At 53.4% G+C, this 56,582-nt stretch carries 58 protein-coding genes (2 of these 58 cut by a window edge); 30 read left to right on the top strand and 28 right to left on the bottom strand.

Features of this window, described 5'->3' with window-relative positions; genetic code table 11:
* The 5 genes from yceG to ptsG form a co-directional block, all read left to right on the top strand.
* Window positions 1–917: the 3' portion of a cell division protein YceG gene (yceG, locus tag V5P19_RS08260; protein ID WP_334402003.1), read on the top strand. 106 nt of this gene lie to the left of the window's left edge; only the last 917 of its 1,023 coding nucleotides appear in the window; the start codon falls outside the window, past its left edge; its stop codon occupies window positions 915–917.
* Window positions 907–1,548, top strand: coding sequence for a dTMP kinase (tmk, locus tag V5P19_RS08255; RefSeq protein ID WP_334402002.1), 642 nt, complete (start codon window positions 907–909; stop codon window positions 1,546–1,548). Before yceG ends, tmk begins: the two co-directional genes overlap by 11 nt.
* The gene (holB, locus tag V5P19_RS08250) at window positions 1,545–2,549 is read left to right on the top strand and encodes a DNA polymerase III subunit delta' (RefSeq protein ID WP_334402000.1); all 1,005 of its coding nucleotides are present in this window, start codon (window positions 1,545–1,547) and stop codon (window positions 2,547–2,549) included. The genes tmk and holB overlap by 4 nt, the downstream gene beginning before the upstream one ends.
* Window positions 2,550–2,559: 10 nt before the next feature.
* Window positions 2,560–3,354: a metal-dependent hydrolase gene (locus V5P19_RS08245; RefSeq protein WP_334401998.1), complete on the top strand. Its 795-nt coding sequence runs from the start codon at window positions 2,560–2,562 to the stop codon at window positions 3,352–3,354.
* Between the two features lie 297 nt (window positions 3,355–3,651).
* Window positions 3,652–5,085 (top strand): PTS glucose transporter subunit IIBC, encoded by a 1,434-nt coding sequence (gene ptsG / locus V5P19_RS08240; protein ID WP_134349843.1) that lies wholly within the window; start codon window positions 3,652–3,654, stop codon window positions 5,083–5,085.
* Between the two features lie 90 nt (window positions 5,086–5,175).
* Here ptsG and fhuE read toward each other — a convergent pair whose 3' ends face one another.
* Complete coding sequence (fhuE, locus tag V5P19_RS08235; protein WP_334402736.1) at window positions 5,176–7,359, bottom strand: ferric-rhodotorulic acid/ferric-coprogen receptor FhuE; 2,184 nt, start codon at window positions 7,357–7,359, stop codon at window positions 5,176–5,178.
* 352 nt (window positions 7,360–7,711) lie between these two features.
* On the opposite strand from fhuE, the gene hinT reads away from it, so the two are divergent.
* The 8 genes from hinT to V5P19_RS08195 all read left to right on the top strand — a co-directional run bounded on the left by hinT (window position 7,712) and on the right by V5P19_RS08195 (window position 13,798).
* Window positions 7,712–8,071, top strand: a complete 360-nt coding sequence (gene hinT / locus V5P19_RS08230; RefSeq protein WP_334401995.1) for a purine nucleoside phosphoramidase — start codon at window positions 7,712–7,714, stop codon at window positions 8,069–8,071.
* Between the two features lies 1 nt (window position 8,072).
* Complete coding sequence (locus V5P19_RS08225; RefSeq protein ID WP_334401992.1) at window positions 8,073–8,447, top strand: YcfL family protein; 375 nt, start codon at window positions 8,073–8,075, stop codon at window positions 8,445–8,447.
* 13 nt (window positions 8,448–8,460) lie between these two features.
* Complete coding sequence (lpoB, locus tag V5P19_RS08220; protein ID WP_334402734.1) at window positions 8,461–9,105, top strand: penicillin-binding protein activator LpoB; 645 nt, start codon at window positions 8,461–8,463, stop codon at window positions 9,103–9,105.
* The gene (gene thiK / locus V5P19_RS08215; protein ID WP_334401989.1) at window positions 9,086–9,910 is read left to right on the top strand and encodes a thiamine kinase; all 825 of its coding nucleotides are present in this window, start codon (window positions 9,086–9,088) and stop codon (window positions 9,908–9,910) included. Before lpoB ends, thiK begins: the two co-directional genes overlap by 20 nt.
* Before the next feature lie 11 nt (window positions 9,911–9,921).
* On the top strand, window positions 9,922–10,947 hold the full coding sequence (gene nagZ, locus V5P19_RS08210; protein WP_334401987.1) for a beta-N-acetylhexosaminidase: 1,026 nt from the start codon (window positions 9,922–9,924) through the stop codon (window positions 10,945–10,947).
* Window positions 10,948–10,981: 34 nt separating this feature from the next.
* Window positions 10,982–11,524 (top strand): alpha/beta hydrolase YcfP, encoded by a 543-nt coding sequence (gene ycfP / locus V5P19_RS08205; RefSeq protein ID WP_334401985.1) that lies wholly within the window; start codon window positions 10,982–10,984, stop codon window positions 11,522–11,524.
* Window positions 11,525–11,760: 236 nt separating this feature from the next.
* Window positions 11,761–13,065 (top strand): NAD(P)/FAD-dependent oxidoreductase, encoded by a 1,305-nt coding sequence (locus tag V5P19_RS08200; RefSeq protein ID WP_334401983.1) that lies wholly within the window; start codon window positions 11,761–11,763, stop codon window positions 13,063–13,065.
* A gap of 193 nt (window positions 13,066–13,258) precedes the next feature.
* Window positions 13,259–13,798, top strand: a complete 540-nt coding sequence (locus V5P19_RS08195) for a glycine zipper 2TM domain-containing protein (RefSeq protein WP_334401981.1) — start codon at window positions 13,259–13,261, stop codon at window positions 13,796–13,798.
* A 58-nt stretch (window positions 13,799–13,856) separates the two neighbouring features.
* Here V5P19_RS08195 and comR read toward each other — a convergent pair whose 3' ends face one another.
* Entirely contained in the window at window positions 13,857–14,492 is a 636-nt protein-coding gene (comR, locus tag V5P19_RS08190) for a TetR family copper-responsive transcriptional repressor ComR (RefSeq protein ID WP_334401979.1), read from the bottom strand.
* Window positions 14,493–14,735: 243 nt separating this feature from the next.
* Between comR and bhsA the strand changes: the two genes are divergently transcribed.
* Window positions 14,736–14,993: a multiple stress resistance protein BhsA gene (gene bhsA, locus V5P19_RS08185; protein ID WP_334401977.1), complete on the top strand. Its 258-nt coding sequence runs from the start codon at window positions 14,736–14,738 to the stop codon at window positions 14,991–14,993.
* Window positions 14,994–15,065: 72 nt separating this feature from the next.
* Here the strand turns inward: bhsA and V5P19_RS08180 are convergent, their stop codons facing one another.
* From V5P19_RS08180 to V5P19_RS08170, 3 genes are all read right to left on the bottom strand, one after another.
* The gene (locus V5P19_RS08180) at window positions 15,066–16,031 is read right to left on the bottom strand and encodes a L,D-transpeptidase family protein (protein WP_334401976.1); all 966 of its coding nucleotides are present in this window, start codon (window positions 16,029–16,031) and stop codon (window positions 15,066–15,068) included.
* Window positions 16,032–16,187: 156 nt separating this feature from the next.
* Entirely contained in the window at window positions 16,188–19,634 is a 3,447-nt protein-coding gene (gene mfd, locus V5P19_RS08175; RefSeq protein ID WP_334401974.1) for a transcription-repair coupling factor, read from the bottom strand.
* A 149-nt stretch (window positions 19,635–19,783) separates the two neighbouring features.
* The gene (locus V5P19_RS08170) at window positions 19,784–20,857 is read right to left on the bottom strand and encodes an acyltransferase family protein (RefSeq protein ID WP_334401972.1); all 1,074 of its coding nucleotides are present in this window, start codon (window positions 20,855–20,857) and stop codon (window positions 19,784–19,786) included.
* A gap of 257 nt (window positions 20,858–21,114) precedes the next feature.
* Here V5P19_RS08170 and lolC point away from each other — a divergent pair, with 257 nt between their 5' ends.
* From lolC to V5P19_RS08140, 6 genes are all read left to right on the top strand, one after another.
* Window positions 21,115–22,314: a lipoprotein-releasing ABC transporter permease subunit LolC gene (gene lolC, locus V5P19_RS08165; RefSeq protein ID WP_334401971.1), complete on the top strand. Its 1,200-nt coding sequence runs from the start codon at window positions 21,115–21,117 to the stop codon at window positions 22,312–22,314.
* Window positions 22,307–23,008, top strand: coding sequence for a lipoprotein-releasing ABC transporter ATP-binding protein LolD (lolD, locus tag V5P19_RS08160; RefSeq protein ID WP_334401969.1), 702 nt, complete (start codon window positions 22,307–22,309; stop codon window positions 23,006–23,008). The genes lolC and lolD overlap by 8 nt, the downstream gene beginning before the upstream one ends.
* Window positions 23,008–24,252: a lipoprotein-releasing ABC transporter permease subunit LolE gene (lolE, locus tag V5P19_RS08155; protein ID WP_334401967.1), complete on the top strand. Its 1,245-nt coding sequence runs from the start codon at window positions 23,008–23,010 to the stop codon at window positions 24,250–24,252. The genes lolD and lolE overlap by 1 nt, the downstream gene beginning before the upstream one ends.
* Before the next feature lie 54 nt (window positions 24,253–24,306).
* Window positions 24,307–25,218, top strand: coding sequence for an N-acetylglucosamine kinase (gene nagK, locus V5P19_RS08150; protein ID WP_334401965.1), 912 nt, complete (start codon window positions 24,307–24,309; stop codon window positions 25,216–25,218).
* 14 nt (window positions 25,219–25,232) lie between these two features.
* Window positions 25,233–26,054: a Sir2 family NAD+-dependent deacetylase gene (cobB, locus tag V5P19_RS08145; protein WP_334401963.1), complete on the top strand. Its 822-nt coding sequence runs from the start codon at window positions 25,233–25,235 to the stop codon at window positions 26,052–26,054.
* A 142-nt stretch (window positions 26,055–26,196) separates the two neighbouring features.
* Window positions 26,197–27,426, top strand: coding sequence for an HDOD domain-containing protein (locus V5P19_RS08140; RefSeq protein ID WP_334401961.1), 1,230 nt, complete (start codon window positions 26,197–26,199; stop codon window positions 27,424–27,426).
* Between the two features lie 40 nt (window positions 27,427–27,466).
* Here the strand turns inward: V5P19_RS08140 and potD are convergent, their stop codons facing one another.
* The 4 genes from potD to potA are packed head-to-tail and all read right to left on the bottom strand — an operon-like array spanning window position 27,467 to window position 31,275.
* The gene (gene potD, locus V5P19_RS08135; protein WP_334401958.1) at window positions 27,467–28,501 is read right to left on the bottom strand and encodes a spermidine/putrescine ABC transporter substrate-binding protein PotD; all 1,035 of its coding nucleotides are present in this window, start codon (window positions 28,499–28,501) and stop codon (window positions 27,467–27,469) included.
* Window positions 28,498–29,289 carry a spermidine/putrescine ABC transporter permease PotC gene (gene potC / locus V5P19_RS08130; RefSeq protein ID WP_334401955.1) on the bottom strand — a complete coding sequence of 264 codons (792 nt, stop codon included), beginning with the start codon at window positions 29,287–29,289 and terminating at the stop codon, window positions 28,498–28,500. The genes potD and potC overlap by 4 nt, the downstream gene beginning before the upstream one ends.
* Window positions 29,286–30,143 carry a spermidine/putrescine ABC transporter permease PotB gene (gene potB, locus V5P19_RS08125; protein WP_334401953.1) on the bottom strand — a complete coding sequence of 286 codons (858 nt, stop codon included), beginning with the start codon at window positions 30,141–30,143 and terminating at the stop codon, window positions 29,286–29,288. Before potB ends, potC begins: the two co-directional genes overlap by 4 nt.
* Window positions 30,127–31,275: a spermidine/putrescine ABC transporter ATP-binding protein PotA gene (gene potA / locus V5P19_RS08120; RefSeq protein WP_334402731.1), complete on the bottom strand. Its 1,149-nt coding sequence runs from the start codon at window positions 31,273–31,275 to the stop codon at window positions 30,127–30,129. Before potA ends, potB begins: the two co-directional genes overlap by 17 nt.
* A 237-nt stretch (window positions 31,276–31,512) precedes the next feature.
* On the opposite strand from potA, the gene pepT reads away from it, so the two are divergent.
* The gene (pepT, locus tag V5P19_RS08115) at window positions 31,513–32,736 is read left to right on the top strand and encodes a peptidase T (RefSeq protein ID WP_334401951.1); all 1,224 of its coding nucleotides are present in this window, start codon (window positions 31,513–31,515) and stop codon (window positions 32,734–32,736) included.
* 48 nt (window positions 32,737–32,784) lie between these two features.
* On the opposite strand, the gene V5P19_RS08110 is transcribed toward pepT, so the two are convergent.
* The 8 genes from V5P19_RS08110 to rluE all read right to left on the bottom strand — a co-directional run bounded on the left by V5P19_RS08110 (window position 32,785) and on the right by rluE (window position 40,595).
* Window positions 32,785–33,906, bottom strand: a complete 1,122-nt coding sequence (locus tag V5P19_RS08110; RefSeq protein ID WP_334401949.1) for a cupin domain-containing protein — start codon at window positions 33,904–33,906, stop codon at window positions 32,785–32,787.
* 92 nt (window positions 33,907–33,998) lie between these two features.
* A complete protein-coding gene (gene phoQ, locus V5P19_RS08105; RefSeq protein ID WP_334401946.1) occupies window positions 33,999–35,462 on the bottom strand; it encodes a two-component system sensor histidine kinase PhoQ in 1,464 nt (487 codons plus the stop codon).
* Window positions 35,463–36,134 (bottom strand): two-component system response regulator PhoP, encoded by a 672-nt coding sequence (phoP, locus tag V5P19_RS08100; RefSeq protein WP_334402728.1) that lies wholly within the window; start codon window positions 36,132–36,134, stop codon window positions 35,463–35,465.
* A 123-nt stretch (window positions 36,135–36,257) separates the two neighbouring features.
* Complete coding sequence (gene purB / locus V5P19_RS08095; RefSeq protein ID WP_334401945.1) at window positions 36,258–37,628, bottom strand: adenylosuccinate lyase; 1,371 nt, start codon at window positions 37,626–37,628, stop codon at window positions 36,258–36,260.
* A gap of 19 nt (window positions 37,629–37,647) precedes the next feature.
* On the bottom strand, window positions 37,648–38,277 hold the full coding sequence (gene hflD, locus V5P19_RS08090) for a high frequency lysogenization protein HflD (protein WP_334401942.1): 630 nt from the start codon (window positions 38,275–38,277) through the stop codon (window positions 37,648–37,650).
* 27 nt (window positions 38,278–38,304) lie between these two features.
* On the bottom strand, window positions 38,305–39,417 hold the full coding sequence (gene mnmA / locus V5P19_RS08085; protein ID WP_334401940.1) for a tRNA 2-thiouridine(34) synthase MnmA: 1,113 nt from the start codon (window positions 39,415–39,417) through the stop codon (window positions 38,305–38,307).
* A gap of 40 nt (window positions 39,418–39,457) precedes the next feature.
* Window positions 39,458–39,931 (bottom strand): NUDIX hydrolase, encoded by a 474-nt coding sequence (locus V5P19_RS08080; protein ID WP_334401938.1) that lies wholly within the window; start codon window positions 39,929–39,931, stop codon window positions 39,458–39,460.
* A 10-nt stretch (window positions 39,932–39,941) separates the two neighbouring features.
* A complete protein-coding gene (gene rluE, locus V5P19_RS08075; RefSeq protein ID WP_334401936.1) occupies window positions 39,942–40,595 on the bottom strand; it encodes a 23S rRNA pseudouridine(2457) synthase RluE in 654 nt (217 codons plus the stop codon).
* A 117-nt stretch (window positions 40,596–40,712) separates the two neighbouring features.
* On the opposite strand from rluE, the gene icd reads away from it, so the two are divergent.
* The 3 genes from icd to V5P19_RS08060 all read left to right on the top strand — a co-directional run bounded on the left by icd (window position 40,713) and on the right by V5P19_RS08060 (window position 43,443).
* Complete coding sequence (gene icd / locus V5P19_RS08070; RefSeq protein WP_063142859.1) at window positions 40,713–41,963, top strand: NADP-dependent isocitrate dehydrogenase; 1,251 nt, start codon at window positions 40,713–40,715, stop codon at window positions 41,961–41,963.
* A gap of 445 nt (window positions 41,964–42,408) precedes the next feature.
* On the top strand, window positions 42,409–43,044 hold the full coding sequence (locus V5P19_RS08065; protein WP_334401930.1) for a LuxR C-terminal-related transcriptional regulator: 636 nt from the start codon (window positions 42,409–42,411) through the stop codon (window positions 43,042–43,044).
* 153 nt (window positions 43,045–43,197) lie between these two features.
* Complete coding sequence (locus tag V5P19_RS08060; RefSeq protein WP_334401927.1) at window positions 43,198–43,443, top strand: YmjA family protein; 246 nt, start codon at window positions 43,198–43,200, stop codon at window positions 43,441–43,443.
* Between the two features lie 31 nt (window positions 43,444–43,474).
* Here the strand turns inward: V5P19_RS08060 and V5P19_RS08055 are convergent, their stop codons facing one another.
* The gene (locus V5P19_RS08055; protein ID WP_334401925.1) at window positions 43,475–44,974 is read right to left on the bottom strand and encodes an EAL domain-containing protein; all 1,500 of its coding nucleotides are present in this window, start codon (window positions 44,972–44,974) and stop codon (window positions 43,475–43,477) included.
* A gap of 134 nt (window positions 44,975–45,108) precedes the next feature.
* Window positions 45,109–45,201 carry a stress response membrane protein YncL gene (yncL, locus tag V5P19_RS08050; protein WP_334401923.1) on the bottom strand — a complete coding sequence of 31 codons (93 nt, stop codon included), beginning with the start codon at window positions 45,199–45,201 and terminating at the stop codon, window positions 45,109–45,111.
* A gap of 366 nt (window positions 45,202–45,567) precedes the next feature.
* Between yncL and V5P19_RS08045 the strand changes: the two genes are divergently transcribed.
* Window positions 45,568–45,816, top strand: coding sequence for a GlsB/YeaQ/YmgE family stress response membrane protein (locus V5P19_RS08045; protein ID WP_334401921.1), 249 nt, complete (start codon window positions 45,568–45,570; stop codon window positions 45,814–45,816).
* Window positions 45,817–45,944: 128 nt separating this feature from the next.
* Here the strand turns inward: V5P19_RS08045 and V5P19_RS08040 are convergent, their stop codons facing one another.
* Entirely contained in the window at window positions 45,945–46,043 is a 99-nt protein-coding gene (locus V5P19_RS08040) for a YoaK family small membrane protein (protein WP_334401919.1), read from the bottom strand.
* A 45-nt stretch (window positions 46,044–46,088) separates the two neighbouring features.
* Window positions 46,089–47,108, bottom strand: coding sequence for a diguanylate cyclase (locus tag V5P19_RS08035; RefSeq protein ID WP_334402726.1), 1,020 nt, complete (start codon window positions 47,106–47,108; stop codon window positions 46,089–46,091).
* Window positions 47,109–47,412: 304 nt separating this feature from the next.
* Here V5P19_RS08035 and V5P19_RS08030 point away from each other — a divergent pair, with 304 nt between their 5' ends.
* Complete coding sequence (locus tag V5P19_RS08030; RefSeq protein ID WP_334401917.1) at window positions 47,413–47,667, top strand: DUF333 domain-containing protein; 255 nt, start codon at window positions 47,413–47,415, stop codon at window positions 47,665–47,667.
* Between the two features lie 80 nt (window positions 47,668–47,747).
* A complete protein-coding gene (locus V5P19_RS08025; protein WP_334401915.1) occupies window positions 47,748–48,053 on the top strand; it encodes a hypothetical protein in 306 nt (101 codons plus the stop codon).
* Here V5P19_RS08025 and V5P19_RS08020 read toward each other — a convergent pair whose 3' ends face one another.
* On the bottom strand, window positions 48,054–48,398 hold the full coding sequence (locus V5P19_RS08020; RefSeq protein WP_334401913.1) for a DUF488 domain-containing protein: 345 nt from the start codon (window positions 48,396–48,398) through the stop codon (window positions 48,054–48,056).
* Between the two features lie 102 nt (window positions 48,399–48,500).
* On the opposite strand from V5P19_RS08020, the gene V5P19_RS08015 reads away from it, so the two are divergent.
* Entirely contained in the window at window positions 48,501–49,208 is a 708-nt protein-coding gene (locus V5P19_RS08015) for a CTP synthase (protein WP_334401912.1), read from the top strand.
* 32 nt (window positions 49,209–49,240) lie between these two features.
* On the opposite strand, the gene V5P19_RS08010 is transcribed toward V5P19_RS08015, so the two are convergent.
* The gene (locus tag V5P19_RS08010; RefSeq protein WP_334401910.1) at window positions 49,241–50,428 is read right to left on the bottom strand and encodes a CynX/NimT family MFS transporter; all 1,188 of its coding nucleotides are present in this window, start codon (window positions 50,426–50,428) and stop codon (window positions 49,241–49,243) included.
* A 99-nt stretch (window positions 50,429–50,527) separates the two neighbouring features.
* On the opposite strand from V5P19_RS08010, the gene V5P19_RS08005 reads away from it, so the two are divergent.
* Entirely contained in the window at window positions 50,528–51,319 is a 792-nt protein-coding gene (locus tag V5P19_RS08005) for a helix-turn-helix transcriptional regulator (protein WP_334402724.1), read from the top strand.
* On the opposite strand, the gene V5P19_RS08000 is transcribed toward V5P19_RS08005, so the two are convergent.
* From V5P19_RS08000 to V5P19_RS07990, 3 genes are all read right to left on the bottom strand, one after another.
* Window positions 51,303–51,749, bottom strand: a complete 447-nt coding sequence (locus tag V5P19_RS08000; RefSeq protein WP_334401908.1) for a DUF441 domain-containing protein — start codon at window positions 51,747–51,749, stop codon at window positions 51,303–51,305. The genes V5P19_RS08005 and V5P19_RS08000 overlap by 17 nt on opposite strands.
* Before the next feature lie 82 nt (window positions 51,750–51,831).
* Window positions 51,832–53,892 (bottom strand): TIM-barrel domain-containing protein, encoded by a 2,061-nt coding sequence (locus V5P19_RS07995; protein ID WP_334401906.1) that lies wholly within the window; start codon window positions 53,890–53,892, stop codon window positions 51,832–51,834.
* A 15-nt stretch (window positions 53,893–53,907) separates the two neighbouring features.
* Window positions 53,908–55,239 carry a glycoside-pentoside-hexuronide (GPH):cation symporter gene (locus V5P19_RS07990; RefSeq protein ID WP_334401905.1) on the bottom strand — a complete coding sequence of 444 codons (1,332 nt, stop codon included), beginning with the start codon at window positions 55,237–55,239 and terminating at the stop codon, window positions 53,908–53,910.
* A 286-nt stretch (window positions 55,240–55,525) separates the two neighbouring features.
* Here V5P19_RS07990 and yoaI point away from each other — a divergent pair, with 286 nt between their 5' ends.
* Complete coding sequence (gene yoaI / locus V5P19_RS07985) at window positions 55,526–55,630, top strand: small membrane protein YoaI (RefSeq protein ID WP_334401904.1); 105 nt, start codon at window positions 55,526–55,528, stop codon at window positions 55,628–55,630.
* 21 nt (window positions 55,631–55,651) lie between these two features.
* Here the strand turns inward: yoaI and V5P19_RS07980 are convergent, their stop codons facing one another.
* Together V5P19_RS07980 and V5P19_RS07975 are read right to left on the bottom strand one after the other, a co-directional pair.
* Window positions 55,652–56,152, bottom strand: coding sequence for a YbaK/prolyl-tRNA synthetase associated domain-containing protein (locus tag V5P19_RS07980; RefSeq protein ID WP_334401902.1), 501 nt, complete (start codon window positions 56,150–56,152; stop codon window positions 55,652–55,654).
* Between the two features lie 114 nt (window positions 56,153–56,266).
* Window positions 56,267–56,582: the end of a YeaH/YhbH family protein gene (locus V5P19_RS07975; protein WP_334401900.1), read on the bottom strand. Its footprint extends 968 nt past the window's final position; only the last 316 of its 1,284 coding nucleotides appear in the window; the start codon falls outside the window, past its right edge — the gene reads right to left on this strand; it ends in the stop codon at window positions 56,267–56,269.

Genomic DNA, 56,582 nt, shown 5'->3' with positions numbered 1-56,582 from the left:
TTAAAGATGAGACGATTTTCACCCTGAAAGCGGGTACCGGGCGCATGGCGCTGGGCGAACAGCTTTATGGGGACAAGATCATTAACCGCCCACGCGTGTTCCAGTGGCTGCTGCGCCTTGAGCCCGAGCTGTCCCACTTTAAGGCAGGGACCTACCGCTTTACGCCGGGTATGACCGTCAGAGAGATGCTGCAATTGCTGGAGAGCGGTAAAGAGGCGCAATTCCCGCTGCGGTTTGTTGAAGGTATGCGCCTGAGTGATTACCTTAAACAGCTGCGTGATGCGCCATACATCACGCACACCCTGAAAGATGACCACTATGAAACGGTGGCTGAGGTCCTGAAATTTGAACATCCCGAGTGGGTAGAAGGCTGGTTCTGGCCGGACACCTGGATGTACACCGCTGGCACGACCGATGTGGCCATTCTGAAGCGTGCACATAAAAAAATGGTTGCAGCAATAGAATCGGCCTGGGAAGGGCGAGCGGATGGACTGCCTTATAAAGATCAAAACCAGTTTGTGACGATGGCCTCGATTATCGAAAAAGAGACCGCCGTTGCGGACGAGCGCGAGCGGGTAGCATCAGTCTTTATCAACCGTCTGCGCATAGGCATGCGTCTGCAAACTGATCCTACCGTTATCTACGGAATGGGTGAACGTTACAGCGGCAAAATTTCACGCAAAGATCTGGAAACGCCAACGGCGTATAATACCTACGTGATCGCTGGCCTGCCGCCGGGACCTATCGCCACGCCGAGTGAGGCATCGCTTAAGGCAGCCGCTCATCCGGCAAAAACACCGTATCTCTATTTTGTGGCTGATGGAAAAGGGGGGCATACCTTTAATACCAACCTTGTCAGCCATAATCGCTCTGTTCAGGACTATCTGAAGGCACTTAAGGAAAAAAATGCGCAGTAAATACATTGTCATTGAGGGACTCGAAGGGGCGGGGAAAACGACGGCCCGCAACGTGGTCGTTGATACGCTCAAAACGCTTGGCGTTGCGGAGATGGTGTTCACCCGTGAACCTGGCGGTACACAGCTGGCTGAAAAATTGCGCAGCCTGGTGCTGGATATCAAATCCGTTGGCGACGAAGTTATCACTGACAAAGCAGAGGTGCTGATGTTCTACGCAGCGCGCGTGCAGTTGGTCGAGACGGTGATCAAACCTGCGTTATCAGAAGGTAAATGGGTCATAGGCGATCGCCACGATCTGTCCACTCAGGCTTATCAGGGCGGCGGTCGCGGTATTGACCAGTCCATGCTGACAACGTTGCGCGATGCGGTACTCGGTGATTTCCGTCCCGATCTGACGCTTTATCTGGACGTGACGCCTGAAGTGGGCCTGAAGCGCGCGCGCGCGCGCGGTGAACTGGATCGCATTGAGCAGGAGTCCTTCGATTTCTTTAATCGAACCCGCGCGCGATATCTTGAACTGGCCGGGCAGGACAGCGCTATCCGGACAATCGATGCCACACAATCCCTGGAGGACGTAACGCGTTCGATTCAGGGGACGGTCACGCAGTGGTTACAGGAGCAGCAGGCATGAAATGGTACCCATGGTTGCGCCCGCACTTTGAACAGCTGATCAACAGCTATCAGGCTGGTCGGGGCCATCATGCGTTACTGATTCAGGCATTACCAGGAATGGGCGATGATGCGCTGATTTACGCCATCACCCGTTTTCTGATGTGCCAACAGCCGGAAGGGCATAAAAGCTGTGGCAAATGCCGCGGATGTCAGCTGATGCAGGCTGGCACACATCCTGACTACTACACGCTTGAGCCTGAGAAAGGCAAAAGCACGCTCGGTATTGATGCCGTGCGTGAAGTCAGTGAAAAATTATACGAACATGCACGGCTCAGCGGGGCAAAAGTGGTCTGGCTGAAAGATGCTGCGGTGTTAACGGAAGCCGCGGCAAATGCCCTGCTGAAAACGCTGGAAGAGCCGCCTGAAAAAACCTGGTTCTTTCTTTCCTGTCGCGAGCCGGGACGATTGCTTGCCACGCTGCGCAGTCGGTGTCGTCTTCATCACCTTGCCGTTCCACAAGAATCGTGGGCTATGACCTGGCTGGAGCGCGAAGTGACGGTGTCGCAAGACGCGGCGCTGGCTGCATTGCGCCTGAGCAGCGGCGCCCCCGCGGCGGCGCTGGCGTTGCTGCAGACGCAGGTCTGGACGCAGCGTGAGACGCTGTGTCGTGCCGTTGAAACTGCGCTGGACAGCAGTGACTGGCTGAGCCTGCTGCCTGCCCTGAATAGCGATCAGGCGATTGAACGTCTGCACTGGCTGGCTGCCTTACTTCTCGATGCACTCAAAATCCAGCAGGGGGCCACCCTTCTGTCTAATCCCGATGTCTGGCCGCTGGTGAATACCCTGGCGAACCGTCTGTCGGGGATCTCTCTGCGCGCTATTCTCCATGACGTCTGCCAGTGTCGCGAACAGCTTTTAACCGTCACGGGTCTCAATCGCGAGCTTGTATTAACGGATCTGTTACTGCGTATCGAACATTACCTGCAACCAGGCGTAATACCGCCTGCTTCCCATCTCTGAGAGAGACATTATGTTTTTAGTCGACTCACACTGCCATCTTGATGGCCTGGATTATCAATCTCTGCATAAAAACGTGGACGACGTGCTGGCGAAAGCGGCCGCCCGCGATGTGAAATTTTGCCTCGCCGTCGCCACGACGCTTCCGGGCTATCGTTCCATGCGCGACCTGGTAGGCGTTCGCGACAACGTTGTGTTCTCCTGCGGCGTACACCCGTTGAATCAGGACGAAGAGTACGACGTTGAAGACCTGCGTCGCCTCGCGGCGGAAGAGGGCGTGGTGGCGATGGGGGAAACCGGGCTCGATTATTTCTACACGCCAGAAACCAAGCCGCGTCAGCAAGAGTCGTTTCGCAACCATATTCGCGTCGGTCGCGAGCTGAACAAGCCGGTTATCGTTCATACCCGCGATGCGCGCGCCGATACGCTGACAATCCTCCAGGAAGAAAACGTGACGGATTGCGGTGGCGTACTACACTGTTTCACAGAAGACAGAGAAACGGCGGGTAAACTGCTCGATTTGGGGTTTTATATCTCGTTTTCAGGGATCGTGACGTTTCGTAACGCCGAGCAGCTGCGTGATGCCGCGCGTTATGTTCCTCTCGATCGCATTCTGGTGGAAACAGACTCGCCCTATCTGGCACCTGTACCGCATCGCGGAAAAGAGAACCAGCCAGCAATGACGAGAGACGTGGCTGAATATATGTCCGTTCTGAAAGGGGTTAGCATCGATGAGTTGGCTCGCGTCACAACGGAAAACTTCTCTACGCTGTTCCATATTGACCCCGCCCGCTTGCAATCTGTCTGAAACACCTGTTTTTTTTAGGCTCGTAATTAATAAGTAAAGCGAGTAAAGTTCACCGCCTCATTTGGGGCGGTGATGGTGTTTTTTGACACATCCAGAAATGCTTTTTGTAAATATCTGAAAGTTTTTCGTCCGTCTTAAGCTGAAACGTGATAGCCGTCAAACAAACTCAGAGGGATTTATTTTACTCTGTGTAATAAATAAAGGGCGCTTAGATGTCCTGTCCACGGCACGGTACTCCCCCCGAGCCAATGCGTGAAAGCGTAAAAAAAGCACAAATACTCAGGAGCACTCTCAATTATGTTTAAGAATGCATTTGCTAACCTGCAAAAGGTCGGTAAATCGCTGATGCTGCCAGTATCCGTACTGCCTATCGCAGGTATCCTGCTGGGTGTCGGTTCTGCAAACTTCAGCTGGCTGCCAGCCGTAGTTTCCCATGTGATGGCCGAAGCAGGCGGTTCTGTTTTTGCTAACATGCCGCTGATCTTCGCTATCGGTGTTGCGCTGGGCTTCACCAATAACGATGGTGTATCTGCTCTGGCTGCAGTTGTTGCCTACGGCATCATGGTGAAAACCATGGCTGTGGTTGCACCTTTGGTTCTGCATTTACCTGCTGAAGAGATCGCTGCAAAACACCTGGCTGACACCGGTGTTCTGGGCGGTATCATCTCCGGTGCGATTGCAGCGTATATGTTTAACCGCTTCTATCGTATCAAGCTGCCTGAGTATCTGGGCTTCTTTGCGGGCAAACGTTTCGTTCCGATCATCTCTGGTCTGGCAGCGATTTTCACTGGCGTGATCCTGTCCTTCATCTGGCCACCAATCGGTTCCGCTATTCAGACCTTCTCTCAGTGGGCTGCTTACCAGAACCCGGTTGTCGCGTTCGGTATCTACGGCTTCATTGAGCGTTGCCTGGTACCATTTGGTCTGCACCACATCTGGAACGTTCCATTCCAGATGCAGATTGGTGAATTCACCAACGCAGCAGGTCAGGTGTTCCACGGTGACATCCCACGCTACATGGCGGGTGACCCAACTGCAGGCAAACTGTCTGGTGGTTTCCTGTTCAAAATGTACGGCCTGCCGGCAGCTGCGATTGCAATCTGGCACTCTGCTAAACCAGAGAACCGTGCAAAAGTGGGCGGTATCATGATCTCCGCAGCGCTGACCTCGTTCCTGACCGGTATCACCGAGCCGATCGAGTTCTCCTTCATGTTTGTTGCGCCGATCCTGTACATCATTCACGCTGTACTGGCTGGTCTGGCGTTCCCAATCTGTATCCTTCTGGGTATGCGTGACGGTACGTCCTTCTCTCACGGCTTGATCGACTTCATCGTTCTGTCGGGTAACAGCAGCAAGCTGTGGCTGTTCCCAATTGTAGGCGCATGCTATGCAGTGGCGTACTACACCATCTTCCGCGTGCTGATCAAAGCACTGGACCTGAAAACACCGGGTCGTGAAGATGCGTCAGAAGACAGCAAATCAGCCGTGACCAGCGAAATGGCTCCGGCCCTGGTTGCAGCGTTCGGCGGTAAAGAAAACATCACTAACCTTGACGCGTGTATTACTCGTCTGCGTGTGAGCGTTGCTGACGTCGCAAAAGTTGACCAGCCTGGCCTGAAAAAATTGGGCGCAGCAGGTGTAGTTGTTGCAGGTTCTGGTGTTCAGGCAATCTTCGGTACGAAATCCGATAACCTGAAAACCGAAATGGATGAATACATCCGCAGCAACTAAGTTGTGACCTGGGGAGACTAAGGCAGCCGATTGGCTGCCTTTTTTATTGGACACCAAAAAGGGAGCCATTAGGCTCCCTTTGATGCTTCATCAGAACTGATAGCTTGCGGTCACGCTCACGTTACGCGGCTCGCCGTAGACCAGCGAACCCTGAACGTTGGTGTCGTAAGTTTTATCGAACAAGTTATTCAGGTTACCCTGCAAAGAGAAGTTCTTCGTCACCTGATAGCGGGTGAACAGATCGACCAGCGCATAGCTACCTTGCTCGGCACGCCATGTGCCATACGGCGTAGCTACATCGCTGTAAATGCGATTCTGCCAGTTAACGCCGCCGCCAACGGTCAACGCAGGCATCGCTGGCAGACGGTAGCGGGTAAACAGCTTAATCGTCGTGCGCGGCAGGTTAGGGTTAACCGCTTTTCCGTCGCTGTCTTCTGCAACGTAGCGTGTGGCACCAAAGGTCATCTGCCAGTTATCCGTCAAGGCACCATTGAGTTCAAATTCCACGCCTTTACTCACTGTGCCATCTGCACCTTCATACGCCGTATCCGTAGAGCCCTGAATCACACGGCCCGTGCTTTGCGCAACGTTATCTTGTTCAATACGGAATACCGACAGCGTTGTGGTCAGGCGACTGTCCATCCAGTCTGACTTCAGGCCCACCTCATAGTTATTGCCGGTAATGGGGTCAAGATATCTGCCGGTGCTGTCACGGTAGTTTTGAGGCTGGAAGATGGAGGTATAGCTGGCGTAGGCCGACCAATTATCGTCAATATCAAAGACGAGTCCCGCATAAGGTGTGGTGTGATTTTTCTCCATGCCATAAGTCATGGTGTCGATGCTCCAGTTGGTATAACGGGCGCCGAGGATCACATGCAGCGGATCAGCCAATGAAATACGTGTCGCAGCGTACAGCGATTTCATGTTCGTTTTGTCATCCTGAGCCAGCGCCTGGGAGCCCCAGTTTGTTTCCGGGAAGTGCCCATCGTAGTCGTAGAAACTTCCGAACTCATCAGGGTAGACGTTCGCCCACGCATTGGTATACCGGTTGGTTTGCCGACTTAAACTGCCGCCAAACATCACGGTGTGCTGACGACCGAACAGATCGTAGCCCCCATCAGTGAAGAGATCGACTGCATCGACCTTACGCTTGCCGCTGTTCCAGCCCGTCCCGCCGATGTAGCCAAAATCAGGACCATAGTTTGAATAAGGCCCTACCAGCGCGCCCGTTGATTTATCCACGTAGGCGTCAAGGTACAACGCTTTACTGTCGAATTTCGCTTCGGTGTGGGTCGCGTTAAGCGTCGCTTGCCAGGTGTCGGCAAAGCGCTGCTTGAAGGTGGCGAAAACTTTATTAAATTCTTTGTCGTTATAGGCCCAGTCAGGCGCGGTACTGTGGGCGCGATCGTAATGCCTGACGCTGCCGTCGGTGTTCCAGCGCGGCAAACCACCCCAGGTTTGATTATTCACGTCAATGCGCTGGTATTCGTAACCCGCAGAGAACGTGGTGGTCTCGCCCAGATCGGCATCAATAATGCCTGAGAAGAAGGTTTTCTTTTGATTGTAGTTATCAAGCCAGGCGTCATTATCCTGGTAGCCAGCCACAATGCGCCCACGCACATTGCCATCGTCCGTCAAGGGGCTTTGCAGATCCATGACGTAACGCTGCTTGTTCCAACTGCCGTATTCTGCAGATAAATTTCCTTTAAACTCGCGGCTGGTGGCATGTTTACGCACCATATTGATGGCGGCCGACGGATTGCCCGTGCCCGTCATGAGGCCGGTAGCCCCCCGTACCACCTCCACGCGTTCAAAGAGCGCCGTATCAGAGAGGGCATCGCCCAGATTCCAGCGGGATTCAAAGTAGGTTGGAATGCCATCAATCATGTAGTTATCGATCTCGAAACCACGTGAGTAATAGCTGCTGCGATCGGAATCAGCGGTGCTTTTACCGATCCCCATCGTGTTATCCATCACGTCTCCCAGCGTCTGCAGCTGCTGATCTTCCATGCGCTGTTGACTCACGATAGAAACTGACTGTGGGATATCGCGTTGAACCATCTGCATCTTTGTGCCGATGGTCGTTGTTTTTACGCTGTAATCCCGATCGCTGGTAGAGTCCGGCTGAGAGGTGCCGTCAACGACGAGGGTTTCCTCGTCTGGCGCGGCGAAGCTGGCGGTTGGCATCAATGCCATAGCAATGCAGGCTGCCAGCAACGAAGGCGTTGCGACAGGCTGACGTTGCCCATCCCTGGTGTGATTAATGAAAAGCATCATCAAACCCTTAATGAATGGTGAAGGTGTTATGCGTTAGCCTCGCGCGTGCGGGCTGACGTCGTTTTCTATGTGAAAAATGCGCATGAAAATGCAAATGCGAAATATACGCATTGTGATTAACGCTGTAAACAGATGTTGCGAACGGGTCTGAAATAATGTTTCAGGCGATAAAGGGGCAAGAGCGCTCACTCTCCAGCCAGCTGGCAGGCATTCAGGAAAGAATTCGCGGGAGAAGGTTGAAAGGACAGGAGAAACTCGCTCATACTCATGTGTTGTATCACGCAGTCATAAGACAATGTGTGCTAATTGCGGACGTACCACGCCAGATTAAACAAAAAAGGAAACGGTCATGGCTGAAGAAACGATTTTCAGTAAAATTATTCGCCGCGAAATTCCGTCGGATATTGTCTATCAGGATGAGCTGGTGACGGCTTTTCGGGACATTTCTCCTCAGGCGCCTACACACATCCTTATCATTCCAAATATTCTGATTCCTACCGTGAATGATGTGAAAACCGAGCATGAGGTCGCATTAGGCCGTATGCTTACGGTGGCCGCGACAATCGCTGAGCAGGAAGGGATTGCTGAAGACGGTTACCGTCTGATCATGAACTGTAATCGCCACGGTGGTCAGGAAGTTTATCATATCCATATGCATCTGCTGGGTGGACGTCCCCTGGGGCCGATGCTGGCACACAAGGGTCTTTAATATGCTAAGAGGGCGTATAGCCGCGCTGATTATGGCGATAGCAATGGTGGGATGCAGCGCGCGTCCTGCTATCCCCGTCAGCGATGAACAGACGCTGGTGATGGAGTCTTCCGTGCTCGCTGCAGGCATCACGGCGGAACAACCGACGTTAACCATCAGTGAAATCCAGTCTTCTGCCTCCTCTACGCTCTTTAACGAAAGACACGAGCCGGTGACGGTGCATTACCGTTTTTACTGGTATGACGTAAGAGGTCTTGAAATGCACCCGCTTGAAGCGCCGCGTAGCGTCGTTATTCCGGCAGGAAAGTCGGTAACGCTCTATGGCAGCGCCAACTATCTGGGTGCCCATAAGGTGAGACTTTATCTTTATTTGTAAGAGGTGAACCTTGATTAAAAATATGAGCCGTTATGCGCTCGTGACAGCTTTTGCACTGTTTCTTGCTGGATGTGTGACGCGAACTGAAGAGCCTGCTCCCGTAGAAGAGGCAAAACCAGGGACCGAGCAACCCGCGCCGCCAACGCAGCCGCAGCCAACCGTGCCGTCTGTTCCGTCCATTCCGGCGCAGCCTGGTCCGATTGAGCACCCGGACCAAACCTCCCAGCCAGCGCCTCGCGTGCGCCACTACGACTGGAACGGTGCGATGCAGCCAATGGTCGGAAAAATGTTGCAGGCGCAAGGCGTAACGGCTGGTAGCGTACTGCTGGTGGATAGCGTAAATAACCGAACTAACGGTTCGCTGAATGCAGGCGAAGCGACGGAAACTCTGCGCAATGCCCTGGCAAATAACGGTAAATTTACATTGGTCTCCGCGCAGCAGCTAGCCGTAGCCAAGCAGCAGCTCGGCCTTTCACCACAGGATAGCCTCGGTTCGCGCAGCAAGGCGATTGGCATCGCCCGTAACGTGGGGGCTCAGTATGTGCTTTACTCCAACGCCACCGGGAATGTGAATACGCCAGCCCTGCAGATGCAGCTGATGCTTGTTCAGACAGGCGAGATTATCTGGTCGGGGAAAGGTGCCGTTACGCAACAATAGCTGCACGCGCGAAGAGATCCTGACGCGTTATTTTCCGCAGTATCGCCTCATCGCGCCGCAGGCCCACTCTGGGCTTGGCGGCGCGAGTTGCATTATAGCGCAGGGCGATCGTCGTCTGGTATTGCGTCAGAATCACGATCGCTTTGCGCCTGCCTCCCATTTCCGTCGTCAGTTCCGCGCCCTGCGGCGTCTTCCAGCCGATCTGGTGCCGAAGCCGCGCTTTTTTATGCAGGGCTGGATGGCGGTGGACTATCTGCCGGGTGACGTCAAAAGTGAGCTACCGGAAACGTCAACCCTTAGCGCTTTGTTGTATCATCTGCACCGTCAACCGCGTCTGGGATGGCGAGTCGCGCTATTACCCCTGCTTGAACAATACTGGCAGCAGGCCTCTCCGGACAGGCGGACACCTTTCTGGCTGGCACAGCTAAAGCAACTGCGTAAAGCGGGAGAGCCGCAGCCATTACGGCTCTCACCATTGCATATGGATGTTCACGCCGGGAACATCGTTTATACATCATCTGGCGCCAGGCTCATCGACTGGGAATATGCCGGGGATGGGGATGTGGCACTGGAGCTGGCAGCGGTTTGGGTGGACGATGACGCCGCCCGGCAGCGGCTTATCCACCACTACGCCGGGATCGCGCACCTGGACGCCCGCAAGCTGGCGCGTCAGGTTAGGCGCTGGCGGCCGTGGGTATACCTGCTGATGGCGGGCTGGTTCGAAGCGCGCTTGCAGCAAACGGGTGACAAACAATTTATTGCGCTGGCAAATGATGCCTGGCGCCAGTTACAAACTAAAGGATAAGAGAGGTTCGTGTGGGTCCAGTTATGTTAGATGTTGAAGGGTTCGAGCTGGATGCGGAAGAGCGCGAGATCCTGGCGCACCCTCTGGTGGGCGGTCTGATTCTGTTTACCCGCAACTACCACGATCCGGAACAGTTGCGTGAGTTAGTGCGCCAGATCCGTGCGGCATCGCGTAATCATCTTGTGGTGACGGTTGATCAGGAAGGCGGACGCGTGCAGCGTTTTCGCGAAGGCTTCACCCGCCTGCCGGCTGCCCAATCTTTCCACGCTCTGTTAGGCATGGAAGAGGGCGGGAAGCTCGCGCAGGATGCTGGCTGGCTGATGGCCAGCGAGATGATTGCCATGGATATCGACATTAGCTTCGCGCCGGTGCTGGACGTGGGGCATATCAGCGCCGCCATTGGTGAACGCGCGTATCACGACGAGCCGCGCATTGCGCTTGCGATGGCGACCCGTTTTATTGACGGTATGCACGATGCCGGAATGAAAACCACTGGCAAGCATTTCCCTGGCCACGGCGCAGTGACGGCTGATTCGCATAAAGAGACACCGCGCGATCCGCGCCCGGAGGCGGACATTCGTGCCAAAGATATGTCAGTGTTCCGCTCGCTCATCACAGACAACAAGCTGGATGCGGTCATGCCTGCGCATGTGATCTACAGCGAGGTCGATCCGCGTCCAGCCAGCGGTTCCCCGCATTGGCTGAAAACCGTATTGCGCCAGGAGCTGGGCTTCAACGGCGTGATTTTCTCGGACGATCTGTCGATGGAAGGGGCGGCGATTATGGGCAGCTACGCGGAACGCGGGCAAGCCTCTCTGGATGCGGGTTGCGATATGATCCTCGTCTGCAATAATCGTAAAGGGGCCATTAGCGTGCTGGATAACCTGTCACCGATCAATGCAGAGCGTGTTACGCAATTGTATCATAAAGGTTCATTTAGCCGTCAGGAGCTGATGGACTCGGCGCGCTGGAAGACGGTCAACGCCCAGCTTGAAGCACTGAATGAGCGCTGGCAGGCACATAAAGCCAGCCTGTAAACCCTCCCGGAAGGCGTAGCGTGGTGAGAAGACGATGATCATCTATTTACACGGTTTTGACTCTAACAGTCCTGGTAATCATGAGAAGGTGCTGCAACTGCAGTTTATTGATCCGGATGTACGGCTGATCAGCTACAGCACGCGCCATCCGAAACATGACATGCAGCATCTGCTTAAAGAAGTGGACAAGATGCTGCAGCTCAACGTTGACGATCGCCCGCTGATCTGCGGCGTCGGGCTGGGCGGCTACTGGGCAGAGCGCATTGGTTTTCTGTGCGATATTCGACAGGTCGCGTTCAACCCTAATTTGTTCCCGAACGAAAACATGGAAGGCAAAATTGACCGGCCGGAAGAGTATGTCGACATTGCCACCAAATGCGTAAGCAATTTCCGCGAGAAAAACCGCGACCGCTGTCTGGCAATCCTCTCGCGTAACGATGAGGCGCTTAGCAGCCAACGTGCCGCAGAGCTGCTGCATCATTACTACGAAATTGTCTGGGACGAAGAGCAAACCCACAAGTTCAAGAACATCTCCCCGCATTTGCAGCGCATTAAAGCGTTTAAAACGCTGGGCTAAGCCACCGCGTTTACCCTTCAAAGCCCGGCAACGAAAGCGCCGGGCTTTCTTTTAAGCCAGAATTGTCTACTTTTAAGCCATCAAAACTTGATGCATATCAATTTTGGTATGACCAATGCGCCTGACGTGTTATTCTCAAAGCACTTGAAAGGTTTCAGTGCTGTAACCTGTTGTTAATTAAGGGTTATTTTTATAACTTTTAATTAACAATTGGTTAATAATTTGAGGGGGTCACGTTGACTACGCCATTGAAAAAGATAGTGATTGTAGGCGGTGGAGCTGGCGGGCTGGAGCTGGCGACGCAGCTGGGCAAGAAGCTGGGTCGCGGTAAGAAAGCCAAAATCACATTGGTAGATCGTAACCACAGTCACCTGTGGAAACCGCTGTTGCACGAGGTAGCAACCGGTTCCCTTGATGAGGGCGTTGACGCGCTGAGCTACCTGGCACATGCACGCAATCATCATTTCCAGTTCCAACTGGGTTCTGTGGTGGATATCAACCGTGAGAGCAAAACCATTACCCTGGCCGAGTTGCGCGACGATAAAGGTGAGCTGCTGGTCCCTGAGCGCAAGCTGGCGTATGACACGCTGGTCATGGCGTTGGGCAGTACCTCTAACGACTTCAATACGCCGGGCGTGAAGGATCACTGCATCTTCCTCGACAACCCGCACCAGGCGCGTCGCTTCCATCAGGAAATGCTGAACCTGTTCCTGAAGTACACCAATAACATGGGTGCGAATGGCAAGGTTAATATCGCCATTGTTGGCGGTGGCGCGACAGGTGTTGAACTGTCTGCTGAGCTGCACAACGCGGTGAAACAGCTGCACAGCTACGGCTACAAAGGGCTGACTAACGACGCGCTGAACGTGACGCTGGTCGAAGCAGGCGAGCGTATTCTTCCTGCTCTGCCTCCGCGCATCTCGGGTGCGGCGCACAGCGAACTGACCAAACTGGGCGTTCGCGTTCTGACCCAAACCATGGTAACCAGCGCGGATGCGGGCGGCCTGCACACCAAAGATGGCGAATACATTGAAGCCGATCTGATGGTGTGGGCGGCGGGCATCAAAGCGCCTGATTTCATGAAAGATATCGGTGGGCTGGAAACAAACCGTATTAATCAGCTTGTTACTGAGCCAACGCTGCAAACCACGCGTGACCCGGACATCTACGCGATCGGCGACTGTGCGTCATGTGCCCGTCCTGAAGGCGGTTTTGTGCCTCCGCGTGCTCAGGCGGCCCATCAGATGGCAAGCCTGGTTCTGCACAACATCCTGGCGCAGAACAAAGGCAAGCCAATGAAGGCGTATGTCTATAAAGACCACGGTTCTCTGGTATCACTGTCGAATTTCTCTACCGTCGGCAGCCTGATGGGTAACCTGATGCGTGGCTCCATGATGGTAGAAGGGCGCATTGCACGCTTCGTGTATATCTCCCTGTACCGCATGCACCAAATTGCGCTGCACGGTTACTTCAAGACTGGCCTGATGATGCTCGTAGGCAGAATCAACCGCGTCATTCGTCCGCGTCTGAAGCTGCACTAATCTTTCTCTCCCTCCGGGCCATCCGGAGGGGGTTTTTAGCATTTCATGCTGCACATCTCCCATTGACTGCTTAAGAGTTCTCTTAAATACGATATATCTCTTCTGTATGCCGATTTTTTGATCCTTTATCTGATTGGCGAAGCCGCTTCCGTATTGCAAAATTGTTACCAATAGCAACAAAGGAGGAAGTCCCGTGAATAAATCAATGTTGGCGGGTATAGGGATTGGTGTCGCGGCTGCGTTAGGTGTGGCTGCCGTTGCCAGTCTCAATGTGCTTGATCGCGGCCCGCAGTATGCGCAGGTAGTGTCCGCTACCCCGATTAAAGAAACCGTTAAAACGCCTCGTCAGGAATGCCGTAACGTTGCGGTAACCCACCGTCGTCCGGTACAGGATGAGAACCGTATTGCAGGCTCAGTGCTGGGTGCAGTGGCGGGTGGTGTGATTGGTCATCAGTTTGGCGGCGGCCGCGGTAAAGATGTTGCGACTGTCGTTGGTGCACTGGGTGGCGGCTACGCCGGTAACCAGGTGCAAGGCGCAATGCAGGATGGCGATACTTATACGACCACTCAGCAACGCTGTAAAACCGTCTATGACAAGTCGGAAAAAATGCTGGGCTACGACGTGACGTACAAAATTGGCGACCAGCAGGGCAAAATCCGTATGGATAAAGACCCTGGTACCCAGATCCCACTGGATGGGAATGGTCAGCTGATCCTGAATAACAAAGTGTAAAAAAGCAGTTCTCTGAACTTAGCTCCTCAGCGCTCAGGCTGAGGAGCTTTTTTTTATCTTAAATTTTAAGAAGTTCCGGCCAGAGACGCAGTGTGGTCTGGGCAATGTATTGCAGTTTTTCAAGCGTCGCGCCTTCACGCGCGCTTATCGACATTCCCTGCAAAATGCAGCTCAGGTATTGCGCCAGCGCCTGCGGGTGACAATGCGCCGGGATTTCACCCCGCTGCTGTCGCTGGGTCAGAAACGTACTCAGCGTCTCTTCCTGCATGGCATGGCGTGATTTCACCGTATTGGCGATCTCGTTGGATGATGCCGCAAGGGTGGCGGAGGTGTTGATCATAAAACAGCCTGCCGGCGTATCTTTGCTGGTGAAGCAGGTGGCGACGGCGCTGAAATAGTCCCGCAGTGCCTGCTCGACCGTTTTCTCTTCACAGAAAAGCTGCGCTTCGTGTTTTGCAGCAAAGCGCGAAATGTATCTGTCCAGGACTGCTCTGAACAACCCCTCTTTATTGGTGAACTCGGCATACAGCGTTGGCGCTTTGGCACCGGTTGCCTCTACCAGATCGGAAAGCGAGGTTGCTTCATACCCATGCTGCCAGAAGAGTGTCATGGCCTTATCAAGCGCTGCATCCCTGTCGAACACTTTTGGTCGGCCACGGCTTTTCTTTGCGCAACTCGTGACATCGGTTGTCATTTGCCGTCGGTCCTCTGTTGGTTTGTTGAACGCCCATTATAAAAATAAACGCCAACCATCACCAGCGATGATTTCTTAAAAATAAATTAATCATATGGGTATGAAAAATAAGGGAATTAAAATTAATATAACGGTCGTTATAAAAATGTATTGACGCGTGAGCTGGATCACATTTATTATTTACCTATCGATCGTTAAGTAAATAACTAACGACCCCAAATTCATCTGCTTAAAGGTAAAATCATGAAAAACGTAAAAACCCTGATCGCTGCTGCTGTCCTGAGCTCACTCTCTTTTGCTAGTTTCGCGGCTGTTCAAGTGCAATCGACGCCTGTAGACCAGCACAAGGTCGGTACCATCTCTGCAAGCGCAGGGACTAACCTGGGTTCACTGGAAGATCAGCTGGCACAAAAAGCCGAAGCCATGGGTGCAAAATCATTTCGTATCACGTCAGTGACCGGTCCTAATACCCTGCACGGCACTGCGGTAATCTACAAATAAGCCTGGCTAAACCCTCATTTATGCCACTGCAATAAAAAACGCCCTGCATCGCAGGGCGTTTTTTATTCTGTTTTACATCGTCTGTTGAGCGATATTGTGATGCCGCGTGACGTCTGTTGGCATACCGGATCGCGCCTCCATCGCGCGCTCCATCACTGCGCCATCGGTGCTGGCATTCGTTTTGAAGCTCACCATTGCCGCATTCAGGTTTATCGGCAGGGTTTGCGGATCATCACCCATATTTTTCGATAACGGCTGGTGAATCTCGACCAACCGCACGCCGCCCGGCTCTTCTGAGACTTTGATTGGCGTATTGATAATATTCACTTTCGTGCCCAGCTCAATGACGTTGTAAAGCTTTTTGATGTCGTCATCGCGCAGGCGAATGCAGCCCGAGCTGACGCGCATCCCGATACCGAAGTCAGCGTTGGTGCCATGCAGCAGATATACACCGCCGTACGCGGCGAGGCGAATCGCATGGTGCCCCATTGGGTTATCCGGCCCGGCAGGTACCACGGCCGGAAGGTCTATGCCTTGTGCTTTATAGCGGGCACGAATATTGGCGGTAGGCGTCCACGTCGGGTTTGCACGCTTCTGCGACACGGTAGTGACCATTGTCGGTGTAAGCGTGTCGCCGCCCAGTTGGCCAATGCCGATAGGGTAGACGGTCACTTCGTTTTTACCCGGCGGATAATAATAGAGTCGCAGTTCTGCAAGATTGATCACCAGCCCTTCACGCGGCGCATCCGGCAAAATGGTCTGCAGCGGAATGGTCAACACGCTACCGGCGCGCGGGACATAAGGGTCAACGCCAGGGTTGGCCTGCAGTAAGGCCAGAAAGCCGACGTTATATTTTTTGGCAATAGCTTCCAGCGAGCCACCGTTATTTTCGACCACATGAAAACGGTTCTGCCCGACAACATTGCTGCCAGCAGGAGGCAGTGGCCAGGTATTCGCGCGGGCAGGCAGGGCAATCGCCACCGTTGCGACCAGCGCGAAAAAGGTTATCCAGCGAGTAAAACGCGAAGAGGTCATCATTATCCTAATCCATATAAATGATAAGGTTATTTTTATATAAAGGCGTTAAGGATAATTATGGCTACTATGCGTGTCGGGAAGATCGGGTGAAGTGCAAAGAGTTTGTAAATTCTCACCCCCCCGATAGCACAGCGCCAGAGGGGGTAAGAACAGGAGTTACGCGAGGGTGTTCTCTTCAAGCTGGCGCATAAAGTCTCGCACCCATTCCATCCGCGTTTTGCGTTCTGCCAGTTCCTGCGTAAATCTCAGGCGCGTCGGACCATCCAGGCGGAAGTGCTGAGGCTGTTTTTGCAGCAAGCCGATTAACCACATCGGGTTGACGTGGTTCTTCTCGGCAAATTCAATCACGCCGCCTTTTTCGTTGCCTTCGAGTTTACGAATGCCCAGCTTCTGCGCCTGTTGGCGCAGCCGGGCGATATCCAGCAGGTTCCTTGCCGCATCGGGCAGAAGGCCAAAGCGATCGATCAGCTCCACCTTGATCTCTTCCAGCTCGTTCTCATTTTTCGCACTGGCGATGCGTTTATAGAACGACAGTCGAGTATTGACGTCCGGAATGAAATCATCCGGTAGCAGGGAAGGCATTCGCAATTCGACTTCGGTTTGCTGGCTGGTCAGATCTTCAAGGGAAGGTTCACGCCCGGCTTTCAGGGCATCGACCGCGTTCTCCAGCAGTTCCATATACAGCGAGAAGCCAATGGTTTCCATTGAACCGCTCTGATCTTCCCCCAGCAGTTCACCGGCGCCGCGGATCTCAAGATCGTGGGTGGCCAGCGCAAAACCGGCGCCCAAATCTTCCAGTGAGGCAATGGCTTCCAGACGCTTTTGCGCATCGGTAGTCATCGCTTTCGGGTGCGGGGTCAGCAGCCAGGCGTAGGCCTGATGATGCGAACGCCCTACGCGGCCGCGCAGCTGGTGCAGCTGCGCCAGTCCAAAGTGATCGGCGCGTTCAATGATAATGGTGTTGGCGGTTGGGATGTCGATCCCGGTTTCAATGATGGTGGTACACACCAGCACGTTAAAACGCTGGTGGTGGAAGTCGTTCATCACCCGTTCCAGCTCGCGCTCGCGCATTTGTCCGTGACCGATAGCAATACGCGCTTCGGGCACCAGTTCGGCAAGCCTGTCCGCCGCTTTCTGGATGTTTTCCACATCATTGTAGAGATAGTAAACCTGCCCGCCACGCAGCACCTCACGCAGAATGGCTTCACGTACGACCAGATTATCATATTCCCGCACAAAGGTTTTTACCGCCAGACGGCGTGCAGGCGGGGTGGCGATAATCGACAGATCGCGCATGCCGCTCATTGCCATATTCAGCGTACGCGGGATCGGCGTCGCGGTCAGGGTCAGGATGTCGACGTCGGCACGCATCGCTTTTATGCGCTCTTTATGACGCACCCCGAAGCGGTGCTCTTCATCGACAATCAGCAGTCCCAGATCTTTCCACTTCACGTCGCTTTGCAGCAGCTTGTGGGTGCCAATCAGAATGTCGATTTTACCTTCGCTTGCCTGCTCCAGAATTTGCGTCTGCTCTTTCGCACTGCGAAAACGTGACAGCATCTCAATGCGCACCGGCCAGTTGGCAAAGCGGTCGCGGAAGTTATCGAAGTGCTGTTGGGCGAGAAGGGTCGTCGGCACCAGCACCGCGACCTGCTTGTTATTCTCAACGGCCAGGAAGGCGGCACGCATCGCCACTTCGGTTTTACCAAAGCCCACGTCACCGCAGACCAGCCTGTCCATGGCCAGCGGCTGACACATGTCGCTCAGCACGGCATTAATGGCCTGCGCCTGGTCCGGCGTGGTTTCAAACGGGAAAGTATCGCAGAACAGCTGATACTGTTCTTTATCATGCTTAAAGGCGTAGCCTTTTTTCGCCGCGCGTTGGGCATAGATATCCAGCAGTTCTGCAGCCACATCGCGGACCTTCTCAGCCGCTTTCTGACGCGCGCGCGCCCAGGCATCACCGCCCAGCTTGTGCAGCGGAGCGTTGTCTTCAGCGCCGCCTGCGTAGCGGCTAATCAGATGCAGGGACGACACGGGCACGTAGAGTTTGGCGTCATTGGCGTAGGTTAGCATCAGGTATTCACCTTTAATGCCACCCGCTTCAAGGGTGGTCATACCCTGGTAGCGCCCAACGCCATGTTCGAGGTGAACAATCGGCTGGCCGGGGTGCAGTTCAGCCAGGTTACGAATCAGCGTATCGGGGTTGATGGTGCGACGGCTATCCTGACGGCGGCGCGCGACGCGTTCTCCGAGCAGGTCGCTTTCGCAAATCAGCGCTCTGTTGTTAAGCGTATCGATGAAGCCGTGCTCGGCGGCACCGATCATCAGGTAACGACCCGAGCCCGTGGCCTCATCCAGACGCAAAATGCGTTTCGGCGCAACTTTAATGCGCCCCAGCAGTTCACCTAAGGCTTCCCGACGTCCCTCACTTTCAACGGAGAACACCACCGGCCCGGTAAAGGCTTCAAGAAACTTGCGCAGGTTGTCTAGAGGCGATTTTTGCTGCGCCTGTACGGACAAATCTGGGAGTGTCTGGAAGGCGAGGTTGGTGTTAGCTGCTTTTTTTGCCAGCGCGTCGGTTTTAAGTTGAATACGCGGCCAGCGTTTGAGCTCGCTGTTCAACTCTTCACTGCGCAGCCACAGCGTTTCTGGTGGTAGCAACGGACGCATTGGATCCACGCCGCGGTTTTCAAAACGGGCACGCGTTTCACTTTCAAAACGGCTGGCGCTGGCGTCGAGATCGCCGGTATTCACAATCAGCGTGTTCGCCGGGAAATAGCTGAACAGGGCGGGCAGGGGTTCATTAAAGAACAACGGCTGCCAGTACTCGATTCCCGCAGGCAGCGTGCCTTTACTCACCTGCTGGTAAATATGTTCGGCATCACGCTTCACGTCGAACCTGTCGCGCCACTGGCTGCGAAACAGCTCAATGGCGGTCTTGTCCGTCGGGAATTCGTGGGCAGGCAGTAAATTAATGGAGTCTACTTCTTCCAGCGTGCGCTGCGTGTCGGCATCAAATACGCGCAGGCTGTCGATTTCATCATCGAAGAAATCGAGTCGATACGGCTGGTCACTACCCATCGGATAGAGATCAAGCAATGCGCCGCGGGTGGCGTATTCACCGTGCTCCATGACCTGATCGACGTGACGATAGCCCGCGCTGTCTAACTGCGCGCGCAGGGCATCACGGGATAAACGCTGGCCTTTTTTCATCACCAGCGCATGGCCATGCAGGTAGTTGTGCGGGCAAACGCGCTGCATCAGCGTGTTCACCGGAAGGATCAGCACACCGCGCTGCATGGTCGGTAATTGGTATAGCGTCGACAGGCGTGAAGAGATGATCTCCTGATGGGGGGAAAAGCTGTCATAGGGCAGCGTTTCCCAGTCCGCCAGGCTGAACACCAGGCTATCGGTGAACTGGCGAATTTCATCGTGCAGGCGCAGGGCATTTTGCATATCCGGGGCGACCAGTACCACCGGACCAAGATGACGCTCGGCGATTTCTGCAACCAGCGTGGCACACGCTGCGCCCGTGAGTTCGCCCAGTTGACGCTGGTCGCCGGCTTTGACAGGCAAGGAATAACGATAGTGTTCAGGCATGGCTATGTCAGAGTCTCTTATGGATATACCAACAGTATTGGGGCATATCACTGATACGCAATGTCTTTATTATCCTCGATCGTTTTGCATAAGCAAATCTGAACTGCACGGCAGGAAAAGAGGCCCCGAAAAGGGGGCCTGTGAAGGGATTAACGCGTGCCCGGTACCGGAGAAAGTCTCGTCGGTGGGGAGAAGAAAAGATCGCCAAACAGTGCGGTCGAGAGTTTACGGGCGCCGAGGCCTACCAGCGTACAGGCCAGAAGGCTGATAAACGGATAGACCAGGATCAGCGCGAGCTCAGCCCAGACGGGCCAATATGCGGCATTCATTTCGCCAATCAGAATCAGGCTAAATGCTTCGATTAAGATGCGGTGGGTGGTGTAGATCGCGATGGTGTTAGAGCCAATCACGTTGAGCAGATTGTTAGGGTGCACGGCATAACGCTGCTCAACGCTGTAGAAAAGTTTCATGATCAGCACGATGGACAGCAGAGAGAGCAGGAGTGGGACGTTGGCAAACCACAGCACGACAGAAACTGCGCCGAAGGCGAGTACCGCCAGCCAGGTGCGGCGTAGATTCAGTCCTTTCATCCATGTCATGAGCTGGGCACCGTACCACGCCCCCATGCTGTAGTAGATCATATTGCGTACCACGCTGTTCATGCCCCACCACGGCAACGGCAGGAAGTTAATGGCGACGCTTGCCAGTGCCAGCAGGCCCAGAACCGGCAGCTTCCATTGGCTCAACAACTTACACAGCGTGAAATAGACGACCAGTGCGTACAGATACCACAGGCTGGTGCTGGCGGTGAGCATGCCGCGAATAAAACCGGTTAGCGAATCCGCATAGGCCGCGTTCGAGGAGGTGGCGAGCTCGCGTTCCGGTGCCAGCCAGGCATTCAGATGGCTCAGCGCTTGCCATTGCAGAACGCCCCATAGGGCAAGCACCCAGACAATACTCCAGATGCGCTTGTCGAGGCTGGTGCGCCAGTCCACTTCGTCAATGTAGCGACGGATAAGATAGCCAGAAATAAAGAAGAACACCGGCATGCGGAACGGCGCGAGGTAGAGGTTAAAATAGACCCAGCATTTGGCGAGAAGGCCTGAAAGCGGATGTTGCAGGCCGCTTAAATGGGGATAGAAGGTGATCACCGAGTGGTAAATTACCACGAGGCAGATGCAGAGCCCTTTTATCTGGTTTATCCATAGTGCTTTTTGTTTCATCGGTAACCGACACCTGTTTTGCCATAAACGAAAGGGCCATTGTTCTAAAATGAAATCGGGATGTAACGGGTAACAGTCTGTATCAAGAGGTTTTTCAGAAAAGGTGGAGGCTTTGGGGGAGGGAATCAGAGAGTAGTACCCTGATTTATCTGATTTTTTCAGAAAAATGATTACCAAAGCTTACGGTTTCAGTCATTTACGCTTAACGGATTCGCTTATATACTCGTGGGTCTGCTATCAGCAAACAGACGGATTTCATGTACCAACCTGTCGCACTTTTCATAGGCTTACGTTATATGCGTGGGCGCGCCGCGGACCGCTTCGGTCGCTTTGTCTCCTGGCTTTCGACTATTGGCATTACGCTTGGCGTGATGGCACTGGTGACGGTGCTTTCCGTCATGAATGGCTTTGAGCGCGAGCTGCAAAACAACATTCTGGGGCTGATGCCTCAGGCCGTACTTTCATCAACTAACGGTTCCGTTAACCCGCAACAGCTGCCAGAAAGCGCGGCGAAGTTACAGGGTGTCACACGCGTTGCGCCCTTAACGACGGGTGACGTGGTGCTACAAAGCGCCCGCAGCGTGGCCGTTGGCGTGATGCTCGGTATTGACCCAGCACAAAACGATCCGCTGACGCCATACCTGGTGAACGTGAAACAGACCGATCTCGCCGCAGGTAAATACAACGTCATCCTTGGTGAGCAGCTTGCCGGACAGCTGGGCGTCAACCGTGGCGATCAGCTGCGCGTGATGGTGCCTTCTGCCAGCCAGTTTACCCCGATGGGCCGCTTACCGAGCCAGCGACTGTTTAACGTCATTGGGACTTTTGCGGCTAACAGCGAAGTTGATGGTTACCAGATGCTGGTTAACATTCAGGATGCTTCGCGCCTGATGCGTTATCCGGCGGGCAATATTACCGGCTGGCGTCTGTGGCTGGATGCCCCGCTGAAAGTGGATACCCTCAGCCAGCAAACGCTGCCGGAAGGCACCAAATGGCAGGACTGGCGCGAGCGCAAGGGCGAGTTATTCCAGGCCGTGCGCATGGAAAAGAACATGATGGGGCTGCTGCTGAGCCTGATCGTGGCCGTTGCCGCGTTTAACATCATTACCTCGCTTGGCCTGATGGTGATGGAAAAGCAGGGAGAGGTCGCTATTTTGCAAACGCAGGGGCTGACGCCGCGCCAAATCATGGCCGTGTTTATGGTCCAGGGCGCCAGCGCCGGTATTATCGGTGCGCTGCTCGGCGCGGTGCTGGGCGCGCTGCTGGCCAGCCAGCTTAACAACTTAATGCCGATCATCGGCGCGCTGCTTGACGGCGCGGCCTTGCCGGTGGCTATTGAACCGCTGCAGGTGGTCGGAATAGCGCTGGCCGCGATGGCCATCGCGCTGCTTTCTACGCTTTATCCTTCATGGCGCGCTGCCGCCACTCAACCCGCCGAGGCTTTACGTTATGAATAAGATCCTGTTGCAATGCGACAACCTGTCCAAACGCTATCAGGAAGGCAGTGTGCAGACCGATGTGCTGCACAATGTCAGTTTTAGCGTGGGCGAAGGCGAGACAATGGCGATTGTCGGCAGTTCCGGCTCCGGTAAAAGTACCTTGCTGCACCTGCTGGGCGGGCTGGATACGCCTACAGAAGGCGATGTGATCTTCTCCGGTCAACCCATGAGCAAAATGTCTTCTACGGCAAAAGCTGAACTGCGCAACCGCGAGCTGGGTTTTATCTATCAGTTCCACCATCTGTTGCCGGACTTTACCGCGCTGGAAAACGTGGCGATGCCGCTGCTGATTGGTAAAAAGAAACCCGCAGAAATTAACACCCGCGCCAGCGACATGTTGAAAGCCGTGGGGTTGGGGCATCGCGGTAACCACCGTCCTTCTGAACTTTCTGGCGGCGAGCGTCAACGTGTGGCAATAGCCCGTGCGCTGGTCAACAACCCGCGTCTGGTTCTGGCGGATGAACCCACCGGTAACCTGGACGCGCGCAATGCGGACAGTATTTTCCAGCTTCTGGGCGAACTAAATGCTTCGCAGGGCACCGCATTTCTGGTGGTGACGCACGACCTTCAACTGGCAAAGCGGATGGGACGCCAGCTTGAAATGCGCGACGGTCATCTAAACGCCGAGCTGACCCTGATGGGGGCCGAGTAATGGCTTCACCGTTATCGCTACTTATCGGGTTGCGTTTTAGCCGTGGCCGCCGTCGCAGCGGGATGGTATCGCTTATTTCGGTTATCTCAACCATCGGCATTGCGCTGGGCGTGGCGGTACTGATCGTCGGCCTAAGCGCGATGAACGGTTTTGAGCGCGAGCTGAATAACCGCATTCTGGCCGTGGTACCGCACGGTGAAATCGAACCGGTTAACCAGCCGTGGACCCACTGGCGCGATGCGCTCGCCAAAGTGGAAAAAGTGCCGGGTATAGCTGCAGCTGCACCCTACATTAACTTTACCGGGCTGGTGGAAAGCGGCGTGAACCTGCGAGCCATTCAGGTGAAAGGCGTGAACCCGGCGCAGGAACAGCGCCTGAGCGCGCTGCCTAACTACGTGCAGAATGGCGCGTGGGCAAACTTTAAGGCCGGTGAACAGCAAATTATCATTGGTAAGGGCGTGGCCGATGCCCTGAAGGTGAAGCAGGGCGATTGGGTGTCGATCATGATCCCGAACGCCAGCGCTGACCACAAGCTACAGCAGCCTAAGCGCGTACGCCTGCACGTCACCGGTATTCTTCAGCTAAGCGGTCAGCTCGATCACAGCTTCGCGATGGTGCCGATGGAAGACGCGCGTCAGTATCTGGACATGGGCGACAGCGTGACCGGTATCGCCATCAAGGTGAATGACGTCTTTAATGCCAACAAACTTGTTCGTGACGCGGGCAGCGTGACGAATAACTATGTTTACATCAAAAGCTGGATCGGCACTTACGGTTATATGTACCGTGATATTCAGATGATCCGCGCCATCATGTATCTGGCGATGGTGCTGGTGATTGGTGTGGCGTGCTTTAACATTGTCTCGACGCTGGTGATGGCGGTGAAAGACAAAAGCGGTGACATTGCCGTGCTGCGTACTCTAGGGGCAAAGGACGGTCTTATTCGCGCCATTTTTGTCTGGTATGGTTTACTGGCAGGGCTGTTTGGCAGCCTGTGCGGTGTGGTTATTGGCGTGGTGGTATCACTGCAGCTGACGCCAATTATCAACGGCATTGAGACGCTTATCGGCCACCAGTTCCTGTCGGGTGACATCTATTTTATTGACTTCCTGCCGTCTGAATTGCACTGGCTGGACGTTTTTTATGTGCTGGTTACAGCACTTTTACTGAGTCTGCTGGCAAGCTGGTATCCGGCGCGTCGCGCAAGCCGAATTGATCCGGCGAGGGTGCTAAGTGGTCAGTAATTACGTCGTGATATAGCGGTCCTGGTGCCGCTATATCAGAAAGAGGAATGCGTTATGTATTATGGATTTGATATTGGCGGCACCAAAATTGCGCTCGGCGTGTTTGATGAAAACCTCAACCTGCAGTGGGAAACCCGCGTTCCTACCCCGCGCGAAAGTTACGATGAATTTCTGACGTCTATCGCCGCGCTGGTGGCGCAGGCCGATACGCGCTTTGGCGTTAAGGGCAGCGTAGGTATTGGTATTCCGGGCATGCCCGAAACCGACGATGGCACGCTGTACGCTGCCAACGTCCCCGCTGCTAGCGGTAAACCGCTCCGCGCCGATCTTTCTGCCCTCCTCGAACGCGATGTACGTTTAGATAACGATGCCAACTGTTTTGCACTTTCAGAAGCCTGGGATGAAGAATTCCGTCGCTATCCTTTGGTCATGGGGCTGATTCTTGGCACGGGGGTTGGTGGGGGCATTGTTATCAATGGCAAATCGATCGTCGGGCGGAGTTATATCACCGGTGAGTTTGGCCATATCCGTCTGCCGGTGGATGCACTGGAGGTCGTGGGACGTGATTTCCCCCTTACGCGCTGCGGATGCGGCCAGCATGGCTGCATAGAAAACTATCTCTCTGGCGGCGGGTTTGCATGGCTTTATGAACACTTCTATCATCAGAAACTTGAAGCCCCCCAGATCATTACCTTGTGGGAGCAGGGGGATGCTCAGGCGCGTGAGCACGTAGAACGTTATCTCGATTTGCTGGCGGTGTGTCTGGGGAATATCCTCACCATCGTCGATCCGGATCTGCTGGTGATTGGCGGAGGGTTATCAAACTTTACTGCGATCGCGGAACAGCTGTCCGGACGTTTGCCCCGACATTTATTGCCGGTTGCCCGCGTGCCGCGTATTGAACGCGCGCGACACGGGGACGCAGGAGGCATGCGCGGAGCCGCATTCCTTCATCTCACCGATTAGTTTACGAGGTTACTATGCTGTCGCGTCGCCAGGGTCGACTCAGTCGTTTTCGCAAAAACAAACGCCGCTTACGTGAGCGCCTGCGCCAGCGGATATTTTTCAGAGACAGAATGATGCCAGAAGCGATGGATAAACCCAGAGTCGTGGTGTTGACCGGGGCGGGAATATCCGCCGAGTCCGGTATTCGTACCTTCCGTGCTGCGGACGGACTGTGGGAAGAGCACCGTGTAGAAGATGTGGCAACGCCGGAAGGCTTTGCCCGTGACCCGGATTTCGTGCAGGAATTTTATAACGCCCGCCGTCGTCAACTTCAGCAGCCTGACGTCGCACCCAATGCGGCGCACCTTGCGCTGGCGAAGCTGGAAGACGCGCTGGGCGATCGTTTTCTGCTGGTGACGCAGAATATCGATAACCTGCATGAGCGAGCCGGTAATAAGCACGTCATCCATATGCACGGTGAATTGCTCAAAGTGCGCTGCGCCTGGAGCGGTCAGGTGCTGGAGTGGAAAGACGATGTGCTGCCAGAGGATAAGTGCCACTGCTGCCAGTTCCCCGCACGGCTGCGTCCACACGTGGTCTGGTTTGGCGAAATGCCGTTGGGTATGGATGACATCTACAGCGCGCTGGCGATGGCGGATATCTTCATCGCCATCGGTACGTCAGGGCATGTTTATCCGGCGGCAGGATTCGTTCATGAAGCACGCCTGCAAGGGGCGCATACGGTAGAACTTAATCTGGAGCCAAGCCAGGTTGGAAGCGAATTTGAAGAAAAGCACTACGGTCTGGCGAGCCAGGTTGTACCGGACTTTGTCGATAAGCTACTAAAAGGACTGTAATAGCGCTCGATGTTAAAAAAGCACTCACAAACTGAGTGCTTTTTTATTTTGTGTATTGAATCAAAATAAATATCGATAGTACTCGTTATATGTCGGCAAAAAGAGGATGCTATAAAATATTACCTTGTAAGGAGTGCGAAAAATGTACGCATTTATCGCGAGGCAACCTATTTTTAATACGGATATGAATACGGTTGCGTACGAACTACTTTTCCGCGAGGGAATGACGAATCATTTTCCAGATGTCTCAGCGGAATATGCAACATCCCGGATGATATCGGACCAGTTTTTATGTGTCCCGTCTCAGCGCATCGCCGGTACGCATACGTCATTTATTAACTTCCCCTCGAGGATGGTCATCGATCGCAGCGCGGAAGCGTTAGATAAAGATAACGTGGTCATTGAGATTCTGGAGGACGCCATACCGGGAGAGGAACTTCTTCAGGCGGTTAAAGAGATGAATGCGCACGGCTATCGTTTTGCGTTGGATGATTTCACCCTCGCCCCGGAATGGGATGTTTTTTTACCCTATATTTCCATTCTGAAATTTGACGTCAGGAATAATACCTTAGCGCAAATTGAATGTTATTTGGCCGAGCGTAAAAACCTGACCATGCATATTCAGTATCTCGCTGAAAAAGTTGAGACTAAAGCGGAATTTAAAATATACCTGAAGGCGGGCTTTACGCTTTTTCAGGGTTACTTTTTTTGCCGGCCGGAGATCATAAAATATAAACGTCTGTCGCAAAATCAGCTCGCGATTTTTCGCTTGCAGATGGAAGTGGGGCGCAATAAACCCGATTTTCGGATAATCGAGTCGCTGATAAAAACCGATCTCACCTTGTCCTATAAAGTCATGCGCTATATGAAACATACCGCATTCAAGCATGTGGGTGCCTGTAACTTCAGTAAGCTAACGCTGAACGAAGTGCTCAGGTATCTCGGTGAAAATCAGCTCAGAAGGTTTGTCGCGGTTGTGGTTCTGGCCAGCGCGGGTAACGACACGGTCAACGAGCTGTACCCCCTAAGCATGATGCGGGGCAAATTCTGTGAAATGATTGCGCAGCAGATGAACGACCCATTACTGGCAGAGAATGCCTTCATGTGTGGCCTGTTCTCGCTATTGGATACGATTCTTGAACTGCCAATGACAGAGTTGATGAAGCAAATCGCGGTGCCGCAGAGCGTGAGCAATGCGCTTTGTCATCAGGAAGGCGTGCTTGCTGATATCGTTACGCTTTGCAGACTTTATGAACAGCAGGCGTGGGATGAGGCGGCCAGAATGGGGCATGCTCTGGGTCTGAAGGATGAGGAGGTCGTCGAGGCCATGCGCAAGGCCACGATCTGGGCTGGAGAGAATGCTGTCACGTAATTCTTCCTCACTCCGCAACGGGAGTGAGGAAGGAGAAAACTTACCGGCCCGCTTTTAACTTCTGGTAATACTCTTCGTAAAGGCGGCTCGCATCGCCGACATCGTTTTGCCATTCACCTTTGCTGATGGTCTGCGCATCCGGATACAGTGACTTGTCGTTGGCCACGTCAGGCGTCAGTAGTTTACGTGCGGCCAGGTTTGGCGTCGGGTAGCCGATGGTTTCAGCAACCTGTTTGGCCACATCCGGGCGCAGCAGGAAGTTAATCAGTTTCAGCGCGCCCTCAACGTTTTTCGCGTTGGACGGAATAGAGAGGCTGTCCATCCAGAAGATGCCGCCTTCTTTCGGCCAGACCACCTCCAGCGGCGTGCCGGCCTGACGGGCAACATACGCCGAGCCGTTCCAGACCATCCCCAGGTTGACTTCGCCTTCCATAAACGGGTTGGCAGGGTTATCAGAGTTGAATGCCGCCACGTTAGGCATCAGCTTTTTCAGTTCGTTATAGGCCGCTTCAATCTCTTTCGGATCCGTTGTGTTACCGGAATAACCTAGCTTACGCAGCGCCACCTGAAACACTTCACGCGCGTCGTCGGTCATCAGCAGGCTGCTTTTGTATTCTGGTTTCCACAAATCGGCCCAGCTGTTCACCGTTTTAGGATCAAGCGCATCGCTGTTGACGCCAATTGCCGTCGCGCCCCAGATATAAGGAATGGAATAGTCGTTGTTCGGGTCAAACGGCTTGTTGAGCATCTCTGGATCGAGGTTGTTGAAGTGGGTTAACTTCGTTTTATCGATCTTCTGGATCATGCCTTCTTTGCGCATTTTATCGACGAAATAGGTCGATGGAACCACCAAATCGTAGGCACCGTCTTTGTAGGTTTTAAGCTTGGCGTACATGGTTTCATTCGACTCATAGGTCGAATAGATAACCTTGATTCCGGTCTCTTTCGTGAACTGTTCCAGCAAGCCAGGCGGCACGTACTCGGTCCAGTTGTAGAAATAGAGCGTTTTGCTGTCATCTGCATGCGCGGTACCCATCCCGAGCACCAGCGCCGCTGCGGCTAACATTTTTTTCATTTCATTGTCCCCTGAGATTTTGTTTTATCACGAGCAATAAGCTGGCTGGCAATCACCAGAACCAGCGAGAGCACCAACAGAATGGTCGCCAGTGCGTTCACCTCAGGTGAAACGCCGACTTTTACCATTGAATAGATTTTCAACGGCAGAATTTCATAGCTCGGCCCGGTCACGAAAGAAGAGACCACGACGTCATCCATCGACAGGGTAAAGCTCAGCAGCCACCCGGCAGCGACAGCAGGCATTGCCAGCGGCAGGATGATTTTGCGCAGGATAATCATCTCGCTGGCACCGAGGTCTTTTGCCGCCTCCAGCATCCGCACGTCAAAGCCTTTCAGACGTGCAAAGACGGTTACAACCACAAACGGCAGACAGAAGGTGATATGGGAAAAGAGCAGCGACCAGAAGCCAAGCTGAATGCCCAGGAGCATAAACAGCACCAGCAGCGAAATCGCCATCACAATGTCGGGCGACATCATCACCACGAACAGCATGCCACTAACGAACGGTTTACCGCGAAAGCGATAGCGATACAGCGCCACGGCGGTGAGCGAGCCAATCAGCGTTGAGAAGGTCGCGGATAAGACCGCCATCGTCAACGAGTGCTGTGCGGCCTGCAGCAGGCTGTCATTGTTCATCAGCAAGCTATACCAGCTGGTGGTAAAGCCTTGCCAGTGGATCCCAAATCGCGAGCTGTTAAACGAGTTCACGATCAAAATAATAATCGGAATATAAAGATAGGCGTAAATGGCGGTCATAAAACCGCCGCGAAGCAGTCGACCGATCATTCGAGTTCAACCCTCTTGTTCAGCAGGCGCGAGGCACGCCAGTACACCAGCAGCATCAGACCCATCACCACCGTCAGCGTAATGCTGGTGGCCGAACCAAACGGCCAGTCGCGAATGTTCAGGAACTGGCTCTTAATTACGTTACCAATGAGCAGGTTTTTTGCCCCCCCCATCAGGTCTGAGACATAGAACAAACCCATGGCCGGCAGCATCACCAGCAGGCAACCGGCGATAATGCCGGGCATGGTCAGCGGCACGATGATGCGAATGAACGTTTGGAATTTGCTGGCACCCAGATCTTTCGCCGCTTCAAGCAGCGGTTTATCGAGCTTCTCGATGCTGGAGTAGAGCGGCATCACCATAAACGGCAGCAGGATATATACCAGGCCGATAATAACCGCACCGGGGGTGAACATGATGCGGATCGGCGTATCAATCACGCCAAGCCACAGCAGAAACGCGTTCAGATAGCCCTTCGTGCTAAGAAAGATTTTCAGCCCGTAGATGCGAATTAACGAGTTGGTCCAGAAAGGCACGATCAATAAAAACAGCAGCAGCGGACGCACCTTCTGCGGCAGGCGGGCGAGGAACCACGCAAAGGGATAGCCTAACACCAGGCAAGCAACGGTGGCGATCAGAGCCATATTAAGCGAGTGTAACAGCACGTCGAAATAGAGCGGATCGAGCAGGCGTGCGTAGTTATCCAGCGTGAAGACCAGCTGAACGAAATGAGTATCGTCGCGGGTCAGGAAGCTGGTAGCAATGATCATCAGGTTGGGGAGAAAGACAAACAACACAAGCCAACCGACGATAGTGGTAATCACCACATTCTGGAACTTACTTGTGTTCTTCATCAGCCAGTACAACCTCCCAGCTTTCTACCCAGTTGATAACCATTTTCTGATCGAGGGAGTGGTCGAAATCGGGGTCGTCCTCGTTAAAGAACTCGCTGACCATCACCATCTTACCGTTTTCCAGTTCGACCACGGACTCCAGGGTCATCCCTTTATAATTTCGCTCGCGGATATAGCCAATAAGGCCTTCGGCCTCTGCATTGCCGTGGATTTCATCGACGCGGAGATCCTCCGGGCGCAGCAGGACGTTGAGCCGTTGTCCCTTCTCGACGGAAAAATTAACGGCGATTGCGCATTCGCGGCCTTCGACGTTCGCCCGAACACGCTGTTCGTCCAGGCGTTCAATGACCGTGGCGTTGAAGATATTGATCTCACCGATGAAGCTCGCGACGAACAGATTTTTTGGCTCTTCGTAGATTTCACGCGGGGTGCCGTCTTGCTCAATTTTGCCATCGCGCATGACCACGATGCGGTCTGACATGGTCAGCGCCTCTTCCTGGTCGTGGGTGACAAAGACAAAGGTGATGCCGAGCTTGCGCTGTAGGGCTTTCAGCTCGTTCTGCATTTGCTTACGCAGTTTGTAATCCAGCGCCGAGAGTGATTCATCCAGCAGAAGCAGCCGAGGTTTATTGACCACGGCGCGCGCAATCGCAACGCGCTGCTGTTGGCCGCCGGAAAGTTGATGCGGTTTACGCTGGGCAAACTCGTCGAGTTGAACCATACGCAGCGCGTCGGTGACGCGTGGTGCAATGTCGTTCGAGGGCGTTTTTTGCATCCGCAGACCAAACGCCACGTTTTCAAACACGGTCATGTGCGGGAACAGGGCGTAACTCTGAAAGACGGTATTGACGTGACGATCTTCAGCAGGAACCTGGGTAATGTCCTGGCTTTCGAGGTGGATACGGCCGTTATCGACGCTTTCCAGCCCGGCGATAAGGCGGAGTACGGTTGTCTTGCCGCAGCCAGAAGGGCCAAGCAGCGTAAGAAACTCACCGTCATTGATGGTCAGATTGAGGTCGGAAATCACCGCTTTGCCATCAAAACTTTTACGAATTCCTTCCAGTTGCACCAGCGGCGCACGGGAATGGGGTTGTGTATTCAATTTTCGCGCTGTCCCATATAGATGCTTCAGGCAGCAGACTGAAGCGGGGTTTGTGTGTAACCACCTTGGTGACTCGTAATGAGGGCGGACATTCTACGGCAAACCCCCTCAATCGCCAATCCTTGTCACTGATTCATAAGCTACATTTATTAACGTATAACGATATAAACGTAAAAAGTTCTCGTTTGCGGGATAAAAGTGACCTGACGCAATATTTGCGTTTTGATGCTTATTGATAATGTTGTCACAAAAAGTGAGGGTGACTGCATGGATAAATTACTTGAGCGTTTTTTACAGTACGTTTCGCTGGATACCCAATCTAAACCGGGTGTGCGTCAGGTGCCGAGCACTGAAGGCCAGTGGAAGCTATTAAACCTGCTCAAAGAGCAGCTTGATGCCATGGGACTGGTCAACGTGACGTTGAGCGATAAAGGCACTGTGATGGGAACGCTGCCGGCGAATGTCTCCGGTGATATTCCGGCGATTGGCTTTATCTCTCATGTCGACACCTCTCCGGATTTTAGCGGTAAAAATGTCAACCCGCAGATCGTCGAAAACTACCGGGGCGGTGACATTGCGCTGGGAATTGGAGACGAAGTGTTATCTCCCGTAATGTTCCCGGTGTTACACCAGCTGCTCGGCAAGACGCTGATTACCACCGACGGCAAAACGCTGCTCGGCGCGGATGATAAAGCCGGCGTTGCGGAGATTATGACCGCGCTGGCGGTTCTGAAAGGTAAGAATATTCCCCATGGTGATATCCGCGTGGCCTTTACGCCAGATGAAGAGGTGGGTAAGGGCGCGAAGCACTTTGATGTTGATGCTTTTAATGCGCAGTGGGCCTATACCGTGGATGGCGGCGGGGTGGGGGAGCTGGAGTTTGAAAACTTCAATGCGGCGTCTGTGACCATAAAAATTGTCGGCAACAATGTTCATCCTGGCTCTGCCAAAGGCGTGATGGTCAATGCCCTGTCGTTGGCCACCCGTATTCATGCAGAAGTACCGGTGGAGGAGAGCCCGGAACAGACCGACGGGTATGAAGGTTTTTATCATCTGACCAGCATTAAAGGTACGGTAGACAGCGCGCAGATGCATTACATCATCCGCGATTTTGACCGCAAAGCCTTTGAAGCCCGTAAACGCAAGATGATGGAAATTGCCAAGAAGGTCGGAAAGGGGTTGCATCCGGACTGCTATATTGAGCTGATTTTTGAAGACAGCTATTACAACATGCGCGAGAAAGTGTTGGCGCATCCGCACATCCTCGACATTGCGCAGCAGGCGATGCGTGACTGTGACATTGAGCCGTTGCTGAAACCGATTCGCGGCGGCACTGACGGTTCGCAGCTGTCGTTTATGGGGTTACCTTGTCCGAATCTGTTTACCGGGGGATACAACTACCACGGCAAACACGAGTTCGTCACCCTGGAAGGGATGGAGAAAGCCGTGAACGTGATTGTGCGAATAGCTGAGCTGACCGCGAAGCGGTAGCCGTTTTGGCCGGGCGCGGTGAATCCGCCACCCGGCGTCGTTTAGAACTCAGTCCTCAAAGAACCAGTAGCCGCTGTTCACCAGCGCGGAGAGCATGGCGAGGAAGGAAGGATCTTCCAGCGCGTCGCCAAAGATATCGGCGGTCAGCACTATGTGGCTGGCAATGGCTTCCAGCGCTGGACGGTGCGGAGAATCGATCTTCTCACCGTTCACGAAGACGTCTTCACCAATGCGCAGGACGCGTAGTCCACCCAAACGAACCAGCTTATCGCCCTGCTGCAACGCGTCGTAAATTTCGTCCGCCTGGTACGGTGGTTCCGGAGGCGCAACGTCGAGTTCGTGGCGAGACTGGCTGACAAATTCACCAAACCACTGTCTGAAATGCTCTGGCTCGTTGATCAGATCCAGCATCATGCCGCGCAGCTTGTCCAGTTCCTGAGGCAGGATATCTGCCGGATGCTCGCGTGCAGGGACATCCGGATCGCTGTAGCGATAGCTCCCCAGTTCGCGCTGCAGAACGTAGTCGGCAAAACCGCTGATCATCTCGCGGCCGCTTGGCGCGCGGAACCCAACGGAATAGTTCAGGGAGTTTTCCAGCGAATAACCTTCGTGCGGGAATCCTGGCGGAATATAAAGAATATCGCCCGGCTCCAGCTCTTCGTCGATAATCCCGTCGAAAGGATCAACCTGAAGCAGGTCAGGATGCGGGCAGTGCTGCTTCATCGGCACTTTCTCACCCACGCGCCAACGGCGGCGGCCGGTGCCTTGAATAATAAAAACGTCGTATTGGTCCAGATGCGGACCCACGCCACCGCCGGGCACGGAGAAGGAGATCATCAGATCGTCCATTCGCCAGTCGGGCAGGGCGCGGAAGGGGCGCATTAACGCGGCGGTAGGCTCGTGCCAGTTGTTCACGGCCTGAACCAGTAACGACCAGTTGTTTTCACCCAGATGATCGTAGCTTTCGAAAGGACCGTGGCTGACCTGCCATTTCCCGTCCTGATGGCTCACCAGGCGGCTGTCGACTTCATTTTCCATGGCCAGGCCGGCCAGTTCGTCAGGCGAGATAGGGTCGACAAAATTGCTGAACCCGCGCTTTAGAACGACCGGGCGTTTTTGCCAGTAACGTTCAATGAATTCGGGCCAGTTAAGCGTTAAGTGATAATCCATAATTTTTTTATTCCGCAGGCTCTTACTGAGACGGATTATAACGGAAGCGCAGGAGCCTGGGTGCGAGTTCCTCGCATTTTTCACATAACGGGTTAACTATCGTTCGATGTTAGCTGCTGGCGCCCAAAAATGGCCTCCATTCGCGCACCACCCAGCAAACTTTCGCCGGCTTGTATTTTGCCATCGTACTGATCGACAATCTCCCGCGCGACGGACAATCCCACCCCCTGACCGGGGCGCAACGTATCCGCCCGCTGACCGCGATCGAACACAAGATCACGTTTATTACGCGGAATGCCGGGACCATCGTCCTCAACGATAATATGCAGTTCGTTATCGGTGACGCGTGCGGAAACTTCCACAAATTCCAGACAATATTTACAGGCGTTGTCCAGAAGGTTGCCCATCACTTCCATAAAATCATTTTTCTCACCCACAAAGCTGATTTCCGGTGAGATATCGAGGCTAATATCCACCCCTTTGCGCTGATAAACTTTATTGAGCGCGGAGGTGAGATTATCCAGCAACGGCGCCACCGGATGCAGTTCACGGCTCATCAATCCGCTACCGGCACGCATGCTGGCGCGATGCAGGTAATAGCCAATTTGCTGTGAAATACGACTGATCTGTTCCAGCATCACCGGCTCAGCATCATTGACGCTCAGCTTTTCGCTGCGCATGGAGCGCAAGGTGCTTTGCATCACCGCGAGCGGCGTTTTCAGGCTATGGGTGAGATCGGTCAAGGTGGTGCGGTATTTGTCATAGCGTTCGCGTTCGCTTTTCAGCAGACGGTTGAGATTACGCACCAGGCTGGTCAGCTCACGCGTGGTGTCCGGATTGAGCATCTCGCGGTTGTGTTCTTCCAGCTCACGAACCTCTTTTGCCAACGATTCTATCGGGCGTAAGCTCCACCGTGCGGCAACCCACAACAGCGGAATCACCAGCAGCAGGTTGGCAGCCAGAACATAGACGAACCAGCTCCAGACTTTATAAGAGCGCTTAAGCTCTACCGGAATGGTGTCGATCACCACGATGGTCAACTGCGGCATCCCCATCGTCGCGGGGTAGAGGTTAATCCCAACGGAGTGCGTCATCTCCGTCTCGGCATCGTCGGCGCGGATCTCATTCAGTTTTTTCTGCAAAGTACGATCCTCACTCAGCAGCGAGCTGGTGGTGTTAAGATCGGCTTCTATTTCGTGGAACCCGTTGGTTTTGAGCCATTCCGGACGAATACTTTTTATCAACCACGGCACGTCGCGCTGTGCCCAGAGCAGCTTGCCTTTTTCATTGTAGATGAGTGCTAGCGTCGGACTTTGCTGGTTCAGATTCTCCGGCATATCGACGGTGATATGGTTATCTTCCCACTTCGCCAGGGTATAAAACAGGTTGCTCTCGCCGCGTAACAGGCGGAAGGTTGTTTTATCAAAGCTCACGCTGTAGCCGACCAGCGCCACCATCCCGTAAGAAAGGGAAAGCACCAGCACCACGGCAGCGGTTGCCAGTAGAAAGCGGACCCGCAGCGAAAGGGGCAAAATGTGGCGCAAAATCCCTTTCATTTAGCGTAATTCAAACAGGTAACCCTGGCCGCGCACGGTCGTGATCACATCCTGCGGATACTGCGCCTGGATTTTTTTGCGTAAACGCCCCATCAGTACGTCAATGGTGTGGCTTTCGCGCAGCTCAGCATCCGGGTAAAGCTGGAGCATTAACGAATCCTTGCTCACCACTTTGCCGTTGTTACGGATCAGCGTTTCCATAATGGTATATTCGAAGGCGGTGAGCTTGATGACTTCTTCGTTAATCGAAAATTCGCGACGGGAGAGATCGACCTGGAAAGGTGGGATAGATATAACCTGCGAGGCCAGCCCACTGTTACGACGCAACAGCGCCTGCATGCGCGCAGCGACCTCTTCAATGTGGAACGGCTTGGTGACGTAATCATCCGCGCCAGCGCTGAGCACTTCAACTTTGTCCTGCCAGCCTTCGCGGGCGGTTAATACCAGAACCGGCAAGGAGACGTCATGGCTGCGCCAGCGACGTATCAACGACAGACCGTCTTCATCCGGCAACCCTAAATCGACAATGGCGATATCCGGCAGGTGCTCATTGAGATAATAATCGGCTTCTTTTGCATCTTCAGCATCGTCCACCTGATGTCCCATCTCCTGAAGTTGAACTTTCAGGTGATGGCGTAGCAAAGCGTTATCCTCAACAACCAAAACGCGCATCATCTCTTCTCCCAGAATAAATTGTATGAATAGTTTAACGCTGATTATGTTGCTGTGGGGATAAACATTGATTAAACCGGGGAAAAGCAGCCCCCTTTCCGGGCGGAAAGGGGGAAGGGGGCGTTACTTCAGCTCGTCAACCATGGTCATTGCGCGACCAATATAGTTTGCTGGCGTCATCGCCTTCAGGCGGGTTTTCTCTTCTTCTGGCAATTCCAGGCCGTCGATAAACTGCTTCATCCCTTCGGCATCAACGCGTTTACCGCGGGTCAGCTCTTTCAGTTTTTCGTACGGCTTTTCGATGCCGTAACGACGCATCACGGTCTGAATCGGCTCCGCCAGCACTTCCCAGTTATGATCCAGTTCATCCAGCAGGCGGTCACGATTGACTTCCAGTTTGCTCACGCCTTTCAGAGTGGACTGATAGGCGATCAGCGCGTAGCCAATCCCGACGCCCAGATTGCGCAGTACGGTGGAGTCGGTCAGGTCGCGCTGCCAGCGGGAAATCGGCAGTTTGCTCGCCATATGCTGCAGAACGGCATTTGCCAGGCCCAGGTTGCCTTCAGAGTTTTCGAAGTCAATCGGGTTAACCTTATGCGGCATGGTTGAAGAACCAATTTCACCAGCGATGGTTTTCTGTTTGAAATGGTTCAGCGCAATGTAACCCCAGACGTCACGATCGAAGTCGATCAGAATGGTGTTGAAGCGAGCAACGCAGTCAAACAGCTCTGCGATGTAGTCGTGCGGCTCAATTTGCGTGGTGTACGGGTTCCACTGAATACCCAGAGAGGTCACGAACTCTTCGCTGAACAGGTGCCAATCCACTTCTGGGTAGGCCGCGATGTGCGCATTGTAGTTACCCACCGCGCCGTTGATTTTACCCAGGATCTCAACCTGTTCCAGTTGACGATACTGACGCTCCATACGGTACGCTACGTTCGCCATCTCTTTGCCCATCGTTGATGGAGTTGCTGGCTGGCCGTGGGTACGGGAGAGCAGAGGGATATCACGGTATTCCACGGACAGTGCTTTTACCGCATCAATGATTTTGCGCCAGTAAGGCAGCACTACGTCTTTGCGCGCGGTTGACAGCATCAGCGCGTGGGACAGGTTGTTGATGTCTTCAGACGTACAGGCGAAGTGAATGAACTCAGACACCGCGTGCAGCGCAGGAACGCTTTCAACTTTTTCTTTTAGGAAATACTCAACCGCTTTCACATCGTGGTTGGTGGTGCGTTCAATGGTCTTAATGCGCGCGGCATCTTCTTCATTGAAGTCAGCAACGATTTTATCAAGGTAATCGTTTGCTTTTGCGTCCAAAGCAGGAACTTCCTTGATTGCTGCATGAGCGGCCAGCTTTTGCAGCCAGCGTACTTCAACCTGAACACGGAACTTCAGCAGGCCATATTCGCTGAAGATCTCGCGCAGCACGCTGACTTTATCGCCATAGCGTCCGTCGACAGGGGATACGGCGGTCAGTGAGGATAATTCCATAATTCGCAACTCCGGGAGGTTAACAATGAGCAAGAATTTGTTTTGCCTGAGTCGTCAGGCGATGACGAGAAAACATTAACTGCAGGCGGCCACCGCCAACCTGATGCCACAGTACGGCGGCACGAATGCCTGCCAGCAGCGAAGCGCGAACCTTCGCCTGAACCTGTGGGCTTTGCAGTACGGCTGGCGAGCCGGTGACCTGAATACGTGGCCCCAGCGGGCTGATAACGTCTACGTAAATACCGGCCATAGCGCTCAGCAACGTGTCGGATTGCAGATCAAAATGGTCGAGCTGACGCTGCAGCCCGGCAATGCGATCGCCAAGAATGTTCATCGCGCCTTTGGTGCCGTTCAGCTTACGTTCCAGCACCATCAGGCTGAGCGTATAGCGTGTGAGTTCCGCGTTTAATCCTTGACGATTGCTGGCATTAAGCACGCCAAGCAGAGTTTCAAGGCCGAGGCGAAGATTGGTTTCACTGCCACCGAAAACGCCCAGCGTGGAGCCAGGATTAAGATCAATAACGCTGTTCAGTGAAACGTGCAGGGCATCAGCGTCGCAATGACCTTCATGTGCCAGCTGTTGCACCAGGCGGGCTGACTGGCAAATTCCTGCAAGCGCCAGGGTGATGTCGTAATAGTTCTTCGCCACACGCTCTCCTTTATGTGTGCAATCGTGTTAAACAGCGGGCAGCGGCAGGCGCTGTTCGATGATTCCACCGCCCAGGCAGACTTCACCGCTGTAAAACACGGCGGACTGGCCAGGAGTCACGGCAGCAACCGGGTCGTCAAAACGAACCTCAATGCGGTCATCATCCAGGGCGGTAACGGTGCAAGGGATGTCTGTCTGACGATAGCGCGTTTTCACCGTGCAGCGCAGCGTGCCTTTGACCGGCTCGCGATCGACCCAGTGCAGCTGCTGTGCAATTAGCCCAACGGACATCAGACGCGGATGGTCGTGTCCCTGAGCAACAATCAGAATATTGTTTTCGACGTCTTTATCGACAACGTACCACGGATCTTCGCTACCTTCTTTGGTCCCACCGATGCCAAGGCCTTTACGTTGGCCGAGCGTGTGGTACATCAGACCCTGGTGCTGGCCGATCTCTTCGCCATCTACGGTAACAATTTTGCCCGGCTGGGCAGGCAGATAGCGGCCGAGGAAGTCGCGGAATTTACGCTCGCCGATGAAGCAAATACCGGTGGAGTCTTTTTTCTTCGCGGTGATCAGATCAAGCTCTTCCGCGATTTTACGCACTTCCGGCTTTTCAAGTTCGCCGACCGGAAACAGGCTCTGGGCAATTTGCTCATGGCTCAGCGTATAGAGGAAGTAGCTCTGATCTTTGTTACCGTCGAGGCCGCGCAGCAGCTGGCTTTTGCCATTCACGTCTGCACGACGTACGTAGTGACCGGTCGCAATATAATCTGCACCCAGGTCTTCAGCGGCGAATTCCAGGAAGGCTTTGAATTTGATCTCTTTGTTGCACAGGATATCTGGGTTCGGGGTACGGCCCGCCTTGTACTCTTCAAGGAAAAGTTCAAAGACGTTGTCCCAATATTCTGCAGCAAAGTTGACGGTATGCAGTTCAATGCCGAGCTTATCGCACACGGCCTGCGCATCGGCGAGATCCGCAGCAGCAGTACAGTATTCCTCGCCATCATCTTCCTCCCAGTTCTTCATGAACAGGCCCTCCACCTTATAGCCCTGCTGTTGCAGCAGGTAGGCGGAAACGGAGGAATCGACACCGCCGGACATGCCGACGATCACTTTTTTCTGGCTATTATCTGACATGGAATACTCACGACATTGAACTTCAAGGCGGCATATTCTATCACGCCCCCCCGGCATTGACACCCTCTGTAAACGGCCAGTTAAATTCGCCGATGACATCCAGCGGCAGGCGTTGGGCGGACTGCCAGCAGCGGATGCTTTCGGCAACCAGCGGCGAGCGCAGGTTTGACGCGTTCAGGATCTCATCGGCTGTGACCCACAGACAGCGATCGATATCGTCGTCATGCGGTTCAGTGGCGCACATTTCGCTAAGCTCAACGGCAAATAAGAAGCGCAGGAAAGGGGTCTGGTCGGGAGCAATCCACTGATGCATACGGATGAAGTGCTGGGGTTCTGCATGGATGCCCGTCTCTTCCCACAGCTCGCGCTTTGCCGCCTGCAGCAGCGTTTCATTGGCTTCGAGGTGGCCGGCAGGTTGGTTCCACAGGGCCTTGCCGTTGATGCGCTCTTCTACCACCAGAAATTTACCCTGGGCGTGAACCACGCAGGCGACCGTGACGTGAGGTTTGAACATGGTGTCTCCTTTAAGGGGTTACGTCCCGCCATTCACCGTTAGCCAGCGAATCCAGCGTGTAACTGCCCATGGCGTAGCGAATGAGTCGAAGGGTAGGGAAGCCGACATGCGCCGTCATCCGTCGAACCTGACGGTTACGTCCTTCATACAGGGTGATTTTGAGCCAGCTTGTTGGAATGGATTTGCGTTCGCGAATCGGGGGATGACGTGGCCACAGCCATTCAGGCTCGCTGACGCGTTCGATGCCAGCGGGGAGAGTGGGGCCATCGTTTAACGTGATCCCGTTGCGCAGCTGCGCCAATGTTTCTTCTCCGGGCTCACCTTCAACCTGCACAAAGTACGTTTTACCGGTGCGTTTGCCCGGCTGGGTGAGTTTGGCCTGTAACGCGCCATCGTTGGTTAAGACCAGCAGCCCCTCGCTGTCACGGTCCAGACGACCGGCGGCGTAGACGCCCTGAACCGGAATATAATCCTTCAGGGTGCTGCGCCCGGCTTCATCGGTAAATTGCGGCAAAACATCGTAGGGTTTATTGAACAGAATCACCCGTGTTGGCTGGGTTTCTTGCGTTCTTCTGGTCGCTTGTCGTGAGCTGAATCGCTCAACCCGGTGTTTTCTAAAAGAAGTTTTGTTCATGGTGTTTTCAGACTTTATCAATTGCCGCATTATAGCCTAATAACGAAGACCTTTCATGGCGGCAGACAATCAGGTAGTATCGAAAGGCTCATTACAATTTATTAACATAAGATCAGTAACAACCAGAAGCGCTCGAAGGAGAGGTTAATGGAAAGCAAAGTAGTTGTTCCGGCGGAAGGTAAAAAGATCACCCTGCAAAACGGCAAGATTAACGTTCCTCACAACCCGATTATTCCGTTCATCGAAGGTGATGGAATCGGCGTAGACGTTACCCCGGCAATGCTGAAAGTGGTTGATGCCGCTGTTGAGAAAGCCTACAAGGGCGAGCGTAAAATTTCCTGGATGGAAATTTACACCGGTGAAAAATCGACTCAAGTTTATGGCCAGGACGTTTGGCTGCCAGCAGAAACGCTGGACCTGATCCGCGATTATCGCGTTGCTATTAAAGGCCCTCTGACCACGCCAGTTGGCGGCGGTATTCGTTCTCTGAACGTTGCGCTGCGTCAGGAGCTGGATCTGTACGTGTGTCTGCGACCAGTGCGTTACTATCAGGGCACCCCAAGCCCGGTTAAGCATCCTGAACTGACCGACATGGTTATCTTCCGTGAAAACTCAGAAGACATCTATGCAGGTATCGAGTGGAAAGCTGACTCTGCTGACGCAGAGAAAGTGATTAAGTTCCTGCGCGAAGAGATGGGCGTGAAGAAAATTCGCTTCCCTGAGCATTGCGGCATCGGCATCAAGCCGTGTTCTGAAGACGGCACCAAGCGTTTGGTACGTGCAGCAATCGAATACGCCATCACCAACGATCGTGACTCTGTGACCCTGGTTCACAAAGGCAACATCATGAAGTTCACCGAAGGCGCATTCAAAGATTGGGGCTACCAGTTGGCGACCGAAGAGTTCGGCGGTGAGTTGATCGACGGCGGTCCATGGCAGAAAATCAAGAACCCGAACACCGGCAAAGAGATCATCATTAAAGATGTCATCGCCGATGCGTTCCTGCAGCAGATCCTGCTGCGCCCAGCCGAATACGACGTTATCGCCTGTATGAACCTGAACGGTGACTACATTTCTGATGCCCTGGCGGCACAGGTTGGCGGTATCGGTATTGCGCCGGGCGCGAACATCGGTGACGAATGTGCCCTGTTCGAAGCCACTCACGGTACTGCGCCTAAATATGCGGGCCAGGACAAAGTGAACCCAGGCTCAATCATCCTGTCCGCAGAGATGATGCTGCGTCATATGGAATGGTTCGAAGCCGCAGACCTGATCGTCAAAGGTATGGAAGGCGCGATTAACGCGAAAACCGTCACCTATGACTTCGAACGTCTGATGGAAGGCGCTAAGCTGCTGAAATGTTCAGAGTTTGGCGACGCGATTATCGCGAACATGTAATCCACTTGCTGGGTTAGTAAAGAACGGGAGCCCAAGGGTTCCCGTTTTTATTTTCTGATTTGAAAATGTTTCTTTCGGTGACTAAACCATTAAGCGCAGAACCTGGCGGTCGTCAAACCCCCTGGGTTTGCAGGGTTAGTTTGACTTATGTATCATTGTCATCCGCCCTGTTAGTTCAGCGGCTAGCGCGTGAGACTTATCATCGGCTGGCCACGGGACACATCTGGAAAGGGTCACCAAACCGCCACTAGCTCATCGGGAAGAGCAGCAACCTTGATGTTGTAGTACGGAGTTCGAGGCTCCGGTGGCGGACCAAACAATCATCGTATAATGTCAGCCTTTCAGCCTGCGATAGTGAGATACCTGACGTGACTGAAAGTCCCTCCATCTTGAATGAGCGCTACTGTTCGTCTGGCCGTGGCAGGCTAACTTAGCAGAGACTGATATGGAAAATGTGGTTTATGTTCTCGATGCCGATGATGCATCCAGACAGTTTGTAGTCCAATTATTAATAGCCTCGGGTTATGAGACCTTCGACTTCAAAAGCGCAGAGGCATTTCTCTCCAGCCCCATCGTTGATCACCCTTCATGTTTGATTCTTGAATTAACAATCCCAGGCAATGATGGATTTTATGTGATTGATGCGCTGAAGGAACGTGGATGCACTGTACCGATACTTGTCCTGACTGAGAATGGCTCAATACCCATGTGCGTGCGGGCGATGAAAGCAGGCGCTCGGGATTTTTTGACCAAGCCGGTAGAGCCCCATCAGCTGCTAAACGTTGTAAAGGATGTTCTGAGCGACGCGACAAAGGATTTTTTAGAGCAGCAAAAATTTTTCGAACTTTGCCAAAACTACCAGGCATTGACACGGCGTGAGAAAGAGATCTTTGAGCTGACAATTAATGGCTTGCAGAATAAACAAATCGCGTCGGAACTGGGCATTTCGGAAATTACCGTGAAGGTCCACCGACGTAGGGTTATGGATAAAATGAAGGTTCGGACCTTAGCTGATTTGGTACACGCAGCCGGTAGTTTACAAATTGGTAAATCGCGATGTCCGCCCCGAAAACCTTATTGATTGTCTATGATGTCGAGTGCCTGACGTGACGCGATTCTCGCGAACAGGTAATCTACGTGTTAGATGGCCTATGAACGGGGCAGGTAGCGCCCGTTTTTATGGCATTCTCTATACTCAGTGCTTAATTATGTAAGGTCAGACGAGATACTCACCATGAATAACGACACTCCGCTTAAATTTTATGACATCGTTGATGAATATTCGACGGAAACGGCTAAGCCAGTGGCAGACGCAGAGCGCGATGCGCTGGCACGCTATTTTCAGCTGCTGCTCACCCGTCTAAGCAACAACGAAGAAATCAGCGAAGAAGATCAGAAAGAGATGGCGGTAGAAGCAGGCATTAACGCTCGCCGGATTGATGATGTTGCGAACTTCCTCAATCAATGGGGTAATGAGTAACGTCGGTGACGTCAACGCGTCGGCGTTAGACTCAGTGCGCTGAGGTGGCGAGCATTTTTTCCAGCTCGCTCAAGGCGAGCGATTTAGAGAAATACCAGCCCTGAATCAGTGCCTCAGGGTAGCGCTCGGCAATAAAATTGAATTGTATTTCACTTTCAACGCCCTCGAATACGAGGGTTTTGTGCAGTCTGGAAAGGGCATCGCTGAAGATAACGAAGATGTCCTGCTTGTAAGCTTCGCTGATGCCATCAACCAGCGACTTGTCTATTTTAATCTCATCGTATTGCAGGTGTGATAGCCTGGCCAGGTTGGAATGTTGTACGCCAAAGTCATCGATAGATATTTTGGCACCTGCACATTTCAGTTCTTCACAGAACTCTTCCAGAACACCTGCATTGGAGACCGCACCTTCTGAAAGCTCGATTTTTATTAGCGATAGCGGAAGGTTATTCAGTAAACAATTGCGGCGCAAAATAGTAATAAAATCCCCGTCTTCGATCTCCGTTCTGCCCACGTTTAGTGAAATAAGCAACTGATATTTAATAGCAAGCGGGCCGATTTCAGCGAGGGATTTTTTTATCATATTGTGGTAATACGTTTTATAAAGCCCAATCTTTTTAATCAACGGAATGAAAAGCTCAGGTGAAACATTCATGTGATTGTTATCACGCCATCTCGACAGCACTTCAACGCCGACGATATGTTTATCACGGACACGAATAATAGGCTGATAGTTTACGCTAATAGTATTATTTTTTACCGCTCGCACCAGCCTCCTTTCCAGTGAAGAACGATCTTCATAGAGTCGTAGTGAAAAAAGCGACAGGGCGATCCAGATAAAAAAGAGAAAAGCAGAAAGCAGTACAAACATGACGGCAGACAGTGATGCCAGACCGGCATCGTGATGTTTAACCTCCACGCATATATCCCATTTATCGCTGCACTGCGTGACGCTCAGGGTGAATAGAGAGGACTGTAACCAGCTGCGTTGTTCTCTCTCTGGTGACACGGAGAAGAAGGTTCTGCCGAAATCTTTTGTGGTCGAGGTGAGCGAATAGCTGGCCGTAACCGGCGTGAATTTGTCATAGGCATACCGTGAAGTAAAAATAATCACGTTATTATAGATGGCCGCATTGCCCGTGAAAAAATCCTTCTGAGAGAATTGCACCAGGGTAAATCCATTGTCTGTTTGGTGCTGTTCAGGTGGAAGCGCAACGGGAACGGATAATTTCCCCCAGAATGCCGTACACGTGACTTTCCCATTTTCGATATACCCAATATCAGCAAAATAAACGCTGTCGAGCTTACTTTTCCGGTAATTATCCAGGCTGCGTTTGTCACACCCTTGAAAAGGAATACTTTTCAGCCCAAGCGCCACGCTTTGAGATAACGCCTCGGAGTAGCGCAAAAGCGTTTGGGATATTTCAAGCTGCTTGTTTTTCTGCTGCGCGGTGATAACCGCATTGACCGCAATGAGAGACAGGATGACCAGAAGCGTTGAAAAGAGTGCAACGGCAATGATCTTTTTCATTTTCCTGTTGTCCTGTCATATCCCTGATTTCAGGAATCTTAACACAGGCAGGAGGGGGGACAAGACTGATAATCACGCTCGGGTATGGGGTATTCTTTAAGCAAAAGCCCGGCAGAACGCCGAGCTTCGCGTACTCAGAACCAGTCAAACCTCGTTGACAGCAGCATAACGAGCGTGCTGGCAGAAACAAGATTCAGACAAATCACAAACTTGCTTGATACATTCATGTTATCAAAGACATGCTGAGGAGGGAGGGTGCCAAGCATAACGCTTAACACAAATTGAAAAAACACTGAATTTTGGTGGGATGGCGGGAATAAAAAAAAGCCCACGTAAAGTGGGCAAGAAATACTGGAAGCAATGTGAGCAATGTCGTACTGAATACCTGAGTGATTCTCTCAACTATTCAGTATTGAGAAAGATAATCTTTCTCAATAAAAGATGCAACCCCACGTTTTATGTGTACGCCTTTTTTGGTGAAAATTTGTCCAGTTGACGCTGTGAGTTGCATCACAAATTTCATTTCTGAAATCCTGTGCTATCCTTTTCGGTGTCGTTGATTTAATGACAAAAACCATACAGAGAGGAAAGTTATGGGTATTTTATCCTGGATTATCTTTGGGCTTATTGCGGGGATCCTGGCGAAGTGGATTATGCCGGGCAAAGATGGCGGTGGGTTTATCGTCACCGTAGTACTGGGTGTTGTCGGCGCGGTCGTCGGCGGCTGGATCAGTACTTTGTTCGGGTTTGGTAAGGTTGATGGTTTCAACTTTGGCAGTTTTGCTGTTGCCGTGATCGGCGCGTTGGTTGTTCTGTTTATCTACAGAAAAATCAAAAGCTAAATCTGATACGTATCGAAAAGGCTGCCTGATGGCGGCCTTTTTACTTTGCGGTGTTACCACCAGCCAAACTGTGTGCCCGCTAAAGCCACTGCGGCAACAATCAGCATAATAAGCGTTGTTTTTCTCATTTATGCTCCCGGAGCCGCGTAACCGCCGACAAAAAACCATGTCAAAAATATCACTGCCGTTATAAAAATAACGACCGGAAAGATGATCCCTATTCTCATGCTATCACCTGTTTGGGTTGAGATTATGCCGTAGAGTGTACGGGGTTAATTCAGCGTGAGAAAGCGCGTTTTGATTTTTCCTTTTTTATCCTGATACATCGCGACATCTGCGGCGCGTAATGCGGCGTCAGCATCAATATTCGCAGGGTCGATTTCGATAACGCCCAGGCTTGCGCCCGGATAGATAATATGGACATTACCTAACCAGTATTCGCCCGCAATACAGGCGCTGATACGCGTTTTAAGCACGTTAATCTCGTCGTTATCGTCGTTTTTGCTCAGGCTGGCAACCAGGAACTCATCACCGCCTAAGCGGCCAATGATATCGTCCTGGGTTTTTTCCTCTGTCAAACGCTTGCCGACTTCAATTAAAAAACGATCGCCGATCTCATGCCCATAGCGGTCGTTTATAAGTTTAAAATCGTCAAGATCGATAAAGGCGATGATGGCGTTGCGTTTGAGATGACGCGCAAGAGAGAAAAGCGTGGTGAGATCTTCAAAGATTGCCCTGCGGTTAGGTAAGCCTGTCAACGCATCGGTGTAAGAGTGAGAGATGAGGGCGGCGTTCGCCTGGCGCAGTTGGGCCACCAGCGACTCTTTCTGAATATACTGGCCAATGAGCCCGGCAAACAATCTGAGAACCTGTTCCCCACGCTCGCTAAGCTGCTTCTTTGCCGTGCTGGTTGCGCACAGCGTACCGTAGAGCGAGCCGTCGGCAAGGTGAACAGGAATACTCACGTAGCTCGTGATGCCAAGCGCTTTAGCGGCATCGCAATCCGCCCATCGTTCCGCCACCTCGTTACTGAAAAAAGTGTCGCTATCAATCGCGCGCTTACACAGCGTGTCGCCCCAGGGAACGCTAAGCCCCTCAGGGATGTGCATCTGCTTGCTGTTACGGGCATACAGGATATGCTGCAATCGCGCATTGATATCGACTTTCGTCAGATAGGTTGACTCCATTTCGGTCACAATCTCCAGCATCTCAAGCAGCTGTCGAACGAGGCTTTCGAGGGATTGTTCAGTGGAGAGCGTTTCTGAAACACGGGCGAGGATGATATCCGACATGACGTACGTTGACTCCCATGCAGAAGAGGTCTGCATCTGCATGCTATGCTGAAATTATCGACTTCAGGCATAGTAAAACATGAATATAAAAAATTTAATATATTCATGGGGAGGGCGGGGAAGAAAAAAGCCCCGTTGTTGAGACCGGGGCAAAGACATCTTGATTACGGAATGATGTTCTCTGGTCATATCAAGAACGAGCACACTATAGTGTTGAAAAGTGCAGTTAAAATGGAGAAATCATGGAGAAAGCGGGGCTGACCCGTTACCCTTAAGGTTTGAAGATGTCCAAAGGATTACTACGATGAGATTTCTGCTTCTTGCGTTGACGTTACCCCTTGCCGCCTGCGCCACCAAAACTACGCCGCCCGATGCCCCAAAGCCGCCGCATGCTATCGGCATGGCAAACCCGGCTTCCGTATACTGCCTGGAAAAAGGCGGAGAGCAGATACCCATTCAAAGCCCTCAGGGGGTTCGCACGGAGTGCAAGCTACCCGGTGGTGAAGTGATTGATGAATGGGCGCTCTACCGTCGCGATCATCCTCAACCTGCCAGGTGACAACGGGACATCGACTGCGATACACTTCTCTTTAGGATTATTCTTAGCCAGTTTCTGGCAGTTTTTAGTGCGAGAGAAGTATGTACCAACTTAAACCGGGCAGCCTGGCCATTATCATCGGTGCCCGCACGGCGTCAGGCCGCCGCAATATTGGTAAATCCGTTGAGTTATTTGGTCTTTGCCAGCCGGGCCAGCGTTTTGTTAATCCGGTAAATGGCGTCATGACGCAGCTGCCCGCAACAGCCGATCGCGCGCTTTGGCTGGTGACGGGCGATGTATACGCTTTTGATAATCAGCACGGTTTTGCGTTTATCCGACCGGAACATCTAATGCCGCTTTCTCCTGACCAGGCCTCGCAAACCCTCGACGAGCTGATGCTCAACTGATTACAGATGACGCAGCCAGTCCGCTAATACCAGAGCGTGATTCTGCTGCGTGTTCTTCGCGCCGTAGAGGAGCGTTAGGGGCTGCTTTTTAGCCCGTGCCGCAAGACGCAGCCCTTCCTCCTGATACTGTGCCAGCTCGCCCCGATACATCTCGCTGAAGTGCTCGAAATCGATAGCTTCGCTGTGAAAGGCTTTACGCAGTTCGTTAGAAGGCGCGAGCGTTTTACACCATTCATCATGATCAAGAGCTGTTTTTTTCACTCCCCGCGGCCAGAGCCTGTCCACCAGAACCCGATAACCATCCGCCGGGCTTGCTTGTTCGTATACGCGTTTGCACTGAATCATCTTTTATTCCAACTAATTTAAGGTATTGTGATAATTGCAAAAGATCGGTAGTCTGAGGTTCCTTATGTTATCTGATAATACTCTGGCATAAGGGCCCCCTTCATGGAACACCTCCCGGTTAAAACGACACTGCGCATTGCGCTCGTTGGCGATTACAATCCCGATGTTACTGCGCACCAAGCGATCCCGCTGGCCATTGACGACTCCGCTGCAGTCCTGGAACTCACGGCTGATTACGACTGGCTTGCCACGACCGAACTGACCAGTCCTGAAGATCTGGTGGGTTACGACGCCATCTGGCTGGTTCCTGCCAGTCCCTATAAAAACACGGAGGCGGCTTTTATTGCCGCACGGTACGCGCGTGAAAATAGCATTCCATTTCTCGGCACCTGCGGCGGGTTCCAGCACGCGTTGATTGAGTATGCGCGTAATGTGCTGGGCTGGAGCGATGCGGCTCACGCCGAAACGGATACCGAGGGCACGATGGTGATTGCACCGTTGGCCTGCTCGCTGGTAGAAAAAACGGATGCGATTGAGCTGCGTAACAATACGCTCATTGCCAAAGCCTACGGCAGGCCTGAAATTGAAGAGGGATATCATTGCAACTATGGCGTGTCGCCGGCATTTGCGCAGGCGCTTGAAACGGGTGATATGCGCGTTACAGGCTGGGACGACCAGGGGGAAATCCGCGCGGCAGAGTTGGTTACCCATCCTTTCTTTGTGATCACGTTATTCCAGCACGAGCGTGCAGCGCTGGACGGCCGTCCGGTGGTGCTGGCGCAGGCAATGCTGCGCGCGGCACGCGGGTAAGCAAAGGCAGACCATCGGGTCTGCCGGTATCTTCAGCGGGGTGTGATCTCCCGGTCACGTCCCGCAAGCATTCCGCAGAGGGCCATGACGACAGACGCGAGCGCACAGGCCATCAGTGGGATCCGCCAGTCTCCGGCGGTATCGTGAATTTTTCCCATCAGCGGTGGCCCACAGGCAGCCAGCAGATAACCAATCGACTGCGCCATACCGGACAAGGCCGCTGCCTGGTGTGCGGAACTGGCGCGCAGCCCGATAAACGTCAGCCCGAGGATCATGGTGGCTCCAGAGCCAAAGCCAAACACCAGCGTCCACACCACCGCCATATCAGGCGCAAACCAGAATCCTGCTGCACTCACCGCGCACATCAACGCCACAACGCCCGCGACCCCTCTCTGATCTTTCAGTCGATGCAGGATCAGCGGAACGGCGAGGCCCGGCACGGCGGTGGCCAACTGTAACAGTCCGTGCATGGAGCCAGCTTGGGTTTCGCTGTAGCCGTGGCTCAGCAATATAGCGGGAAGCCAGCCGATGATCACGTAGTAAATCAGCGAGTTGATACCCAGAAAAAGGGTGACCTGCCAGGCGAGGGCTGAACGCCAGATGGCTCGATTATGTAACGCACCAGCGCCCGTCACCGTGGCGACCGGCGTCTGACGCCACTGCGGCAGCCATAGCAGCAGTGCCGCCAGCGGGAAGATCATCAGCATTAACAGTGCGCCGTGCCAGCCCGCGTCGCCCAGCGCCAGCGGGACAATCAGCGCAGAGCCTAGCGCGGCGGAGGCGCCCATCGTCAGAGAATATGCCCCGGTAAGTTTGGCAACCTGGCCAGGAAAATCCCGTTTGATTAACCCAGGCAACAGCACGTTGCCCAGCGCGATACCGCAGCCGATCGTCGCCGTACCGGTGAACAGCAGAGTGGCGGAAGGCAGGGAACGCAGGGCAATCCCGGCACATATCAGCAGCAGTGCGATAAACAGGCTGCGCTCCATGCCGATGCGTCGGGCCACGCCTGCTGCGAGCGGCGAGATGAGCGCAAAGGCTAGCAAAGGCAGGGTCGTCAGCATGCCGGTTTGCGCGGTGCTTAGTCCATAATCGTGACGAATGGTGTCGAGCAGCGGAGCTACCCCGGTAAACGTGACGCGAAGGGTTGTAGCAATCATCAGGATGCCCGCAATCAGCAGCGCACCCTGTTTCCCTGAAGTTCTAATAGCGGTAGTCATTATATTCTCATACGTTCAAGCGAGTGCACACAATACCGATTTTCTCGGTGGTTGAAATCAGGCTAAAATGACAGTTTATCGCTAATATCGGACAAAATGATGATCGGTCTGGGACTGGAAGGTTACGATCCGGATAGCCAGCGCGACCCGGCGGTCGCGTTTCGCATCCGCGTGGTCGAGCAAGAACAGCATATTCCGCAGCATCAGCACCGTAAGGGCCAGCTGATCCTGGCGCTGGGCGGTGCAATTACCTGCGAAGTGGAAAATGCCATGCTGATGGTACCGCCGCAGTACGCGGTGTGGATCCCTAGGCAGATGCCGCACAGCAATAAGGCCACGCCCGGCGCTCAGCTCTGCTTTCTGTTTGTTGAGCCCGGAGCCGTCAGGCTACCCGAACACTGCTGTACACTGAAAATATCCCCGCTGGTACGTGAACTGATCCTGTCCCTGGCGAGTAAAGTGCCTGAACAGCTGGCGCTAAGCGCCACGTCGCGTCTTGTGGATGTTCTATTTGATGAACTGCCGCAGCAGCCTCAGGAGCATTTGCAGCTTCCCGTCTCCGCTCATCCTAAAATCCGACTGATGAGCGAGAAGATGGCGGAAGAGCCTGCAGCCTGGCAAACCCTGGCGCAATGGGCGAGCCACTTTGCGATGAGCGAGCGAAACCTGGCGCGGCTGGTGGTGAAAGAGACGGGGCTGAGCTTCCGGCGGTGGCGCCACCAGCTGCAGCTGATCGTCGCGTTACAGCTATTGATTGGCGGGAAGTCGGTGCAGCAGGCGGCACAGTCACTGGGCTATGACTCTACCACCGCGTTTATTACCATGTTTAAAAAAGGGTTGGGGCAAACGCCTGCGCGCTATATCGCCAGCCTGACTACGACTTCCCAATAAACAGCGAGACTAGCCCGGCGGCAATCAACGGCCCAACCGGCACGCCCTTGAACAGCGCCACGCCCAGCACGGTCCCGACCAGCAAACCTGCCACCAGCGACGGCTGGCTGCTCATCAGCGTCACGCCGCGCCCGCCAAGCCACGACACAAAAATACCCACCGCGATAGCGACCAGGGACTTCCAGTTTACGAACGAGTGCAGCAGCGTCGAGGCGGGAAGCGTGCCGCTGGCAATGGGGGCCATGACCCCAATGGTCAGAATGATAATCCCGATGGTAAGGCCCTGTTTTTCAATCCACGGGAAAAAGGTGTTTAACGGCGTCACGCGCACAATGATCAGCACCAGAATAGAGATGGCGACCGTGGTGTTATGACTGATAAAGCCGAGTGCGGCGAGTGCAAGCAGTATGAGAAGAGTAGGGTCAAGCATGAGGAGTCCTGGCCAAAAAAAAGTAAGCCTGCTTACTTTACGCGTAAATACGAGAGCAAACAGGCTTTTATAAAAAAATCCTCTATTTTTGGGCGCTTGCCTGAGAAAGGCTCACCAGTTCTTGTACCAGCGTGCTGCCTTCCCGGATAAATACCGGGATGGAATCCAGCGCTGCCTGCACGGTAATACGCTCACCGCCGGTATAGCATTCACCGTTTAAGTCGACCCAGCGGTTTCCGGCCGGGAGCCAGACCTGACGTTCACGCTGGCCGGCATGCATCACCGGCGCGATGAGCAGGTCTTCACCAAACAGATACTGATCTTCTGTCTCCCAGCTTTGGGGTTCCTGCGGATAGTGCCAGAACAGCGGGCGCATAAGCGGGTCGCCATGCCGGTGGGCGTTCTCATACAGGGCATCAATATACGGGCGCAGCGTTTCGCGCACGGAGAGCCAGTGCCGCATAATGGCAAAGTTCGCTTCCCCATAGCTCCAAAGCTCATTTGGCGAACCGCTGTTACACTGAGGAATGCCATCGCGGTAGCGCTCCGGCGGCTGGATCTGCGGTTCACGATAGCCGTGCATGCGCAGGACGGGTGTAAACACGGCCCACTGGAACCAGCGGATCAGCAGTTCATGAAACGCCGGGTCGTTAACGTTACCTCCCTGGAACCCGCCGATATCGGTGGTCCACCACGGGATCCCTGCCAGCCCCATATTAAGCCCAGCAGCCAGCTGATTGCGAAACGCGTGAAACGAGGAGTGAACATCTCCAGACCAGGCCAGTACGCCGTAGCGCTGGCTACCCGCCCAGGCACAGCGCACCAGGTTAACGATGTCCGTTTCACCGTTGGCCTGTAGCCCATCATAAAATCCTTGCGCAAAATCACGCGGGTAACGGTTACCGACTTCCAGCACCGGCCCAGCATAGTAACGGTAGTTGTCGAAGTCATAGGCGCGGTATTCCGGCTCAGCCTCGTCCAGCCAGAACAGCTTTATGCCCAGGTCGTAATAGTTTTTCTTCACCGTATCCCAGACAAACTGTCGGGCCTGAGGATGAGTGGCATCAAAGAAGGTGGTATTGCCCATAAAATCGAGGTTCACCTGCACGCCGCGTTCGCTGCTCACCAACCAGCCTTTGGCCTTCATCACTGGGTAGAGCGGGCTTCGCGCTTCAACCGTTGGCCAGACGGAAACCATCAGCGCAATGCCCAACTCGCGCAGTTCGTCGACCATGGCTTTCGGATCGGGCCAGTCGACCGGATCAAAGCACCAGGTACCCTGGTTCGGCCAGTGGAAGAAGTCAATGACCATCACCGAGAGCGGCAGGTTGCGGCGGCGGTATTCGTGCGCGACGTCCAGGACTTCCTGCTGGGTTCGATAGCGCAGTTTGCACTGCCAAAGCCCGCTGATAAAGTCAGGTGCCTGCGGTGGAGTACCGGTGGCTTTAACATACTGGCGGGTAAGATCGGCCACGCTGTCGGCTGCCGTTATCCAGTAATCCATCTCACCCGTTACGCGAGCGCGCCATTCGGTCTGATTTTTGGCAAAGCTGGCTTCACCAATCGCCGGGTTATTCCACAGCAGGCCGTAACCCAGGCTGGACTGCATAAACGGCACGCTGGCCTGGGAGTTGCGCTGGGCCAGCTCCAGCGTACAGCCTTTCAAATCTAGCCAGGGCTGTTGGTATTGGCCCATGCCATAAATGCGTTCCTCAGGCCGGGCTTCAAAACGTACCGTGAGCTGATATTTTCCACCTGCCAGCGGTTTAAATTCGCGACCGTCCAGCTTCAGGGCGCTGACATACTTGTCCTGGCTCTTTTCGCTGGCGCCGATGCCAACGGTTGAGCGCTGTCGCCACATCTCTTCCAGCAGCAGTTCGCCGCGCTGATTGTAGAAGGCCAACTGGCCTTTCAGGTTCAGCGTGGCGGTGATATTCCCGTTGCGTAGCGTCAGGCTTTCAGCTTCGGAGGTTATTTTTGCTTGACCGCTCTCTGCCGGTAACAGCGCATGCGTCGCGTCGCTGAAATCCGGGGAGCAGGTTGCGCGGACGCGCAGGCTGTTTTCTCCCCAAGGCTCAATGCGCAGGATCTGACGTTCAAAACGCCACTCAATACTGTTGGTATGTTGAATCAATTCACTCATGGATCGCGCGTCCTTTTAAACAGTGTGTTTGGCGAGTTGGATAGATTTCATTGTGCTGTCGTCGAGTTTGTACCAGCGCAGCGTGGCGAAAGCGCAGAGCGACAGGACGCCCGGGACGACAGTGAAGAGAGCGATAATGCAGTACATGGCCGTCGTGGTCTGTTCCGCGGCATTCGGCACATAGCCGCTAAAGCCCAGAGTCCAGCCAACAATGGCACCGCTGATTGCCATTCCCAGCTTGAGCACTGCAAGGAAGGTGGAGAAGATCACGCCATCCATGCGTTTGCCTTGGGTGTACTCCCCGTAGTCGGCAACGTCGGCCATCATTACCCACATGAGCGTGGTGGTGGCCTGGTAAAGCGTGGAGACGATGAAAGTGAGTGGCACCAAAACCAGCACCAGCTTTGGCGCAAAGAACAGGGCGATACTGAGCACCCCCGCCAGCACGGAGCAGTAGCCAAACATCTGCACTTTGCTGTAGTTGTGCGTCAGGCGTTTCGCCAGCGCGCTGCCTGCGGCTTTGCCCAGGATATGCGCACCCAACATCCACATAAAATAGCTGGCGCTGCCAAGATAATACGTGACGAAATACATCATGGCACCGAGGCGAATAACGCCGAAGCCGATATTGGTTAATACCAGCACAGAGACGACGCGCCACTGGTCGTTACGCAATAGATCACGTAATTCCGCCAGGTAATTATTATGGGTGGCCGGCGCGTTAATACGCTCACGAGTATTGGCAAAGCAAATCCAGAACATTATTACGGCAACGGAAGCCATAATCGCCATCGCCCAGCGGTACCCCAGCAATTTATCGTCACCGCCTAAAAACTCTGCTAATGGCATCATAAAGAATGTTGAGAGCGCTCCTCCTAATGTGGCCAGGAAAAAGCGGTATGACTGGAGTGAAATACGCGCGTTGTTGTCAGGGGTAATTACCGCGCCCATTGAGCAATACGGAATATTAATCGCGGTGTACATTAGCATCATCACGGTATAGCTGATGGTGGCAAAAATCATTTTACCGTGCAGATCCAGCGATTCAGGTACGGCGTAGGTGAGAAGGCAACTTGCTCCAAACGGCAGCGCTAGCCACAGCATCCATGGACGGAATTTCCCCCAGCGAGTGCGGGTACGATCGGCAATATAACCCATCGCGGGGTCAATTATCGCATCTGCCGTACGGGCCAGCAGAAACATGGTTCCTACAAATGCTGCCGGTAATCCCACGACATCGGTGTAATAAAAGGTCAGAAAAATAATAACGTTATCCAACCCAATATGGCTGGCCATATCACCTAAACCATAACTGATTTTTTCTTTGCGGGTAATCTTATCGGTCATGCTAATCACCTGGCCCGTGTAAGGTTTATTTATGAGATGTTGTGATAAGCATGTTTAACCACGCGTGGAAGGTTAACAATTGCGAGATTTGGCAATGGGGTTATGGAAACTCTTTTTCGTGATACCGGTAACATTTTGGTGTGAATGTACGCCTTTTTGCAGCGTTACGTTTATTTTTCAGGAATCGTTTCAGCTGTGAAAATATTCATCCAACAGACCTGGCGCTGTCATTTAATTGTCATTATATCGGGGTAAAAAGGGGATACGAGACGAATGAGGCTATATCATGAACGATCACATGTTTGTCGAGACGCTGATTATCTCTACATCGTTTTTTACCATTGCAATTATTTTGGTTGCGTCGGTTCTTATTCTCGAAAGAAAGGGCTGACAATCACGCCAGCCATGAATCCTACGCTTTACGGAACGTCACCAGCTCAGGTCGAGCAATGCGCAGGTAGTCCTGGGTGTCCATAATGACGGACTTTTCCAGCAGGCCGGCGTTAAACGCGATTTCGTTGAAACGCTCAAACAGCAGCGGATCGGCAACCAGCGTCAGATCGGGATGGAAGCTAAAAGGCGGGATAGCGCCAAAAACGCAGGCGGTGAGAGTATCGACTTCAGCCGGACTTGCGAGAGAGGCTTTTGTTCCTCCAAAATGGCTGGCAAGCTGGCTTAAATCGGCCTGCTGATCCGCCGCCAGGATGGCCAGAACGTGTTTCTTAACGCCGTTACCCTTCACTTTACAGACCAGCGCCTTGGCGCCTTGCCCCAGAGCGGTACCGCGAATTTCACTCACCGCCTCACATTTGCCAACGGCCTCGTGTTCGACAACCCGAAAGTGGGCGCGCCTCTCGGTCAATAGCGTAATAAGCTGCTGGTGGGTTGCTGTCCCCATAACATCATCAGACATCGCGATTTTTCCTGAAATATGCCAATACGCAGCATTGTACAGTAGCACAGATTTTTTCACCGATGGCGGGGCAGAACGCAAAGGAAACAGCCAGCGAATGTGCTGGCTGTTGGTTTATGCGTTGTTGGTTGCAGATTGCTTGTGGAAAAGTTCTCTGAACACCGGATAGATATCATCCTGATCGCGGATATGTTGCATCGCAAAATTATCGAACATGGATTGCAGATGCTCATACTCGCGCCACAGCGTCTGGTGAGCACGACGCGTAATCTCGATATAGCTGTAGTAACGCACCACCGGCAGAATTTTCTTCGCCAGAATGTCGTGACACAGCGGCGAGTCGTCCGCCCAGTTATCGCCGTCGGACGCCTGTGCGGCATAAATATTCCACTGTGCCGGGTCATAGCGTTCTTTCACGACTTCATCCATT

Origin of the sequence: Enterobacter sp. UNJFSC 003, assembly GCF_036903355.1 — a bacterium.
Classification (GTDB): domain Bacteria; phylum Pseudomonadota; class Gammaproteobacteria; order Enterobacterales; family Enterobacteriaceae; genus Enterobacter.
This window is presented reverse-complemented; position numbering and strand designations above follow the sequence as displayed.

Excerpts from the sequence above, each read along its gene's own strand:
- tmk (WP_334402002.1), top strand. The coding sequence starts at position 907 with ATGCGCAGTAAATACATTGTCATTGAGGGACTCGAAGGGGCGGGGAAA.
- holB (WP_334402000.1), top strand. The coding sequence starts at position 1,545 with ATGAAATGGTACCCATGGTTGCGCCCGCACTTTGAACAGCTGATCAAC.
- V5P19_RS08245 (WP_334401998.1), top strand. The coding sequence starts at position 2,560 with ATGTTTTTAGTCGACTCACACTGCCATCTTGATGGCCTGGATTATCAA.
- ptsG (WP_134349843.1), top strand. The coding sequence starts at position 3,652 with ATGTTTAAGAATGCATTTGCTAACCTGCAAAAGGTCGGTAAATCGCTG.
- fhuE (WP_334402736.1), bottom strand. The coding sequence starts at position 7,359 with ATGCTTTTCATTAATCACACCAGGGATGGGCAACGTCAGCCTGTCGCA.
- hinT (WP_334401995.1), top strand. The coding sequence starts at position 7,712 with ATGGCTGAAGAAACGATTTTCAGTAAAATTATTCGCCGCGAAATTCCG.
- V5P19_RS08225 (WP_334401992.1), top strand. The coding sequence starts at position 8,073 with ATGCTAAGAGGGCGTATAGCCGCGCTGATTATGGCGATAGCAATGGTG.
- ycfP (WP_334401985.1), top strand. The coding sequence starts at position 10,982 with ATGATCATCTATTTACACGGTTTTGACTCTAACAGTCCTGGTAATCAT.
- comR (WP_334401979.1), bottom strand. The coding sequence starts at position 14,492 with ATGACAACCGATGTCACGAGTTGCGCAAAGAAAAGCCGTGGCCGACCA.
- bhsA (WP_334401977.1), top strand. The coding sequence starts at position 14,736 with ATGAAAAACGTAAAAACCCTGATCGCTGCTGCTGTCCTGAGCTCACTC.
- V5P19_RS08180 (WP_334401976.1), bottom strand. The coding sequence starts at position 16,031 with ATGATGACCTCTTCGCGTTTTACTCGCTGGATAACCTTTTTCGCGCTG.
- mfd (WP_334401974.1), bottom strand. The coding sequence starts at position 19,634 with ATGCCTGAACACTATCGTTATTCCTTGCCTGTCAAAGCCGGCGACCAG.
- V5P19_RS08170 (WP_334401972.1), bottom strand. The coding sequence starts at position 20,857 with ATGAAACAAAAAGCACTATGGATAAACCAGATAAAAGGGCTCTGCATC.
- lolC (WP_334401971.1), top strand. The coding sequence starts at position 21,115 with ATGTACCAACCTGTCGCACTTTTCATAGGCTTACGTTATATGCGTGGG.
- lolD (WP_334401969.1), top strand. The coding sequence starts at position 22,307 with ATGAATAAGATCCTGTTGCAATGCGACAACCTGTCCAAACGCTATCAG.
- lolE (WP_334401967.1), top strand. The coding sequence starts at position 23,008 with ATGGCTTCACCGTTATCGCTACTTATCGGGTTGCGTTTTAGCCGTGGC.
- nagK (WP_334401965.1), top strand. The coding sequence starts at position 24,307 with ATGTATTATGGATTTGATATTGGCGGCACCAAAATTGCGCTCGGCGTG.
- cobB (WP_334401963.1), top strand. The coding sequence starts at position 25,233 with ATGCTGTCGCGTCGCCAGGGTCGACTCAGTCGTTTTCGCAAAAACAAA.
- V5P19_RS08140 (WP_334401961.1), top strand. The coding sequence starts at position 26,197 with ATGTACGCATTTATCGCGAGGCAACCTATTTTTAATACGGATATGAAT.
- potD (WP_334401958.1), bottom strand. The coding sequence starts at position 28,501 with ATGAAAAAAATGTTAGCCGCAGCGGCGCTGGTGCTCGGGATGGGTACC.
- potC (WP_334401955.1), bottom strand. The coding sequence starts at position 29,289 with ATGATCGGTCGACTGCTTCGCGGCGGTTTTATGACCGCCATTTACGCC.
- potB (WP_334401953.1), bottom strand. The coding sequence starts at position 30,143 with ATGAAGAACACAAGTAAGTTCCAGAATGTGGTGATTACCACTATCGTC.
- pepT (WP_334401951.1), top strand. The coding sequence starts at position 31,513 with ATGGATAAATTACTTGAGCGTTTTTTACAGTACGTTTCGCTGGATACC.
- V5P19_RS08110 (WP_334401949.1), bottom strand. The coding sequence starts at position 33,906 with ATGGATTATCACTTAACGCTTAACTGGCCCGAATTCATTGAACGTTAC.
- phoQ (WP_334401946.1), bottom strand. The coding sequence starts at position 35,462 with ATGAAAGGGATTTTGCGCCACATTTTGCCCCTTTCGCTGCGGGTCCGC.
- phoP (WP_334402728.1), bottom strand. The coding sequence starts at position 36,134 with ATGCGCGTTTTGGTTGTTGAGGATAACGCTTTGCTACGCCATCACCTG.
- purB (WP_334401945.1), bottom strand. The coding sequence starts at position 37,628 with ATGGAATTATCCTCACTGACCGCCGTATCCCCTGTCGACGGACGCTAT.
- mnmA (WP_334401940.1), bottom strand. The coding sequence starts at position 39,417 with ATGTCAGATAATAGCCAGAAAAAAGTGATCGTCGGCATGTCCGGCGGT.
- V5P19_RS08080 (WP_334401938.1), bottom strand. The coding sequence starts at position 39,931 with ATGTTCAAACCTCACGTCACGGTCGCCTGCGTGGTTCACGCCCAGGGT.
- rluE (WP_334401936.1), bottom strand. The coding sequence starts at position 40,595 with ATGCGGCAATTGATAAAGTCTGAAAACACCATGAACAAAACTTCTTTT.
- icd (WP_063142859.1), top strand. The coding sequence starts at position 40,713 with ATGGAAAGCAAAGTAGTTGTTCCGGCGGAAGGTAAAAAGATCACCCTG.
- V5P19_RS08065 (WP_334401930.1), top strand. The coding sequence starts at position 42,409 with ATGGAAAATGTGGTTTATGTTCTCGATGCCGATGATGCATCCAGACAG.
- V5P19_RS08060 (WP_334401927.1), top strand. The coding sequence starts at position 43,198 with ATGAATAACGACACTCCGCTTAAATTTTATGACATCGTTGATGAATAT.
- V5P19_RS08055 (WP_334401925.1), bottom strand. The coding sequence starts at position 44,974 with ATGAAAAAGATCATTGCCGTTGCACTCTTTTCAACGCTTCTGGTCATC.
- yncL (WP_334401923.1), bottom strand. The coding sequence starts at position 45,201 with ATGAATGTATCAAGCAAGTTTGTGATTTGTCTGAATCTTGTTTCTGCC.
- V5P19_RS08045 (WP_334401921.1), top strand. The coding sequence starts at position 45,568 with ATGGGTATTTTATCCTGGATTATCTTTGGGCTTATTGCGGGGATCCTG.
- V5P19_RS08040 (WP_334401919.1), bottom strand. The coding sequence starts at position 46,043 with ATGAGAATAGGGATCATCTTTCCGGTCGTTATTTTTATAACGGCAGTG.
- V5P19_RS08035 (WP_334402726.1), bottom strand. The coding sequence starts at position 47,108 with ATGTCGGATATCATCCTCGCCCGTGTTTCAGAAACGCTCTCCACTGAA.
- V5P19_RS08030 (WP_334401917.1), top strand. The coding sequence starts at position 47,413 with ATGAGATTTCTGCTTCTTGCGTTGACGTTACCCCTTGCCGCCTGCGCC.
- V5P19_RS08025 (WP_334401915.1), top strand. The coding sequence starts at position 47,748 with ATGTACCAACTTAAACCGGGCAGCCTGGCCATTATCATCGGTGCCCGC.
- V5P19_RS08020 (WP_334401913.1), bottom strand. The coding sequence starts at position 48,398 with ATGATTCAGTGCAAACGCGTATACGAACAAGCAAGCCCGGCGGATGGT.
- V5P19_RS08015 (WP_334401912.1), top strand. The coding sequence starts at position 48,501 with ATGGAACACCTCCCGGTTAAAACGACACTGCGCATTGCGCTCGTTGGC.
- V5P19_RS08010 (WP_334401910.1), bottom strand. The coding sequence starts at position 50,428 with ATGACTACCGCTATTAGAACTTCAGGGAAACAGGGTGCGCTGCTGATT.
- V5P19_RS08005 (WP_334402724.1), top strand. The coding sequence starts at position 50,528 with ATGATCGGTCTGGGACTGGAAGGTTACGATCCGGATAGCCAGCGCGAC.
- V5P19_RS08000 (WP_334401908.1), bottom strand. The coding sequence starts at position 51,749 with ATGCTTGACCCTACTCTTCTCATACTGCTTGCACTCGCCGCACTCGGC.
- V5P19_RS07995 (WP_334401906.1), bottom strand. The coding sequence starts at position 53,892 with ATGAGTGAATTGATTCAACATACCAACAGTATTGAGTGGCGTTTTGAA.
- V5P19_RS07990 (WP_334401905.1), bottom strand. The coding sequence starts at position 55,239 with ATGACCGATAAGATTACCCGCAAAGAAAAAATCAGTTATGGTTTAGGT.
- yoaI (WP_334401904.1), top strand. The coding sequence starts at position 55,526 with ATGAACGATCACATGTTTGTCGAGACGCTGATTATCTCTACATCGTTT.
- V5P19_RS07980 (WP_334401902.1), bottom strand. The coding sequence starts at position 56,152 with ATGTCTGATGATGTTATGGGGACAGCAACCCACCAGCAGCTTATTACG.